39 protein-coding genes and 1 tRNA gene (2 of these 40 running past the window's edge) are annotated in these 57,671 nt (G+C 61.9%); 29 read left to right on the top strand and 11 right to left on the bottom strand.

Annotation, left to right across the window (positions count from 1 at the left end; translation table 11 throughout):
- A protein-coding gene (locus NQ492_RS01020) for a beta-glucosidase (protein ID WP_015546573.1) crosses the window boundary here: on the bottom strand, window positions 1-1,964 show its 5' portion. Its footprint begins 142 nt before the window's first position; 1,964 of the gene's 2,106 nt are visible here — the first part of the coding sequence; the start codon lies at window positions 1,962-1,964; its stop codon lies off the left edge, out of view.
- Between the two features lie 222 nt (window positions 1,965-2,186).
- Between NQ492_RS01020 and NQ492_RS01015 the strand changes: the two genes are divergently transcribed.
- Window positions 2,187-3,872: a DUF6377 domain-containing protein gene (locus tag NQ492_RS01015; protein ID WP_015546574.1), complete on the top strand. Its 1,686-nt coding sequence runs from the start codon at window positions 2,187-2,189 to the stop codon at window positions 3,870-3,872.
- Between the two features lie 102 nt (window positions 3,873-3,974).
- Entirely contained in the window at window positions 3,975-4,469 is a 495-nt protein-coding gene (locus NQ492_RS01010; RefSeq protein ID WP_022062360.1) for a 3'-5' exonuclease, read from the top strand.
- Window positions 4,470-4,594: 125 nt separating this feature from the next.
- Here NQ492_RS01010 and NQ492_RS01005 read toward each other — a convergent pair whose 3' ends face one another.
- Window positions 4,595-5,866 carry a porin gene (locus tag NQ492_RS01005; protein WP_015546575.1) on the bottom strand — a complete coding sequence of 424 codons (1,272 nt, stop codon included), beginning with the start codon at window positions 5,864-5,866 and terminating at the stop codon, window positions 4,595-4,597.
- A gap of 376 nt (window positions 5,867-6,242) precedes the next feature.
- Between NQ492_RS01005 and NQ492_RS01000 the strand changes: the two genes are divergently transcribed.
- From NQ492_RS01000 to NQ492_RS00985, 4 genes are all read left to right on the top strand, one after another.
- On the top strand, window positions 6,243-6,689 hold the full coding sequence (locus NQ492_RS01000) for a cold-shock protein (RefSeq protein ID WP_015546576.1): 447 nt from the start codon (window positions 6,243-6,245) through the stop codon (window positions 6,687-6,689).
- Between the two features lie 27 nt (window positions 6,690-6,716).
- Window positions 6,717-7,067, top strand: a complete 351-nt coding sequence (locus NQ492_RS00995) for an RNA recognition motif domain-containing protein (RefSeq protein ID WP_015546577.1) — start codon at window positions 6,717-6,719, stop codon at window positions 7,065-7,067.
- A 189-nt stretch (window positions 7,068-7,256) separates the two neighbouring features.
- Complete coding sequence (locus tag NQ492_RS00990) at window positions 7,257-8,516, top strand: putative DNA modification/repair radical SAM protein (protein WP_015546578.1); 1,260 nt, start codon at window positions 7,257-7,259, stop codon at window positions 8,514-8,516.
- 4 nt (window positions 8,517-8,520) lie between these two features.
- Window positions 8,521-9,282: a TIGR03915 family putative DNA repair protein gene (locus NQ492_RS00985; protein WP_015546579.1), complete on the top strand. Its 762-nt coding sequence runs from the start codon at window positions 8,521-8,523 to the stop codon at window positions 9,280-9,282.
- 29 nt (window positions 9,283-9,311) lie between these two features.
- On the opposite strand, the gene NQ492_RS00980 is transcribed toward NQ492_RS00985, so the two are convergent.
- A complete protein-coding gene (locus tag NQ492_RS00980) occupies window positions 9,312-9,983 on the bottom strand; it encodes a MarC family protein (RefSeq protein ID WP_015546580.1) in 672 nt (223 codons plus the stop codon).
- A gap of 233 nt (window positions 9,984-10,216) precedes the next feature.
- A tRNA-Ser gene (locus NQ492_RS00975) sits at window positions 10,217-10,305 on the bottom strand.
- Between the two features lie 326 nt (window positions 10,306-10,631).
- On the opposite strand from NQ492_RS00975, the gene NQ492_RS00970 reads away from it, so the two are divergent.
- The 18 genes from NQ492_RS00970 to NQ492_RS00885 all read left to right on the top strand — a co-directional run bounded on the left by NQ492_RS00970 (window position 10,632) and on the right by NQ492_RS00885 (window position 43,414).
- Window positions 10,632-11,813, top strand: coding sequence for a DUF4861 family protein (locus NQ492_RS00970; protein WP_015546581.1), 1,182 nt, complete (start codon window positions 10,632-10,634; stop codon window positions 11,811-11,813).
- A 113-nt stretch (window positions 11,814-11,926) separates the two neighbouring features.
- Window positions 11,927-13,594 carry a glycoside hydrolase family 28 protein gene (locus NQ492_RS00965; protein WP_015546582.1) on the top strand — a complete coding sequence of 556 codons (1,668 nt, stop codon included), beginning with the start codon at window positions 11,927-11,929 and terminating at the stop codon, window positions 13,592-13,594.
- A 10-nt stretch (window positions 13,595-13,604) separates the two neighbouring features.
- Window positions 13,605-15,458 (top strand): pectate lyase family protein, encoded by a 1,854-nt coding sequence (locus tag NQ492_RS00960; RefSeq protein WP_157359459.1) that lies wholly within the window; start codon window positions 13,605-13,607, stop codon window positions 15,456-15,458.
- Between the two features lie 59 nt (window positions 15,459-15,517).
- A complete protein-coding gene (locus NQ492_RS00955; protein ID WP_259873534.1) occupies window positions 15,518-17,203 on the top strand; it encodes a pectinesterase family protein in 1,686 nt (561 codons plus the stop codon).
- A 130-nt stretch (window positions 17,204-17,333) separates the two neighbouring features.
- Window positions 17,334-21,716 carry a hybrid sensor histidine kinase/response regulator transcription factor gene (locus NQ492_RS00950; RefSeq protein WP_259873526.1) on the top strand — a complete coding sequence of 1,461 codons (4,383 nt, stop codon included), beginning with the start codon at window positions 17,334-17,336 and terminating at the stop codon, window positions 21,714-21,716.
- A complete protein-coding gene (locus tag NQ492_RS00945) occupies window positions 21,713-22,915 on the top strand; it encodes a glycoside hydrolase family 88/105 protein (RefSeq protein ID WP_015546584.1) in 1,203 nt (400 codons plus the stop codon). The genes NQ492_RS00950 and NQ492_RS00945 overlap by 4 nt, the downstream gene beginning before the upstream one ends.
- Before the next feature lie 630 nt (window positions 22,916-23,545).
- A complete protein-coding gene (locus tag NQ492_RS00940; protein WP_044054129.1) occupies window positions 23,546-26,782 on the top strand; it encodes a SusC/RagA family TonB-linked outer membrane protein in 3,237 nt (1,078 codons plus the stop codon).
- 28 nt (window positions 26,783-26,810) lie between these two features.
- Window positions 26,811-28,700, top strand: a complete 1,890-nt coding sequence (locus NQ492_RS00935; RefSeq protein ID WP_015546585.1) for a RagB/SusD family nutrient uptake outer membrane protein — start codon at window positions 26,811-26,813, stop codon at window positions 28,698-28,700.
- A 31-nt stretch (window positions 28,701-28,731) separates the two neighbouring features.
- Entirely contained in the window at window positions 28,732-31,704 is a 2,973-nt protein-coding gene (locus NQ492_RS00930) for a fibronectin type III domain-containing protein (RefSeq protein WP_015546586.1), read from the top strand.
- Window positions 31,705-31,843: 139 nt separating this feature from the next.
- Window positions 31,844-33,289, top strand: coding sequence for a Fe-S cluster assembly protein SufB (gene sufB / locus NQ492_RS00925; protein ID WP_015546587.1), 1,446 nt, complete (start codon window positions 31,844-31,846; stop codon window positions 33,287-33,289).
- A 153-nt stretch (window positions 33,290-33,442) separates the two neighbouring features.
- Window positions 33,443-34,195, top strand: coding sequence for a Fe-S cluster assembly ATPase SufC (gene sufC, locus NQ492_RS00920; RefSeq protein WP_015546588.1), 753 nt, complete (start codon window positions 33,443-33,445; stop codon window positions 34,193-34,195).
- On the top strand, window positions 34,195-35,016 hold the full coding sequence (locus NQ492_RS00915; RefSeq protein WP_015546589.1) for a SufD family Fe-S cluster assembly protein: 822 nt from the start codon (window positions 34,195-34,197) through the stop codon (window positions 35,014-35,016). The genes sufC and NQ492_RS00915 overlap by 1 nt, the downstream gene beginning before the upstream one ends.
- Before the next feature lie 3 nt (window positions 35,017-35,019).
- On the top strand, window positions 35,020-36,240 hold the full coding sequence (locus tag NQ492_RS00910; protein WP_015546590.1) for an aminotransferase class V-fold PLP-dependent enzyme: 1,221 nt from the start codon (window positions 35,020-35,022) through the stop codon (window positions 36,238-36,240).
- Between the two features lie 19 nt (window positions 36,241-36,259).
- Complete coding sequence (locus tag NQ492_RS00905) at window positions 36,260-36,946, top strand: dTMP kinase (protein WP_015546591.1); 687 nt, start codon at window positions 36,260-36,262, stop codon at window positions 36,944-36,946.
- On the top strand, window positions 36,943-38,049 hold the full coding sequence (locus NQ492_RS00900) for a BT_3928 family protein (RefSeq protein WP_015546592.1): 1,107 nt from the start codon (window positions 36,943-36,945) through the stop codon (window positions 38,047-38,049). Before NQ492_RS00905 ends, NQ492_RS00900 begins: the two co-directional genes overlap by 4 nt.
- Before the next feature lie 61 nt (window positions 38,050-38,110).
- Window positions 38,111-39,139: an efflux RND transporter periplasmic adaptor subunit gene (locus NQ492_RS00895; RefSeq protein WP_015546593.1), complete on the top strand. Its 1,029-nt coding sequence runs from the start codon at window positions 38,111-38,113 to the stop codon at window positions 39,137-39,139.
- 7 nt (window positions 39,140-39,146) lie between these two features.
- Window positions 39,147-42,179 (top strand): efflux RND transporter permease subunit, encoded by a 3,033-nt coding sequence (locus NQ492_RS00890; protein WP_015546594.1) that lies wholly within the window; start codon window positions 39,147-39,149, stop codon window positions 42,177-42,179.
- Window positions 42,176-43,414, top strand: a complete 1,239-nt coding sequence (locus NQ492_RS00885; protein ID WP_015546595.1) for a TolC family protein — start codon at window positions 42,176-42,178, stop codon at window positions 43,412-43,414. Before NQ492_RS00890 ends, NQ492_RS00885 begins: the two co-directional genes overlap by 4 nt.
- A 48-nt stretch (window positions 43,415-43,462) precedes the next feature.
- On the opposite strand, the gene NQ492_RS00880 is transcribed toward NQ492_RS00885, so the two are convergent.
- Complete coding sequence (locus tag NQ492_RS00880; RefSeq protein ID WP_044054131.1) at window positions 43,463-43,870, bottom strand: OsmC family protein; 408 nt, start codon at window positions 43,868-43,870, stop codon at window positions 43,463-43,465.
- Between the two features lie 111 nt (window positions 43,871-43,981).
- On the opposite strand from NQ492_RS00880, the gene NQ492_RS00875 reads away from it, so the two are divergent.
- From NQ492_RS00875 to NQ492_RS00850, 5 genes are all read left to right on the top strand, one after another.
- Window positions 43,982-46,960, top strand: a complete 2,979-nt coding sequence (locus NQ492_RS00875) for a tetratricopeptide repeat protein (RefSeq protein WP_044054133.1) — start codon at window positions 43,982-43,984, stop codon at window positions 46,958-46,960.
- 2 nt (window positions 46,961-46,962) lie between these two features.
- Entirely contained in the window at window positions 46,963-48,702 is a 1,740-nt protein-coding gene (locus NQ492_RS00870; RefSeq protein ID WP_015546597.1) for a TonB-dependent receptor, read from the top strand.
- Window positions 48,703-48,872: 170 nt separating this feature from the next.
- Entirely contained in the window at window positions 48,873-49,610 is a 738-nt protein-coding gene (rd, locus tag NQ492_RS00865; protein ID WP_044054135.1) for a rubredoxin, read from the top strand.
- A gap of 346 nt (window positions 49,611-49,956) precedes the next feature.
- Complete coding sequence (locus tag NQ492_RS00855) at window positions 49,957-50,256, top strand: helix-turn-helix domain-containing protein (RefSeq protein ID WP_138265195.1); 300 nt, start codon at window positions 49,957-49,959, stop codon at window positions 50,254-50,256.
- Window positions 50,253-50,600, top strand: a complete 348-nt coding sequence (locus NQ492_RS00850; protein ID WP_015546599.1) for a hypothetical protein — start codon at window positions 50,253-50,255, stop codon at window positions 50,598-50,600. The genes NQ492_RS00855 and NQ492_RS00850 overlap by 4 nt, the downstream gene beginning before the upstream one ends.
- A gap of 51 nt (window positions 50,601-50,651) precedes the next feature.
- Here NQ492_RS00850 and NQ492_RS00845 read toward each other — a convergent pair whose 3' ends face one another.
- The 6 genes from NQ492_RS00845 to NQ492_RS00820 form a co-directional block, all read right to left on the bottom strand.
- Entirely contained in the window at window positions 50,652-53,789 is a 3,138-nt protein-coding gene (locus NQ492_RS00845; protein WP_015546600.1) for a helicase-related protein, read from the bottom strand.
- A gap of 201 nt (window positions 53,790-53,990) precedes the next feature.
- On the bottom strand, window positions 53,991-55,904 hold the full coding sequence (locus NQ492_RS00840) for an N-6 DNA methylase (protein WP_259873445.1): 1,914 nt from the start codon (window positions 55,902-55,904) through the stop codon (window positions 53,991-53,993).
- Window positions 55,905-55,931: 27 nt separating this feature from the next.
- Window positions 55,932-56,108 carry a hypothetical protein gene (locus NQ492_RS00835; protein WP_015546601.1) on the bottom strand — a complete coding sequence of 59 codons (177 nt, stop codon included), beginning with the start codon at window positions 56,106-56,108 and terminating at the stop codon, window positions 55,932-55,934.
- Window positions 56,095-56,535, bottom strand: coding sequence for a DUF1896 domain-containing protein (locus NQ492_RS00830; protein WP_044054136.1), 441 nt, complete (start codon window positions 56,533-56,535; stop codon window positions 56,095-56,097). The genes NQ492_RS00835 and NQ492_RS00830 overlap by 14 nt, the downstream gene beginning before the upstream one ends.
- A gap of 5 nt (window positions 56,536-56,540) precedes the next feature.
- Entirely contained in the window at window positions 56,541-57,443 is a 903-nt protein-coding gene (locus NQ492_RS00825; protein WP_259874112.1) for a DUF3945 domain-containing protein, read from the bottom strand.
- A 132-nt stretch (window positions 57,444-57,575) separates the two neighbouring features.
- Window positions 57,576-57,671, bottom strand: the end of a protein-coding gene (locus NQ492_RS00820; RefSeq protein WP_138265192.1) for a hypothetical protein. It continues 135 nt past the right edge of the window; 96 of the gene's 231 nt are visible here — the last part of the coding sequence; its start codon lies beyond the right edge, outside the window; the stop codon is at window positions 57,576-57,578.

The raw sequence follows: 57,671 nt of genomic DNA, 5'->3' as shown, positions 1-57,671 counted from the left end.
ACGACGGCGCTTTTGCCGGGGGCCAGGGTCACTTTCCGGAAGCCTTTCAGCTCCTTTTTCGGCCGGAGGACCGTCGGGGCGTTCTCCGTGACGTAGAGCTGCACGACCTCCGCGCCCTCGCGGTCGCCCGTGTTGGTCAGCGTGACGCTCACCTTCAGCGGCTTGTCGGCGGGGAACACCTTCGGGGCGCGGGGTTTCGAAAGCTCGAACGTGGTGTACGAAAGTCCGAATCCGAAGGGGTAGAGCGGTGCGATGCCCTTGGTCTCGTACCAGCGGTAGCCGACCAGCACCGACTCCTTGTAGTCGATGTCGTAGAGCTGGATCAGGCGTTCGTTGTAGGCGCGGGGCGCCTTGTTGTAGAACTCCGCGCCGGCGGGCATCGTGCCTTTGGCGGGGGAGTCGTTGAACTCCTTCTCGATGGTCATGGGCAGTTTGCCCGAGGGCGACAGTTTGCCCGAAAGAATGTCGGCCAGCGCCGTGAAGCCGCTCTGGCCCGGATACCAGCCGTAGATCACCGCCGCGGCTTTGTCGTTCCAGCCGCCCATGCGGATTCCCGAACCCGAGTTGACCAGCACGATGGTGTTGGGATTGGACTCGACGGCCGTGCGGATGAAGGCCTCCTCCTCCTTGGGCAGCGCGAAGGGGCGTTCGAACGACTCCACGTCGATCGTGCCCGTCGAGAGCAGCACCACGTCGGCGGCGGCCAGCTCCTCGCGGGAGGGTTTTTCGACGACGCGGACCGCATCGCCGTAGACCTCGCGGAGCGCCGCGGTCAGCGTCACGTTGTCGTAGCCCAGCACCTCGGCCGAGGACGACGTGCTGCCTCCCGTGCGGGGAATCTGCTCGGTGAAGCGTCCCGTCAGCAGGATTTTGCGGCCTTCGGCGAGGGGCAGGATGCTGTTGTTGCGCAGCAGTACGATGCCCTCGGCGGCCACGTCGTAGCCGGTCTGCTTGTGCGCCGGGAATTTCTCCAGCAGGGCGGGAACGTACTTCTCCCGGTCATAAAGTCCGAAGGCGATGCTCGTGGCGATGTTGGGGCGGATCATTTTCTCAATATCCTTTTCGGTGATGCGGCCCTCCTTGAGCAGCGCGCGCACCTCGCCGAAGAACTCCTTGCGGCCCGGCATCTCGACGTTCTGGCCGCTCTTGACCACCTTCTCCGTGTCGTTCACCGACGACCAGTCGCTCATCACGCAGCCCCGGAATCCCAGCTCGCCGCGCAGGATGCGCCGGATCAGGTCGGCGTTCTGCCCGGCCCACTCGCCGTTGAGGCGGTTGTAGGAGGTCATCACGTAACCCACGCCAGCGTCGATGCCGGCCTTGAACGGCGGCAGGTAGAGTTCGTGCAGCGCCCGTTCGTCGACGATCGAGTTCGAGCGGCGGCGGTAAAATTCCGTCTCGTTGCAGATGAAGTGTTTCAGACACGCCACGGTTCCCGTCGACTGCATGCCCTTCACATACTCGGCGACCATCGCCGAGGCGAGCAGCGGATCTTCGCCCATGTATTCGAAGTTGCGTCCGTTCTGCGAGTTGCGGTAGATGTTCATGCCCGGACCCAGCAGGACTTCGATGCCTCCGGCGCGGCACTCTTCGCCCACGGCTTCGGCATAACGATAGGCCAGCGACGGGTTGAAGGTCGCTGCGAGGGAGATCGGGCACGGAAAGGCCGTCGAACGCTCCAGTTGGCGGACCATCGTCGGGTCGGACAGGTTGTCGCGCATGTGCACGCCCTGCGTGGCGTCGGAGAGATAGATGTAGGGCATGCCTTTCTCGGGCACGCCGTAGAAGAAGAACGAGGAGTAGCCGCGCATGAACGAGATCTTCTCGTCGAGGGTCAGCTGTGCGATCCGGGCGTCGGCCTGCCGGTAGGCCTCGTCCCACGCTACGACCTGCTGGGCGGCGGCCGGTGCGATCGTCGCGGCTGCCGTTGCGAAGGCGAGCAAAAGTTTTACGGAGGTTTTCATCGTTTTTTGAATTGGTTTGCGTTTCTGTCTTCTGCAAAGTTAGCGCATGAACGGCCCGCCGGAACGGCTCTTCGGAAAAATATAAACGATATGAACTGTCAGTTTTCTGAAAACCAGTTGATTGATGCTTCGGATGGCGTTGAATTATACAAATAAAACAGGCCTGATAATTTGCTTTTGCATGCTTTTTATCGTTATATTTGTGCAAATCCGTTGCCTGAAATGAAAAAACTGCCTCTCCTTTTCGCGGCCTTTCTCGTCGTCTCCGCATCCGGTCTGCGTGCCGGGGAACCTTCGGACATACATACGCTGCTTCGCCGCCTGGACGGTCTGCTCGACCGCCGCGAGGAGTTCCTGCTCCGTCACGAAGCGCGCCTCGACTCGCTCAAATCCCTGCTATGCGGCGACACCCTCGGGTTCGGGGCGCGTTATGCCGTCACGGCGGAGATTGCGGAGCGTTATTTCGCCTACCAGAGCGACTCGACGATCGCCTACCTGCGCCGGAATGTCGCGCTGGCCGAAAGGGCGGGGAATGCCGACCTGACGATCCGCGCCAAATCGGTCATGGCGATGTGTTACAGCATGAACGGCCGCTTCCTCGAAGCCGACCGGGTGCTGGCCGGGGCGACCGACACGCTGCATATGAGCCGTGCGACGCAGGCGGCCTATTATGCCGCGCAGCATCGCCAGAACCGCGAGTGCCGCAGCCAGAGCGAGCCGGGGGCGGAGCGCGACCGGTTTCGGGCCTGCGAGGAGTACTATGCCCGCCGTGCGCTGGAAACCACCGGCGACATTTCGAAACGTTTCTATTTCGCCTACCTCGTCGCCGTGGACGAAGGGGATTGCGACCGTGCCGCCGCGGCCTGCGACAGTGCGTTGGCATGCGCTCCGCCCGTGTCGCACGACTATGCCCGGGCGGCGTTCTACCGTTCGGAGACCGAAAGGTTCCGGGGCGACGAAGCGGCTCGTTTCGAATGGCTCGTGCACGCCGCCATGGCCGATGTGCAGGGGGCGGTCCGCGACTACGGCGCCTTGGGCGGCGTGGCCGAAGAGCTGCTGCGCCGGGGCGACGCCGCACGGGCGATGCGGTGTATCCGCGTTGCGATCAACGACACGCAGGCCTACAATTCGCCTATCCGTTCGTGGCGCGACATGGCGATTCTGCCCCAGATCGAGCAGGCGTACAGCGAGCGCAATGCCCGTCTGCGCGCGATGTACGTCGCGCTGATCCTTCTGGCCTTTCTTTTCGCCCTCTCGGCAATCGGAGGCGTGCTGTTCGTCCTGCGCCAGAACCGGCGGCTCAACGCCGTGCAGCAGACCCTGCGCGAGTCGAACGGGAAACTGGCCGAGCTGGCTGCCAGCCTGCGCGAAACCAATGCCGACTTGAGCCGGCAGAACATCCGCATCGCCGACGCCAACCGCATCAAGGAGGTTTATATCGGCGGGTTCCTGAAGACGATCTCCGAATATATCTACAAACTGGCCGACACCTACCGTCATGTCGGCCGGATGCTGCGCGACGGCCGTTCCGACGAGCTGCGCCGCGAGTACGCCGGAACCGATGTCCGGAGCGACGAACTGAAAGAGTTTTACCACAATTTCGACACCACCTTCCTGGGGCTTTTCCCCTCGTTCATCGGGGAGTTCAACCGCCTGCTCGCCGACGATGCGCGCATCGGGGTCCGCCGTCCGGGAAGCCTCACGACCGAACTGCGCATCTTCGCGCTGGTCCGGCTGGGCATCACCGACACGGCGACCATCGCCGCACTGCTGCACTGTTCGGTCAATACGGTGTACAGCTACCGTTCGCGCATGCGGCTGCGTTCGCTCGTTCCGGAGCGGGATTTCGAACAGCGGGTGCAGTCCATCGGCCTCGGGGACGATGCCGCGGAGCTTTCCGGGACCTGATCGGGACGGGGCCTCTTGTTGGCGAAACACGGAGTTTTTTCGCTCGGGGTGTACGCTCCGACGCGGAAATGCGTATATTTGCAGCTCGCATATACCGATACGATGAAAGATTTTGCAGCCATAGATTTCGAAACGGCCAACGGCAAGCGCACGAGCGTCTGCTCGGTGGGCGTCGTCGTCGTGCGCGGCGGCGAGGTGGTCGATACGTTTTACCGCCTGATCCGTCCCCGTCCCAATTTTTACAGCCATTTCACGACGGCCATCCACGGTCTGCGCTATGAAGATACGGCTGATGCCCCCGATTTCGCGTCGGTGTGGCGCGAAATCGAACCCCGTATCGAGGGGCTGCCGCTCGTGGCCCACAACTCGCCCTTCGACGAAGGCTGCCTGCGGGCCGTCTTCGAACTGTACGGCATGCCCTGGCCCGGTTATACCTTCTACTGCACCTGTCGGGCCTCGCGCCGCACCTTCGGCAGCCGCCTGCCCAACCATCAGCTGCACACCGTCTCCGCCGCCTGCGGCTTCGAACTCGAAAACCACCACCACGCGCTGGCCGATGCCGAGGCGTGCGCGCAGATTGCCCTGAAAATCCTGTAATATATATAGGTGTCGCCCGAGAAGTCTGATTTTTACGATTTCACCCCTGCCGGAGAGCTTCCGGCAGGGGTGACTTTTTTCGGGGGACTTTTCGGACGGATTTTTCGGACGGCCTGTTCTCTCCGTCAAAGCCCCAGCTCCAGCTGGAAGCGGATCTCCCAGCGGTTGTAATTGGGGTCTATGGACCTGCTCCGGGTGTTGTACGACATGTCGGCCTGCACTTTGAGGCTGTGGCCGATGATGTAGCGCGTGATGCCCAGCGTGGTCTGGTTCCAGTTGCGGTATCCGGCCAGCGGCTGCACTTCGCTGTCCGGGAACAGCGTCGAGTTGCGCAGGGCGATTTCCCATTTTTTGTTGAACAGGTAGCTGGTCTGCACGTTGAGACCCTGCCCGTTGTAGACGAAGGCTCCGGTTTCGGGGCTGAACAGCGGGTCGCTGCACGAACGGCCCATGAAATCGGTGTAGAAGGCGAAGCCCCGGTATTCGAGGATGAAATCGACGAAATAGGACCCCAGGTTGCGTGTGGCGTCGCCGGGCATCACGGCTCCCCGCTGACCCTTCAGCCGCGAGGCCTTGTGGTTGTAGGAGTAGGCTCCGGCGAGCAGAATCTTCACCCGCTCCTCGAATTCGTAGTTGCCCTCGATGACGTCGCCCTTCGACTTGAAGCGTCCCAGCGGATAGAGTTCCAGACGCCCCGTATAGGCCAGCCCTCCGGTCGGCGAACTGCCCCAGTTGCGGCCTTCGCCCAGCGTGACGGAGCCTTTTGCCGAGAGGTTGAAGCCCTCGCCGTGGCGCATGTTGTATTCGCCGAAGAACCCGAAGTCGCGGTCGAGGTTGAATTCGCTGTTGACGATGCTCCGGTCGACGAATTGCAGGGCGCTCGACGAGTTGATCCGCGCGCGGTTGGCCTTGATCTTGGTCTGCCCGAAGCCGATGTTCCAGGTGGCGTTGGGCACGTAGTAGACGATGGCGTCGCGCACGATGTTCATGTCGCCGCCGGGCAGCAGCTCTGTGTCGTAGGAGGTGAATCCCAGCTGGACCGAGTAGACCAGTTTGGGCGAATAGATGTAACCGTCGAAGCGCAGCCGCAGCCGTTTGACGCGGGCTTCGGTCTTGGTGAGCGTGAAGTCGTCGTCGAACGACAGCGCCAGAAGGTTCTGCATGCGGAAGCGCATCGTCAGTTCGAACCAGTCGTTTTTGGGCCGGAAGGTGATGCCCTTGCCGATCTCGATGTTGGGCATGTTGCGCAGCTGTGCCAGCAGTTCGCCGGTCGAATCGGCCGCGATGATTTCGGTGCGGAGGTTGCGTTTCTGCGCCGCAGGGACCTGCGGCCTCTCCTGTGCCGCGGCCAGCGACCAGCAGGCGGTCAGCAGGAGCAGGATCGGGAATTTTTTCATCGTATCTTTCTGTTAATTCTCTTTCGGTTGCATGTCGGACAAAAGTACAAAAAATATGCAGAGTCCGGGGAACCGCGATGCAAAGTTGGGGCGTAAATCTGAAACGAATTTGAAATACAGGGGCGGCAGAGGGCTTTCGGCGGGTAAAAAGATGCGGCGGAAGAGATAAAATCCGAAAAAATAGGATTTCTGGAATAAAATGTGTATCTTTGTTGCCAAACAATCGAGTTTTGTTTTGAATCTTTCTTTGTAAGTGTTTGATCCCGCAGTCCATCGCGGTTTCCCCCATTCTCAAAATCGACCTCATTAGCTTGCTCTTTTGTTGGGAGCGGTGCGCCTTGTGCGCTTCGGTATTTGCAAAAAAAATAATTGATAAATGGCCAAACGAATTACATCGGGAAAGAGAGAAAGAGAGAAATTAAAGCAGACCAAACGTCAGGACAAGCAGAAGAAAAAGGAGGAGCGTCTGAGCGGCGGGAGCCGCAGTTTCGAGGACATGCTGGCGTATGTCGACGAAAACGGCGTCCTTCACACGACCCCGCAGGATGTGAAGCCCAAGGAGGAGATCGACGCCTCGCAGATCGAAATTTCGGTCCCGAGACAGTCGGAAATCGAGGAGGAGGAGCCGATGAGCGGCCGGGTGGAATATTTCACCGCATCCAAAGGCTACGGCTTCATCAAGGATGCCGCCGGTTCCGAGAAATACTTTTTTCACATCACCAACGCCCCAGCGGGCATTGCCGAAGGGGACCGGGTGACGTTCGAACTCGAACGCGGCACGCGGGGAATGAATGCAGTACGAATAGTTATCAGTAACAAATAACACTTTTTTAATTAACTTATCAAGAGAATGAACATTTATGTTTCGCATCTGAGCTGGGGCACGAGCAGTGAGGGCTTAGGAAATTTATTCATGCAGTTCGGCGAAGTAGCGTCGGCTAACGTTATTACCGACCGGGAGACGGGCCGTTCGCGCGGTTTCGGCTTCGTCGAGATGCCCAATGAGGAAGAGGGTCAGAAGGCCATCGACCAGCTCAACGGAACCAGCTTCGAGGGTCAGACGATCACGGTCAACGTGGCTCGTCCCCGCGAGGAGCGCTCTTCGGGCGGCTACGGCGGCAATCGCGGAGGCGGTTACGGCGGCAACCGTGGCGGAGGCTACGGCGGCAACGGCGGCGGTTACGGTCGCAACCGGTACTAATTCCGGATTTTATTTCAGAACGGATCTCCGGGAGAGCGTTTCTCCCCATACCATACGGAGCGGGGCGGTTTTTACCGCCCCGTTTTTTGTTTTTCCCTATTTTCCACACGCCCAGCGACATCGGGAAAAAGAGCGAAAAATTACCCGCGGGACCTCTGTTTTTCCCGAAAAAAGCGATAACTTGCCGCCATGAAGGAGACGGTGCTCGAAAAACTCAAGGTGCTGGCCGAGTCGGCCAAATACGACGTTTCGTGCGCTTCGAGCGGCGTGACGCGCAAGCATCGTGCGGGCGGGGTGGGCAGCGCCGCGGGGTGGGGCATCTGCCACTCCTTCACGGCCGACGGACGCTGCGTCTCGCTGCTGAAGATCATGCTCACCAACGTCTGCATCTACGACTGCGCCTACTGCATCAACCGCCGCAGCAACGACATTCCGCGCGCCGCCTTCACGCCGGGCGAACTGGCCGAACTGACCATCGAGTTCTATCGCCGCAACTACATCGAGGGGCTTTTCCTCTCGTCGGGCGTCGTCCGCGATCCCGACTATACGATGGAGCGCATGGTCCGCGTGGCCCGCGACCTGCGCACGGTGCACCGTTTCAACGGGTACATCCATCTGAAGAGCATTCCCGGTGCCAGCCGCGAACTGGTGGCCGAGGCCGGACGCTACGCCGACCGCATGAGCGTCAACATCGAAATCCCGACCGAACGCAACCTGCAATTGCTGGCTCCCGACAAGAATTACGAAAGCATCTACCGCCCGATGAGCTACATCCAGCAGGGGGTGCTCCAGAGCGCCGAGGAGCGTACGCGCTTCCGCCATGCGCCCCGCTTCGCTCCTGCCGGGCAGAGCACGCAGATGATCGTCGGGGCCACGGACGAGAGCGACCGCGACATCCTGCTGCTCTCGTCGGCCCTCTACGGACGGCCCACGATGAAGCGGGTCTACTACTCGGGCTTCATTCCCGTCAATCCCTACGACAAGCGGCTTCCGGCGCTCGACAAGGCGCCGCTCGTGCGCGAGAACCGGCTCTACCAGGCCGACTGGCTGATGCGTTTCTACGGGTTCCGCGCCGAGGAGATCGCCGACGAGCAGACGCCCCGGCTGGATCTCGACATCGACCCCAAGCTGGCCTGGGCTTTGCGGAATCCCGCGTTTTTTCCTGTCGATGTCAACCGTGCGGACTACGAGGCTCTGCTGCGCGTGCCGGGCATCGGGGTCAAGTCGGCCCGGCTGATCGTCTCCTCGCGCCGCTACCGGACGCTGACGCAGCAGTCGCTGCGGCAGATCGGCGTGGTGATGAAGAAGGCGCAGTATTTCATCAGCTGCCGGGAACTTACTGCGGGGCAGGGCGTCAACGAACTGCGCCCCGAGCAGGTGCGCCGCCTGCTGACCGCTCCGCAGCGGCGGAAAACGGGTAATAACGAAGGCCAACTGACCCTTTTCTGACGCGATGCTGGTTTTCCGATATGACAAATCCTTCGACGGGCTGCTGTCGGCCCTGTTCGATGCCTACTCGATGCGGGCGTTTCCCGAGGCGCTGATCGGCCCCGGGGAACCCGAACCGCTTTTTACGGAGCGCGTCCACGACGTTGCGACCGACGAGGCGCATGCCGGCCGTGTGTGGCGGGGACTGGAACGGCGGCTGACCGCCCGCACCCGTTCGATGTTCGTCTATGCCTGGCACGGGGAGCAGCCGCAGGGCGACCTGCTGATGCTGCGCTGTCTGCGCCGCGTTTTCGACGAGGGCGGAGGCGTCGTGGCCGACCAGGCCGATCCCGACATGAAGTCCCTTTTCCAGTTGGCGCTCAAGGTCTCCCACGAGCGGGAACGTCTCAAACAGTTCGTCCGCCTCCAGAAAGCCGCCGACGGGACCTATTTCGCCGCCGTCACGCCCGAGCACGACGCCCTGCCGTTGGCGGTGGACTATTTCACCGACCGTTTCGCCGACCAGCGGTGGCTGATCTACGACAGGCGGCGCGATTGCGGCTACTATTACGACGGGCATACGGCGCGGTGCGTCACGCTGGAGGACGACCGGGGAATGATCGCCGACAAACTTGCCGACGAATGGCTCGCCGAGGACGAGCGGCAGTTTCAGCTGCTGTGGAAAAACTATTTCCGGGCGCTGGCGATCCCCCAGCGCATCAACGAACGCCAGCAGCGCCGTATGATGCCCCGTCGTTACTGGAAGCATCTGACTGAAATGGAGTGACCGGCCGGGACGGGGAGGCCGGTTTTCGGTCAGACATGCAGGTTGAACAGCTTGGCGATGCCCGTCACGACGATCTGGACGCCGACGCAGAAGGTGAAGAAGGCGACCATCTTGTTGATGACGATGCTGCCGCTGTTGCCGATTTTGCGGATGATCCGTTCGCCCTGCGACAGGAACAGATAAAGTATCAGGCACATCAGTACGATGACCAGCGCGATGATCGCGTAGGAGAGCAGGCCCCGCGCCCAGCCGTTCTTCATGCTGACCGACGCCATCAGCGTCAGGATGACCGAGACGCTGCCCGGGCCGATGCTGATGGGAAAGGTGATCGGGTAGAAGATCTGCGACTCGATGGCCGATTTGTGAATGGGGTTGACGTCCTTGCCCTGCGTCCGTCCCACCGAGGAGTCCGAATCGCCGAGCCATTGCAGGGCGGTGCGGCAGATCAGCAGTCCTCCGCCCAGCTGGATGACCGGGAGCGAAAGCCCGAAAAGCGACAGCACGAAATGCCCCACGGCCAGGCTGCCCAGCCCGACGAGCAGATAGTCGGTGACGATTCTGCGGATGATCGACCTGCGGTCCTCGTCGTTCAGCCCCGACAGCAGTCCGTTGACCAGGAATCCGGCTCCCACCGGGTTGGCCACCGGGAACAGCGCCATGAAGGCGGATATGAACGTGAACAGAAACCCTTCCTTTAACATCTTGAGGTTCGGAACTTTGTATTGCAGGCTTGACTCCGGCAAGAACCGTTCCAAACCTTCCGTCCTCCGGGCGGAGCCATATCGTCCGGAGGCGGAAGCCGTTCGGTTCCCGGATCACGCGTAATCCCGGTCTCCAACGACAACAACAATCGCAGACCGGAAAAGTAAAACCCTGCAAGTCGTTGATCTTGCAGGGTTTTCTGTTTTATAGCCGCTTTGCGTGTCGGCTTTTGCGGAGAGGACGAGATTCGAACTCGTGGTACAGGTTGCCCCGTACGTCGGTTTAGCAAACCGGTGGTTTCAGCCACTCACCCACCTCTCCGGACACGCCTTCCGGCTGTTAACTCCGAAAGGGTGTGCAAATATAGAATCTTTTTAGGGAAATACAAAGAAATGCGGTCAAAATTTGTATTTTTGCGTAAATCCTCGCACCCCGGTTTGAAACGCATCCGTTGCATATTACATATGGTGTGCTGCTTTTGTCGCGGTGTCCGCCGCAGCGCAGCCTGCGCCGGAAAACCGTTTCGGGCGGCCGCTCGCCGAGGTGCTGCCCGAAGCTGCGCCGTGCGCTTTCCCGGGCGGACTGCCCCCGGCGGCTCTCCCAAGCTGTGCACGACCGGAACGAATCATCGAAAAACTGGAATAGCCATGAAACGGATTCTCTTGCTTTTGCTGGTCCTCGGGGCCGTTTGCAGCCTGAATGCCAAAACCCGGAAATGCCTCTACCGTGTGACGGTCACGGGCAAGCGCGCCGAATGTCCGGTCGTGATCCGCGATGTGCCCGAGTGGGCGCAGAGCGCCGTCGTGTCGCTCGGCGGCGTTCACCGGATTCCCTCCCAGCTGGACCGGGAACTGGACGAACTGGTCTTCGTCTCTGACATTTCCGGCAGCCAGAATTTCCAGGTTCTCTACTCCTCGGACCCCGACAAGCGCGTTTTCAAAAAACGCGTACATGCCCAGATGTGGCTCAAGAACCCCGACAAGACCCTGCGAGCCGTCGGCTGCGCCTCCTTGGAGAAGAACGACATGTACCATAAACTGCACCACCACGGCCCGGCCTTCGAGTCGGAGTACGCCGCCTACCGCATCTATTTCGACAACAAGCAGACCGTCGACACCTACGGCAAGAAGCGTCCGCAGCTCGAGCTGGCCGAGACGATGTGGTATCCTTCGGACGAGCAGCTCTCCCGCGGCTACGGCCACGACAACCTGCGCGTCTTCGGGTCGGTGGGCGTGGGGACGCTCAAGGGCTGGGACGCCGAAAAGAGAAAGATGGTCCACATCACCGATTTCAAACGCCGCGAAGCGCGCATTCTGGCCGACGGACCCATCCGCACGGTGGTCGAAATGCGGGTCGAAGGGTGGCGCTACGGAGGGCGCGAGATCACGATGACCTCGCGCTACATTCTTTACGCCGGGCACGGCGACGTGCAGGTCGAAAACCGCATCGAGGGCGACTTCAGGGGACTGGTCTTCACGACCGGCGTGATGAAGATGGCCGAAAGCGAGGTTTGTAAGAACGATAACGTGATCGCCGCCTTCGGGCGCGACTTCCCCGAAAACGACACCGTGAAGTGGGAGCGCGAGAGCGTCGGGCTGGCCGTCGCCGTGCCGCAGAGGCAGATCGTTTCGCAGACCGACGACAAGACCAGTTACCTCTTCCAGCTCACACCCGATGCCCGCGGACGGATCGACTACGCGTTCGAGATGATCTGGCGCAAGAGCGAATGGCTCAAGGACCGCAGCGATACCGAATGCGTCCTGGGACTGATGGAGTCGGTGGGGGCGGCCCGGACCCCGGTCGTCGTTTCGCGGATCAGACAGTTTTGAGAAAAAGTGCATCGTTTGCGTCAAAAAATCCCTGTCCGATAAGCGGGGGCAGTGTACTTTTGTATACCTGAAATTGCGAAAATTTTACGTATACGAATAAAACCATCTCTCTTATGAACTTCAGACAAGTGACGATTTGCGCAGCCGCGGCGCTCCTGGCAGCCGCCGCAGGATGCCGCGCACACGCCCCGGCCTGCAACCTTCCGTTCGAGATGCCGCAGGTCGCCCGGCCCGCGATTCCTTCGAATACGGTCAGCGTCGCCGATTTCGGCGGCTCGGGCGACGGCCATACGCTCAACACCGCGGCTTTCGCCGACGCCATCGCCGCCCTGGCCGCCCGGGGAGGCGGTCGTGTGGTCGTTCCCGAAGGCGTCTGGTACACCGGGCCTATCGAGCTGAAAGACAATACCGAACTGCACCTCGAACAGAACGCCGTCATCGTTTTCAGCGACGACAAGACGCTCTATCCGCTTGTCGAGACCACGTTCGAGGGTCTCAACACGCTGCGCTGCCAGTCGCCGATCTCGGCGCGGGGCGTGAAAAACGTGGCCATCACGGGCCGCGGCGTGATCGACGGCAACGGCGATGCGTGGCGCGCCGTGAAGCAGGACAAACTCAACCCCCGCCAGTGGAAGACGCTGGTCAGAAGCGGGGGCGTGCTCTCCGACGACGGCAAGACGTGGTATCCTTCGGAAAGCTATAAGTTCGGGGCCACGTCGGGCGCCGACCAGAACGTTTCGACGTGGGCGAAAACCCGCGCCGATTTCGAGCGCATGCACGACTTCCTGCGCCCGGTGATGATTGCCGTCCACCATTGCGAGAACGTCCTGCTGGAGGGCGTCATCTTCCAGAATTCGCCCTGCTGGAACATCCACCCGGCCATGTGCACCAATCTGATCGTCAATGACATTACGGTCCGATGCCCCGACTATGCGCAGAACGGCGACGGCATCGACATCGAGTCGTGCCGGAACGTCGTGCTGACCAACTCGCGCTTCGACGTGGGCGACGACGGCATCTGCATCAAGAGCGGCAAGGACAAGGCGGGCCGCGACCGCGGCATTCCGTGCGAGAATATTCTGGTCGATAACTGCATCGTCTTCCACGGCCACGGCGGGTTCGTCGTTGGCAGCGAGATGTCGGGCGGCGTCAGGAACGTCAGGGTCTCGAACTGCACCTTCTCGGGAACCGACGTGGGCCTGCGCTTCAAGTCGGCGCGCGGCCGCGGCGGGGTGGTCGAGAATATCTGGATCGAGGACATCGCCATGAACAACATCCTGCAGGAACCCTTGCTGTTCGACCTTTTCTACGGCGGCAAGTCGGCCTCCGAGGCGCATGCCGAAGGCGGGGACGCCGAAGTCACGGACATCGCCCCCAAGCCGGTCGATGAGACCACGCCGGCTTTCCGGGACATCCATATCCGAAACGTGTGGTGCCGCGGCGCCCGGCGCGCGATGTATTTCAACGGACTTCCGGAGATGAACGTCGAGCGCGTCACGGTCGAGAACACGCAGATTTACGCCGTGACGGGGGCGCAGATCAACGAGTCGTCGGATGTCGTGCTGCGCGGCGTGAAGATCATCCCCGAGCAGGGTCCCGCGCTGATGCTCAACAACGTGAAGAATCTTTCGGCCGAAGGCTTCGTCTGCCCCGAAGGGCTGGAGCGCGCGCTTGTCGTGACGGGTAGCCGCAACCGCTCGATCGAGGTCTCCTCGCCGCAGATCACCGGGGCCAACGCTTCGCTGTCGAAGGGTGCGGCCCGGTATGTAGCAATCAAATAAACCGATCCGCATGATTCGTACCGATATTTTACTGTTATCCGGGATGCTGGCTCTCGCCGTCGGTTGCGGCGACGATTCCACGGCGGCGGTTCCCGACATGAAAACCCTTCCCGTGCCTGATGTCGCCGTGGCGGTTTCGGACCGCACGGCCACGGTGCGCTGGAGCATCTCCGAGCCGGTCGAGGCCGTGCGCTTCACCTTCGAACTCTATGCCGGCGACGCTGCGGCGCCCCTGCAATCGGCCACGACGCGTCTGCAATCGCAGCGTTTCGAAATGGAACCGGGCGTTTCCTACCGTTTCCGCGTGCTTGCCGCGGCTCCGCTCGGTTCCGCCGGGTGGCAGGACTCGGCGTTCTCCGATTTTGCGACCTTCTCGACGGAAGGGCCGGCCGATCCGGACGTGGACCTGGGGCTTCCCTTGGCCAACGAGAACGACGGCGTGCTGCGCGCTTTCCCCGGCGCCGAGGGCGGCGGCATGTACACGACGGGCGGCCGCGGCGGCAGGATCTACCGCGTCACCAACCTCAACGACTCGGGCGCCGGATCGTTCCGCGCCGCTGTCGAGGCCTCGGGCAAACGCATCGTCGTCTTCGACGTGGCCGGCACGATCCACCTGACGAGCGACCTGCGCATCCGGAACGACAACCTCACCGTTGCGGGGCAGACCGCCCCGGGCGGCGGCGTCTGCATCGCCGGCGGGACGGTCGTGGTCGACGCCGACAACGTGATCATCCGCTATATGCGTTTCCGCCTGGGCGACCTCAATACGGGCGGCAACCTTTCCGACGGCTCGGATACCATCTGGGGCCGTTACCACAAGGACATCATTCTCGACCATTGTTCGATGTCGTGGTCCATCGACGAATGCGCCTCGTTCTACGCCAATCAGAATTTCACGATGCAGTGGTGTCTCCTGACCGAGAGCCTGCGCAAATCGGCCCACGGCAAGGGCGACCACGGCTACGGCGGCATCTGGGGCGGCAAAAATGCCTCGTTCCACCACAACCTGCTGGCCAACCACGACAGCCGTAACGCGCGCATCGACCATCCGGGCGTCTACGGCAGCTATCTTTCGACGCATCGCGGCAATGTCGATTACCGCAACAACGTGATCTACAACTGGGGCAGCAATACGACCTACGGCGGCGAGGACGGCTCGTTCAACGTCGTGAACAACTACTACAAGCCCGGCCCGGCGTCGAAGGAGAAGAGGTATTTCGTCGACGCCTACTGGCACAACTCCTCGTCGAACGTCGGTTCTGCCTATCCCCGGCTCTATATGTCGGGTAACTACCATGCCGGCAGCTATGCCTCCTCGATCAACGGCGATCAGTGGAGCGGCGTTTACTACCACCCGCAGGGCAATGACCCCTCGACCACGGAGGGACGTCTCGCAGCGCCGCTTCCGATCAAGGCCGGCGGCGTGACGGTGTGCCACACCACGACGCACACGGCCGCCGGGGCGTTCGACGCTGTGTTGTCCTACGCCGGGGCCTCGCTCTGCCGCGACGCCGTCGACCGGCGGGCCGAGACCGACGCCCGCAGCGGCAGGGCGACCTTCCCCGACGGAGGCAACGGCTCGACGGGCGGCATCATCGACTCGCAGGCGGCCGTGGGCGGCTGGCCCGAACTCACGGCGACCGCCGGCGAGATCGCGCGCGCCGCGGTGGATACCGACGGCGACGGCATTCCCGATCACTACGAGGAACTGCTCGGACTCGACCCGAAGGACGCCTCCGACGCTGCGGCCACGACGCTCGACCCGCAGAAACTCTATTCCAACATCGAGGTTTACCTCCACTACCTGGTCCGCGACATCACGCTGTCGCAGGTGAAGGGAGGCTCCTATACTGCTTTGCAATAGTCGATCCGGCGGCGGGCGGTCGCAGCGCCTCCCGTTCACTGTTTAAACCGATGCTTGAGATGAGACGGTTTTTCTTGTTGATATTATGTGTGTTGTCGTTCGAAAGTATTTGCGGGCGGACGCTGCGCGTCTACCTCGTAGGCGACTCGACGTGCGCCGCGAAGGAGCTTGCCGGGCAGAATCCCGAGCGGGGCTGGGGGCAGCTGTTCCAGCCGCTGTTCGACGGTTCGGTGCGGGTCGAGAACCACGCCACGAACGGGCGTTCGACCAAATCGTTCCGCGACGAAGGGCGCTGGGCCGCCGTTTATGACAAATTGCAGCCCGGCGACTACGTCTTCATCCAGTTCGGGCACAACGACCAGAAACAGAACGATTCGACCCGCTACGCCGCTCCGGAGCGGTATGCCGGCAACCTGCGCCGCTATGTGCGTGAAACGCGCGAAAAGGGGGCGATCCCGGTGCTGCTGACGCCCATTGTGCGCCGTCGTTTCGCCGATGGGCTGCTCGACGACACCCACGGACCCTATGCCGACGCCGTGCGCCGTGTGGCCGCGGCGGAGGGAACGCAGTTGATCGACGCCGAACGGCTGACCCGCGCATGGGTGTCGTCGCTGGGCGAGGAGGCTTCCCGGGCATATTACATGTGGGTCGAACCCGGGACCAGTCCCCGCTGGCCCGACGGACGGCGGGACGACACCCACCTCAACGTCCGCGGCGCACGCGCCGTGGCGCGGATGATCGCCGCGCAGCTTCCGGCGGAGGTTCCCGAACTGGGCAGCCGTCTCGTCGCCTCCGACTTCGTGGTCGCGCAGGACGGCTCGGGCGACTTTTTCACGTTGACCGAAGCTGTGGCCGCCGTTCCCGACTTCTGCCGCGATACGACCCGCATTCTCGTCTGCGAAGGCGTCTACCGCGAGAAAGTCGTCGTTCCCGCCACCAAGCGCAATGTTATCCTTGAGGGGGTGCACGGAATCGGGGCGGATACGGACCGGCCGGCGGTTTCGAAAGCCGGCTTCGAAAACCGGCGCGGCGCGGTGACGGTCACGTGGGACGACTATGCCGCAAAGATCGGTGCGACGGGGCGTCCGCTGGGCACTTCCGGCTCCTCGACCGTCTATTTCGGCGGCGACGGCTGGACGGTGCGCGGCCTGACGTTCGAGAATGCCGCCGGATGCGTGGGGCAGGCCGTCGCCGTGCAATGCCTCGGTACGGACCTGCATTTCATCGGCTGCCGCTTCCTGGGCAATCAGGACACGCTCTACCTTTACGGCGCAGGCAACCGCGACGGGCGGACCTGTGCGGAGAATGCCCGCATCCGCTTCGACGACTGCTATGTCGAAGGTACGACCGACTTCATTTTCGGCTCGGCGGCGGCGTTGTTCTGCAACTGCGAGATTCGTTCGAAGGCCGATTCCTACATCACGGCGGCCTCGACCTGCAAGGGACAGCCCGTGGGTTTCGTTTTCCGCAACTGCCGCCTGACCGCTGCCGAAGGGGTCACGCGGTGCTGGCTGGGCCGCCCGTGGCGCGATTATGCGCAGACTGTTTTCGTCGGCTGCCACCTGGGACCGCACATCGTGCCCGAAGGGTGGCACGACTGGTCCAAACCCCGCGCGCACCGGACCGCGTTCTACGCTGAATATCATTCCGAAGGTCCCGGAGCCGCGCCCCGGAGCCGGGTCGGATGGTCGCGGCAGCTGACCGGAAAAGAGGTCCGGCAGGTGCTTGCGGCCTTTGAAAAATAGATCGGGCATCCGATTTTCGTATATTTGGTGTCGTTGCGACGCGTTTTATTTGCCGGACCGCGTGCGATTCGATTTTGGAAACGTCCGTTCTTTTTGCTATCTTGGGAAAGACCGGATTTGTTAAATGACTATGAAACGACTGCTGCTGACCTTTTTGCTGCTCGCCGCCGTTCCGGGGTTCGCCCGGACGTCGCCCCCGCAATGCCTCTTTCAGACCTACTCCACCCTGGACGGGATGACGCACGACCGCATCGCCGACATCTACACCGATTCGCGCGGGTTCGTGTGGGTCTGCACGTGGTACGGGGTCAGCCGTTTCGACGGGTATGCCTTCAAGAATTTCAGCACCACGCCGGGCGACTTCTCGCCGCTTTCGCACCACCGCTTCGTCTCGGTGAGCGAGGATTCGAACGGCCATCTCTGGTTCACGACCTATAACCTCCACGTCTACCGTCTGAACCGCTATACCGAGCAGTTCGAGGACGTGGTGTCGCTCGTCGACGGCGTCGATTCGAAGCATTACCGCATGACGCACTGCCTGCACGACGGCGACGGCGGCACGTGGGTGGCCATCGCGGGGCTGGGCGTGGCGCGCTTCGCCGACGGGGCCGATGCCGCTCCCGTGCGTGTGGACGCCTTTTTCGACGCCCCGGTGCTGGGCGGCGACGTCACGGCGATGTACGTCGACGACCGGGACGGCGCCTGGATCGCCGCGGCGGACGGACAGCTGAACCACATCGCCGCCGGGGAGCGCACCGCACGCACGCTCTGCGAGACGGCGGCTCCGGCCTTCGCCTTTACGGCCGACGCCGCATCCGTCTACTGCGCCACGCCCGGCGAGGTGGTCCGCGTCGGGAAGCAGACCGGGAAGGTCGACCGTCTGCCGGGCGGCGAGGCTCCGCTGACGGCCATCGTCGCCGACTCGGTGCGCAGCGCGGTCTACGCCGGCAGCCGCTCGGGCGAACTCTACCGGGTCGCTGGCGACCGCCTCGCGCGGCTCGATCCCAAAGGGGCGCGTCCGCGCCGCATCCGCGGCCTTGCGGCCGACTCGCACGGCATCGTGTGGGTGACCTCGGCCGAGACGGGCATCACGCGTTACAACCCCTCGACCGACGACTACAAGCACTTCGGGCAGGAACCTTACACCGTCTCCTACAACCTCGACACGATCACCAAGATCGCCGAGGGCGGCGGTCTGCTGTGGATCAAGATGAACAACTGGGGCTTCGGCTACTACGACCGCGAACGCGACACGGTCGAACCGTTCTACAACGACCCCAAGCAGCCCAACTGCCAGATGACCAACGCCGTCGTGCGTTTCGACGTGCGCGACGACGTGCTGTGGCTCTCGACCTACAACGAACGCGGACTGCGCAAGGCGGTGCTGCTGCACCAGCCTGCCGAGGTCTTCACCCTCGACTCGAAATCTCCGGACCCGCTTTCGGGCGAAATCCGCGCCCTGATGACCGACAGCCGGGGTCGGATGTGGGTCGGCACGCGCGACGGCGACCTGATCGCTTTCGACGCCTCGAACAAACCTGTCTACACGCTTCCGGCGCAGGGCCGCCGCGGCACGGGGATGATCTACGCCCTGAAGGAGGACTCTTCGGGCAATATCTGGGTCGGGACCAAGGGCGAGGGGCTTTACCGCATGACGCCCGAGGGCGGCGGTTACCGGGTCACGCATTTCGTCCATTCCGACGCGGATGTCTGGTCGTTGAGCGACGACCAGATCTACTGCGTCGAGGAGGACGGCGCGGGCCGTATCTGGGTGGCGACCTACGGCGGGGGCATCAACCTGCTGGAGGACCCCGTGGGACACCGTTTCATCCATGCCGGCAATCTGATGACGCACTATCCGCTCGACGAGGCGGGGCGCGTGCGGTGGCTGCTCTACGACCGTCCGGACCGGATGTTCGCCGCGACGGTCGACGGACTGCTGGCCTTCGACCCGGGCGCCAGCGCCAAGCTGATGCGCTTCAGGCTGATGCAGAAGATACCGGGCGATGCCGAGTCGCTGGGCAACAACGACATCATCCACATGCTCAAGGACTCCGGAGGGCGCATCTGGCTGGCGACCTTCGGCGGCGGGTTGAACCTCATCGAGGGGTACGACGCCGACGGTGCGCCGCGTTTTCGCTGCTACGACAAATCGTCGGGGCTGGCCAGCAATATCTGCATGGCCCTGACCGAGGACCGGCAGGGCGACCTGTGGGTTTCGACGCACAACGCCGTGTCGCGGTTCGATCCCCGGCGCGGGATTTTCTCGAACTACTACCTCTACGACAACATGCGCAATGCGGTTTTCAGCGAGGCCACGGCGCTCACCTCGCCCCGCGGCGAGGTGCTCTTCGGCAGCGGACGCCAGCTCTACCGCTTCGATCCGGACGAGGTCCGCGCCGCGAAGATCGACTACGACCTGCGTTTCACGGGGCTTGACGTGCGCAACGTCCCCGTCGTCGCGGGGCGCCGCTCGCCGCTCTCGGAGTCGGTGACCGAGGCCGACCGCATCGTGCTGCCCTACAATTTCTCGAATTTCCGCATGGAGTTCGCGTCGCTGAATTTCGCCATCCAGCACGTGGTTGGGTACATGTACAAGCTCGAAGGCTACGACCAGGACTGGAACATCTCGGGAACGACCAACCGCGCGGCCTACTCCAACGTGCCGATCGGCGACTACAAGTTCCACGTCAAGGCGTTCGTCGGCAATGCCGATGCCGCCGACGAGGGGATCACGATCGGGGTCGAAGTGCTTCCCCCCCCCTGGCTCACCTGGTGGGCTAAAACCCTCTATGCGCTGCTGGCACTGGCGGCGGCGGCCGTCGCCTGGCGCATTGCCAGCTCGGTCATCCGCATCCGCCGCGAAGCGAGCGTCGAGCAGAACATGACCGATCTCAAACTGCGTTTCTTCACCAACATCTCGCACGAACTGCGCACGCCGCTCACGCTCATATTGGGCGGCATCGAGGACGTGAAGAAACACGACAGCCTCACGCCGCGGGGCGAAAACAGCCTCACGCTGGCCCACCGCAACGCCAAGCGCATGCTGACGCTGATCAACCAGCTGCTCGACTTCCGCAAGATCGTCAAGAACAAGATGGAGCTGAAAATCTCGCGCGTGGACCTCGTGCCGCTGGTCGAGGACGCCCTCGACGATTTCCGCGAAATGGCCTCCGAGCGTCGGATCGAATTGCTGTTCACCCTCTCGCGCCGTTCGGTGCTGGTGTGGGTCGACATCGAACGTATGGAGAGCGTTGTCTATAACCTTTTGTCCAACGCACTGAAATTCACGCCCAACGGCGGGCGAATTGAAGTGATACTTTCACTGCGCGAGGAGGAGGAGAGCGTGACGCTCACGGTCCGCGACACGGGCATCGGCATCCCGAAGGACAAGCAGGGGATGATCTTCGAGCGTTTCGCACAGGCTTCGCGCGCCGTGGACAGCAACATGAAGGGGTCGGGTATCGGACTTTCGCTCTGCCGCGACATCGTGACCCTGCACCACGGCGAAATCTCGGTCGACAGCCGTCCGGGCGAAGGCGCCTCCTTCACCGTGAAACTCAAACTCGGCAACGCCCATTTCGGCATGGAGCAGATCGACTTCTCGGGCGCCGGAGCGGGAGAGGGCAAACGCCGCGACGACTATATGGTCAGCGACTTCACGGCTGCCGACAGCCAGCGCCGCGTGGACGTTGCACCGCCGAAGGATGCACAGAAAATCCTCCTGGTCGAGGATAACCGCGAATTGCGCATCTTCATGTACAACAGTCTGATAGACACCTATTACGTCGTCGAGGCCGACGACGGCGCCGAAGCCCTCGAAAAGATCCGCAGCGAGATGCCCGACATCATCGTCACCGACCTGATGATGCCCTGCATGGACGGCATCGAGCTGATCGACAAGGTGCGCCACGACTTCACGATGAGCCACATCCCGATCGTGATGCTCACGGCCCGCCATTCGCCCGACGACCGGGTGAAGGCCATGGAGTTCGGCGCCGACGGCTACATCACCAAGCCGTTCAGCATCGAACTGCTGCTGGCCCGCATCGACAACCTGCTGACCCAGCGGCGCAAGCTCTTCGAGAAGTTCTCCTCGCAGTCGGCCCGCAACAAGGTGGTCGAACTGGCGGTCGAGGACGTCGTCGTCACGGACCGCGACGAGGAGTTTATGAAGAACGTGATGGCCTGGCTGGGCGAGAACGTCGAGAACTCGGAGCTTACGATCGACCAGCTGGCCTCGCACCTCGGACTGGGCCGTACGACGATGTACAACAAGCTCAAGAGTCTCACGGGCAAGTCGCCCGTCGAACTGATCAAGGAGTACCGCATCACCAAGTCGAAACTCCTGCTGCGCACGGGCCAGTTTTCCGTGTCGGAGGTGGCCTATAAGGTGGGATTCTCCGATCCGGGCTATTTCAGCCGCTGTTTCCGCGAGCAGTTCCACATGTCGCCCGCCGAATACCTCAAGACGCACAACCTGAAACAAGACCAAGATACCAAGACCGCATGAAAAAACGTCTGATCCCTGCCGCACTGTGCGCGCTGGCCGCCGCCTGCACCTCGTCCGGCGCATTGTACGAATCCGGAAACCCGCCCGCCGTCCGCATGGTCGCGAGCGAAATCCTCCGCAACCCTTCGCCGACGAACCTCGACGGCATTCCCGCCGGGAAGGTGAAGTGGAACTACACCACGGGTCTCGAACTGCTCGCCATCGCCGATGCCGGCCGGATGTACGGCATTGAGGAGTTCACGGCCTATGCCGAGCGTTATTTCGACACGATCGTGCGTCCCGGCGGAGAGGTGCTGACTTATAGGAAGACGAAATACAACCTCGACCACCTCTGTCCCGGACGCGCCCTTTTCGAACTGTACGACCGCACGGGAGACGTGCGCTATAAGATGGCGCTCGACACGCTCTACGCCCAGTTGCAGGCGCAGCCCCGCAACGCCGACGGGGGATTCTGGCACAAGGAGGTCTACCCGCACCAGATGTGGCTCGACGGGCTGTACATGGCCCAGCCGTTCTACGCCGAGTATGCCGTGCGGAACCTCTCCGGGGGCGAGTACGAGAAGGCTGTCGACGACATCGTGAATCAGTTCGTCGTCGTGGCCGCGCATACCTATGACCCCGCGACGGGGCTTTACCGCCACGCCTACGACGATTCGCGCGAAATGTTCTGGTGCGACAAGACCACCGGGCAGTCGGCCCATGCCTGGGGCCGTGCGATGGGGTGGTACGCCATGGCCATCGTCGAGACGCTGCAATACCTCGGCGTCGACGATGCGACGCAGCCGATGGTCGGGATTCTGAACCATATCTACGAGGTGCTGCCGAAATACGCCGATCCCGCGACCGGCATGTGGTATCAGGTGCTCGACCAGCCGGGCCGCGAGGGCAACTACCTCGAATCGACCGCCTCGGCGATGTTCGTCTACGCCATGCTCAAGGGCGTGCGGCTGGGTTACCTGCCCGCGGAGCTGGGCGGGGAGGCGCGGCGGCTGTATGAAAAGTTCGTCGACTGTTTCGTGAAGGAAAATCCCGACGGCACGATCTCGCTGACCGGTTGCTGTTCGGTGGCGGGCCTGGGCGGCAGGCAGATGCGCAGCGGCACGTTCGAATATTACATTTCCGAGCCGGTGATCGAGAACGACTGCAAGGGCGTGGGTCCCTTTATCTGGGCGTCGCTGGAGATCGCCCGCCCGGCTTAAGAAGCCGGTTTTAGGGGCGATGGCGGGTCCGTCCGCTCTCCGTCCGGTTCCGCGCCCGGCTTAAGAAGCCGGTTTTAGGGGCGATGGCGGGTCCGTCCGCTCTCCGTCCGGTTCCGCGCCCGGCTTAAGAAGCCGGCTTTAGGGGCGATGGCAGGTTCGGTCGTTCCCCGTCCGGTTCCGCGCCCGGCTTAAGAAGCCGGCTTTAGGGGTGATGGCAGGTCCGTCCGCTCTCCGTCCGGTTCCGCGCCCGGCTTAAGAAGCCGGCTTTAGGGGCGATGGCAGGTCCGGTCGTTCCCCGTCCGGTTCCGCGCCCGGCTTAAGAAGTCGGCTTTAGGGGCGATGGCAGGTCCGTCCGCTCTCCGTCCGGCTTCGCGCCCGGTTTAAGAAGCCGGATGCTTTTGTGGAACAGGTAAATCTTTTTCCGGGAAAATCCTCCTGCCGAAGGAGGATTTTTTGCCCTGTTTTCCTTTTCCCGGGGTCTTGCGAGGCCGTTCGGGGCGGTTTGACAAATTATCCATGAGAAGTGATAAAAATTACCAATCGAATCCTCCGGGGCAATTTATTTTTGTATAGGGAAATACCCCTTTTACGGAAAAAGCGAAAACCTAATTATTAACCAAAACCTTTTATATGAAAAGCTTTACTCTAAAGTTCGCCCTGTTGTTCCTGCTGGGTGTGGGTCTGGCCTCCACGGCCGCGGCTCAAAAGATCGGAGGAGTCGTCAAGGATTCGGCGGGCAAACCGGTTATCGGAGCTTCGGTGGTCGTTGACGGGACGACCTTGGGGGCGAGTTCGGGTGTCGACGGACGATGGACGCTCACCGTCCCCGACGCTTCGAAGAAGACGCTGGTGATCTCCTATATCGGTATGAAGACGCAGCGTATCGCCATCGGCAGCAAAACGCAGATCGACGTCAGGCTCGAAGACGAGTCGACGGCGATGGACGACGTGGTGGTCGTGGGTTACGCCACCGTGAAACGCCGCGATGTCGTGGGTTCGGTCGCTTCGGTCAATGCCGAGACGTTGCAGCAGATGCCCGTGGCCTCGGTGGCCGAGGCGATGACGGGCCGCATGGCCGGCGTGCAGGTCACGGCCACGGAGGGAGACCCCGACGCCGAAATCCGTATCCGCGTGCGCGGTGCGGGGTCGTTTTCGTCGGACGGCGCACCGCTCTATATCGTCGACGGATTTCCCGTGGAGAGCATCAGCGACATCTCCTCGTCGGAGATCCAGTCGATCGACATTCTGAAGGACGCCTTCTCGACGGCCATCTACGGTTCGCGAGGCGCCAACGGCGTCGTGCTGATCACCACCAAGAGCGGCGAGAAAGGCAAGGTGAACGTAAACTACAATGTATACTGGGGTTTCAAGGACATCGCCCGCAAGAACCAGGTGCAGGCGCTCAACCCTTCGGAGTTCGCCAGGTGGCAGTACGAACTGGCCGCCATCCAGAACAAGGTTTCGGACAACTACGAGCCTTATTTCGGGGCGTTCTCCGACATCGACCTCTACGACGGCGTGAAGGGCAACGACTGGATGGACCAGCTTTTCGGCCGTTCGGGCGAGCAGTTCAACCACAACCTCACGGTTTCGGGCGGCGGCGACAAGTTCAAGTGGAACGCCACCTATGCGCGTCTCTACGACAAGGCGATTATGATCGGCTCGAATTACAGCCGTGACAACCTGGGCCTGAAAACGCAGTTCAAGGCCAGCAAGCGCATCACGCTCGATTTCAACATCCGCTATTCGCGCATCAAGGTCCGCGGCGCGGGCGCCAACTCGCTCAACGACTCGGGCTCGCAGACCACGGGCCGTCTGAAGAACGCCATGCTCTACACGCCCATTCCGCTCAAGGCCCAGATCGAGGGCGACGACGACCTGGAGGAGAACTCCTCGGACGCCGTGATGCCGACCGTCGCCGTTTCGGATTCGGACCGCAAGCGCGAGCGCACCAACTGGAACGCCAACGCGGGCTTCACGTGGGAGATCGTCGACGACCTTCGCCTGAAGGTCGAGGCCGGCATGGAGGAGTACCGCCAGGAGACCAATTCGTTCTACGGCGTGACGACCTACTATTCGAAGGTCGGAGGCTCGGGGTCGTCGGTCCCGGGAACCCCGTCGACCAACTACAACGACGTGACGCGCCGCCGCGTGCGCAACACCAATACGCTGAACTATGACTTCAGGAAGCTCATTTCGAACGACAACCACCACCTGAACGTGCTGCTGGGACAGGAGTACATCATCACCGAGCAGCGTACGTTCAACACCTGGGTCGACGGACTGCCCGACTTCTACACCGCCGAGCAGGCGTGGACCTTCATGGGTTCGGCCTCGAACGCCAGTTCGTCGAACATGAACTATGCGGCCGACGACATCCTGCTCTCCTATTTCGGACGCATCAACTACGACTTCAAGGGCAAGTACATGCTTTCGGCCACGATGCGCGGTGACGGTTCGTCGAAGTTCTCGAAGGGCCGGAAGTGGGGTTACTTCCCCTCGGTGGCCGCTTCGTGGCGTCTGTCGGACGAGTGGGGGATGAAGGACCTCAAGTGGCTCGACAACCTCAAGCTGCGTTACAGCTTCGGTACGGCGGGCAACAACAACATACCGACCGGCATGGGCGGCCTGACGCAGCTCTACGAGGTCGGCACGGGCAGCAGCTTCATCTACGGCGATCCGGTCTACTGGACGCCCAACGGCAACGGGGCCAGCGAGAGCTACATGGCCAATGCCAACCTGACGTGGGAGACGACCTATTCGCACAACCTGGGTCTCGACTTCGGATTCTGGCGCAACCGCCTTTCGGGATCGGTCGAGGTGTACCAGAACACCACCGAGGACATTCTGATGCGCTATCCGGTTTCGGGTTCGGGTTACAGCTTCCAGTACCGCAACGCCGGTACGATCCGCAACCGCGGTCTGGAGGTGTCGGTGGCCGCCGTTCTGGCCGAAAAGGCGAAGTGGGGCGTGAACTTCAACGCCAACATCGCCTTCAACCGCAGCCGCATCATGGATCTGGCCGGACTGGAGACTTACTCGCAGTCGTCGGGCTGGAATAACAACGTCACGGACTACTACGCCGTGCTGGGCGGGGCCATCGGCGACATCCGCGGCTATACGACGCTGGGCCGCTACGAGGTCGGGGATTTCGACCTGGACTACTACAACGAGACGGGCAAGTGGCGGACGCTCGACGGATCGAATTGCGCCGGCGTGGTGGGCGACATGCGTCCCGGCTCGCTCAAACTGCTCTGCGATGAGAACGGTACGCCCGTTCAGGGAAAGATCGGCAACGTGCAGCCCAAGTTCACGGGCGGTTTCTCGCTCTCGGCCTATGCCTATGGTTTCGACGTGGCCGCCAACTTCACTTATTCTTACGGCAATAAGGTTTTCAATGCCAACAACGTCGAGTTCACCTCGTCGCAGAAGTACACGGGCAAGGGCGTCATCCGCAACCTTTCGGACGCGATGGCTTTGGGCAAACGCTGGACCAACGTCAACTGGGAGACCGGCGCCCTGATCACCGATCCTGCCGAGCTGGCCGCCGCCAACGCCGCGACGAACATGTGGTCGCCCTACATGCCGCAGACGGTCGTTCACAGCTGGCTGCTGGAGGACGCTTCGTTCCTGCGTCTTTCGTCGCTGACGGTCGGATACACGCTGCCCGCGAGCTGGACGCGCAAGGTGCGCATCAACAAGGTGCGTCTCTATGCGACGGGCACGAACCTCTTCTGCTGGACGCCGTACAGCGGTTTCGATCCCGAGGTCGACACGCGCCGCGCGACGCCCATGACCCCAAACGTCGACTACTCGGCCTATCCGAAGAGCCGTTCGTGGGTTTTCGGTGCGAACATCAGCTTCTAACCTTCAACCGACAGAAAACAATCCAACGATGAAAAAGTTAATCTATATCCTTGCCTGCACCGGCCTGCTGGCCACCTCGTGCGGCGAAGACCTGCTGGACACCCGTTCGTCCTCGTCGTCCGATTCGGAGACCATGTTTTCGAACGAGACCTATGCCGAGGCGGCCGTTATGAACATTTACCGCCAGTTCGGCGTCGACAAATCCTACCGCAACCGCTGGCTGATCTACTACGGGGCCAACAGCGACACGGAGTGGTACGTAGGCGCGTCGCCCGACAAACCCACCGACACCAAGACGCTGATCTACTCCTATAACGCGTCGTACGACGATGCGAACAGCCAGCTCAACGAGAGCAGCGGCCAGTTCGCCCTGGCCTACACCGCCATCGAGAACGCGAATCTGGCCATCGCCGGCCTGCGCAAGTACGGCAACGTGGAGAACAATGCCGGGATGCGTTACCTGCTGGGCGAGGCGCTGGTGCTGCGCGCGCTCTATTACCACGACCTCGTCAAGGCCTGGGGCGACGTTCCTGCGCGTTTCCAGCCCATCGGCGAGACGGGCGACGTCATCAAGCCCAAGAGCGACCGCGATGTCATCTACCGGCAGATCATCTCCGATCTGGAGGAGGCCGTGAATTACGTTTACTGGCCCAACGAGTCCGGCAAAACGGGACTCACCACCCGTGTCAACAAGGCGTTCGCCTACGGACTGCTGGCCCGCGTGTGCCTCTCGGCCGCCGGGTATTCGCAGCGTCCCGACGAGGGGCAGATCGGTACGGGCAATGTCGGGCAGAACCGTCGCAGCAGGCTCACCGAAAGCGGGCAGGCGTGGGGCGACGGCGCCCTCTACACGAAGGCGCTCGACGCCTGCAAGGAGGTCATCGCCAAGGAGAATGCCTGCGTGGGTCTGGAAGGCTCGTTCGAGGAGATCTGGCGCGGCATGATGAAGCGCGAGGTCGCGGCCGGAGGCGAGACGCTCTTCGTGATCCCCTTTGCCGACAACCGCGGCCAGTGGATGAACAATTACGCCGTCAAGCACTACACGGCGGATAAGTACTGCGGCAAGGCGAATGCCGGCGGCACGATCGGCCCGCTTCCCACGCTCTACTACGAGTACGACAGGAACGACCGCCGCCGCGACATCTCCTGCGTGCCCTTCCGCTGGAACGGCGGCAGGCAGGAGTTGGAGAACATCCAGAAATGGTACAGCGGCAAATACCGCTACGAATGGATGGACGAGGTCATCTCGGGCAACGACTGCGGCATCAAGCCGATCGTGATGCGCTATGCCGACGTGCTGCTGATGGCCGCCGAGGCAGCCAACGAACTGAACGACCTGCCCTACGCCAAGACGCAGCTGCGCAAGGTCCGCTACCGCGCCTTCAAGTCCGACGAGGCGGTGGATAAATACCTTGAGGGCATCGGCTCGAAGGACGCCATGTTCAAGGCCATATACAGGGAGCGCATGCTCGAATTCAGCTGCGAGCAGATCCGCAAGCAGGATCTGATCCGCTGGGGCCTGCTCAAGGCGTCGCTCGACGATGCGAAGAACAAGATGAAGGCCATGCTCGACCACACGCCCTACACGTCGGAACTGACGGGCAAAACCTATGAATTCGACCTTATCGGCTCGAAGGTCTACTACAAGTACGACGCCGACGGCGAGACGGTGCAGCTCCACGGACTCGATTTCGGCGAGGCCGGCGAGCCTGAAGGCACGGGCTGGACGCTCTTCACGTCGAAGAAGACCGACGGCACGACCGAGGAGGAGTATATCAAGAGCGGCACGACCGCCGCGGCGCGCATCGACATGATCTACCAGTACGATCCCGACGTGCATATGTTCTGGCCGCTTTTCAAGCAGTCGATCACCACCAACAGCCTGCTGGTTAACGATTACGGTTACCCGATGCAATAGCGTTCTGAAAAAGGAAAAAACAAGAAAACGCATGAAAACGATCATCAATAAATTCCTGCTGCTCGTGACGCTCTTCGCCGGTGCGGCGTCGCTTCACGGCTGTTCGGACCCCGACGGGATCATCGAGGACATCGCCTACGGCCGCGAGTTCTCCCCGCTGAACTTCACCCATACGTTGTCCAACAACGTCAACGTGACCTTCTCGTGGACGGTCATGGCCGGAATAGCGGATTACACGCTGACGCTCTCCTACGCCGACGGCGAGGGCGGCGTTTACGACCAGGTGGACCTGATCGCCCCGCTCGACGGCGACGGAAACACCGTCAAGACGATGGAATACTCGTTTCGGGAGCTGCCCGGCAACCGTGAATGGATCGCCGAACTGGTCGCCGTCTCGCAGCGTGCGGGCGTCGCCGATTCGAAGCCCGCGGCCTGCGCGTTCGCCACGGGTGTCGAGAACCTGTTCCTGAACGACGGCAAGATGGGCGACGGCGACGTGACGGCCACGACGGCCATGCTGCGCTGGGTCGCCGGCTCGAACGTCACGCACCTCGACGTCACGCCCGACGTGGGGCTGGTCAAGCTCACCTCTGCCCAAATCGCCGCCGGCGAATACGAGCTGACCGGGCTTGTGACCGGCACGTCGTACACCGTCGGGCTGCTGCGCGACGAGGCCGTGCGCGGTACGATCTCGTTCGTCGCTTCGGACAAGATCGACGTGGACGTCGTCGACAAGGGCGCGACGAGGATCACCCTCGCGTGGGGCGCCGACCGGCAGGTTACGAGCCTCGTGCTGACAGGCGGCGACGACGAGCGCAACGTTACGCTGACCGATGCCGAGGTCGCCGCGCACACCTATACCTTCGAGGGGCTGAAGGCGCGGACCGAGTATTCGATTTCGGTCTACATCGCCGGTGTCGAGTCGGGCAGTCTGGTCGTCACGACGCTGGGGCAGTCCAGTCTCTGGGACTTCACGACGGGTTGGCAGCCCGTCAGCTGGGAGACCGACCAGACCATCGACGGCCTTACGATTCTGGCCGCTTCGGGCAAGAACGTCGAGATACGCGAAGATGCCGACTACGGCTGCAACTACCTCGACCTGCGCGGCAAATCGACCGTCAAGGAGGGTGAGGCGCCTTCGCAGCGCGCCGTGCAGTTCTCCGTCGTGGGCGAGGGCGTGATCGCCATCGACTGCTATGCCAACGGCGCAGGGCGCAACTTCTACGCCCACGTCGATGCGCTGGGCAAGAGCTTCGGGCCGGTCGAGGCCCCCACGGCCGACAACCGCGGCAAAGTGTACATTCCCTGCCCGGGCATTCCGGCTTCGGCGAAGGTTTCGATCTGGACCGACGCGACGATCAATCACATTTACAGCATCGGCTGGTACGAGGGCGCCGAGGCTCCGGGGCAGAACGCCACGCCGCTCGACGCTCCCGTGGTGACGGCCGATCCCGCCTCCGTGACCAAGGGTGACAACACCGGGGTGACCTTCTCGTGGGCAGCCGTTCCCAACGCCGCGACCTACACCTACCGCCTTGCGCTGACGACGCTCAACGGCGAGGCCGAGGAGGTCGTGCGCCTTTCGGAGACCGTTTCGGCGACCCGGATGACCGTTCCGGCCGAGACCGTCGCCAGACTCAAACCCGGCACGTACACGATTTCCGTCACCGCGGCAGCCGTTTCCGACTACCTCTACAAACCATCGCCGGCCGGAACCGCCGCGCTGACGGTCGCCGACACCAAACTGGCGGCTCCCGCGGTGAAGGTCACCCCGGCGAAGGTCACCAGAGGCGATCAGACCGAAGTGACGGCTTCCTGGGATGCCGTAGACGGGGCTGCGTCGTATGACGTCAGCTTCAACGGCGGAGCTTCCGAGAACGTAACCGGGACCTCCTATACGATCGCGGCCGCGACGGTCGCAGGGCTTGCCGCGGGCGAGTACGCGATCTCGGTGGTCGCCAACCCCGCCGACGCTTCGGCGCAGGCCTCCGATGCCGGTACGGCCAGGCTGACCGTCGTTGAGGCTTCGGGTCCGGGCGGCGACAACTTCGCATGGGACTTCTCCTCGTCGGCTTTCAGCGACCTGATTGCACGTCTCACGGCTGCCGGCAGCGCCGGTCTGACCGATCTCGACGAGACGATCGACGGCCTGCGCATCCTTTCGGGCGGATCGAGCTTCCGCGGCGGAACGAGCAGCGGCGTCAGCTATATCCAGACCGGCGGCAAAGGCACGGCTTCGGTCCGCAGTTTCTCGTTCACGGCTTCCGCCTCGGGCAAACTGAAGGTCGTGGCGTCGAATACGGGCAGCGGCGCAGCTACGGACGGACGTTCCGTAACGGTTCAGATCGGCGACGATGCGGCCGGAGCGCAGAGCAAGGAGGCCGGATCGGGCAGCGGGGAGCCTACGACCTGTGAATTCGACATCGCGGTGACGGGCGAAACCACAGTCTACGTCTATTCTACGATCAACGGACTGCGCTTTTACAGCATCGAGTATGTCTCCGACGGCGGCTCGGGCGGCGGCGACGCGGGAACCGACTATACGATGACCCTGTCGGCCACGGCGGGTGTGCTCTCGTCCAACATCACGGGCCTGCCGACCAGCTGGGCTGCCGGCGACAGCACGTGGACGGCGACCGACGATACCGGGACCAGCGCGATCACCTTCACGGGCAATATCTATTACAGCACCAGCGATACGAAGAACATCGTGTGGTATTTCAACAAGGGCAAGGCCGAGACCCATGTGGCGGCATCGGATATGGGTAAAATCCGGAAGATCACGATCAATCCCAATTCGGCCCGCAAGCCCGAGCTGCTGACATGCACCTACGGAACCTCCGCGACGGTTCTGGCCGCCACGGAACCGACCGGAACGAATTCGAGCACGATCTCCTTCGATTTCGCGGCGGCCGGCGTCGATGCTTCCGATTTCCGCATCGGCTTTTCCGATACTTCTACCAACATCGAGATCGGCAAGGTCGTTATCGAATACACCAGGTAGCCGGAAGGCTTCGCATGAAAGAGGCGCGGAACATTCCGCGCCTCTTTTTTGCCGTTTGACCGTTGCGGAACCGGATTTGCAGGGGAGATGGTAAAAATGTAAATGGAATTTTGTATCTTTGCATGATATTTCGCTTGTAATGGCAGAAAACGAGAAAAACATACTGGAGAATATCGGAGAGCAGGAATACAAGTACGGCTTCACGACGGACATCGAAACCGAAACCATCGGCAAGGGTCTTTCGGAGGAGGTCGTGCGGCTGATCTCCGCCAAAAAGGGCGAGCCGGAGTGGATGACCGAGCGGCGCGTGGCGGCCTACCGCCATTGGCTGACGCTGGAGCCTCCGACCTGGGCCCACCTGACGATCCCCCCGATCGACTTTCAGGACATTATCTACTACGCGGCTCCCAAGCCCAAAAAGCAGCTCGGTTCGATGGACGAGGTCGACCCCGAGCTGAAGCGCACGTTCGACAAACTGGGCATCCCGCTCGAAGAGCAGATGGCTCTTGCGGGCGTCGCGGTCGACGCCGTGATGGACTCCGTGTCGGTCAAGACCACTTTCAGGGAGGTGCTGGCCGAGAAGGGCATCCTCTTCTGTTCGATCTCCGAGGCGCTGCGCGACTTTCCCGAGCTGGTGAAAAAATACCTCGGGAGCGTCGTGCCCTATACCGACAACTTCTACGCTGCGCTGAACGCCGCGGTCTTCTCCGACGGCTCGTTCTGCTACATCCCCAAGGGAGTGCGCTGCCCGATGGAGCTGTCGACCTATTTCCGCATCAACGCCGCCGGCACGGGGCAGTTCGAACGCACGCTGATCGTGGCCGACGAGGGCGCCTACGTGAGCTACCTCGAAGGGTGCACCGCGCCGCAGCGCGACGAGAACCAGCTGCACGCCGCCGTGGTCGAGATCGTGGTCGAGCGGGACGCCGAGGTGAAGTATTCCACCGTTCAGAACTGGTATCCCGGCGACAAGCAGGGCCGGGGCGGCATTTATAACTTCGTCACCAAGCGCGGCATCTGCCGAGAGAACGCCCGGCTGTCGTGGACGCAGGTCGAGACGGGTTCGGCGATCACGTGGAAATACCCGAGCTGCATCCTCGCCGGCGACAACGCCGTCGGGGAGTTCTACTCGGTGGCCATGACCAACAATTTCCAGCAGGCCGACACGGGTACGAAGATGATCCACATCGGCCGCAACACCCGCAGCCGCATCGTCTCGAAGGGCATTTCGGCGGGCCGGAGCGAGAACTCCTACCGCGGCATGGTCCGTGTGGCGAAGGGGGCGGAGAACGCCCGCAACTACTCGCAGTGCGATTCGCTGCTGATCGGCGACAAGTGCGGGGCGCACACCTTCCCGGTGATCGACGTGCGCAACCCGACGGGTGTGGTGGAGCACGAGGCCACGACCTCGAAAATCTCCGACGACCAGCTGTTCTACTGCAACCAGCGCGGACTCTCGACGGAAGACGCCGTGGGGCTGATCGTCAACGGCTATGCCCGCGAGGTGCTGGCCAAACTGCCGATGGAATTCGCCGTCGAGGCGCAAAAACTGCTGGCTCTCCAGTTGGAAGGCAGCGTAGGGTAGTTTGCTGTTTGCGTCTGCAATCCGGTCGCATGCGATAAGCCCCTCCCGAGGGAGGGGTTTAGGGTAGGGTCAGGCTTGCAAACACGGCGGAACGCCGTGGAAACGACCTGCGAGAGCGAAAAAAGGAAACGAGAATAATAGTAAGTTGATGATATGTTAAAGGTAAAAAATCTGCACGCCTCGGTCGACGGCAAGGAGATTCTCCGGGGCATCGACCTCGAAGTGAAGGCCGGTGAGGTGCATGCCATCATGGGACCTAACGGTTCGGGCAAGTCGACGCTGGCGTCGGTGCTGGCGGGCAATGAAAAGTTCACCGTCACCGAAGGGTCGGCCGAGTTTCTGGGCCGCGACCTGCTGTCGATGCCCATCGAGGACCGGGCACGGCTGGGGCTGTTCCTGGGCTTCCAGTATCCGGTGGAGATCCCGGGCGTCACGATGGCCAATTTTATGAAGCTGGCCGTCAACGAGCAGCGCAAGTTCCGCGGCGAGGAGCCGCTTTCGGCCGCCGAATTCCTGAAACTCATGCGCGAGAAGAGCGCCGTGGTGGAACTCTCGTCGAAACTCACCTCGCGGGCCGTGAACGAAGGCTTCTCGGGCGGCGAGAAGAAGAAGAACGAGATTTTCCAGATGGCGATGCTCGATCCGAAGCTGGCGATCCTGGACGAGACCGACTCGGGGCTCGACATCGACGCCCTGCGCATCGTCGCCACGGGCGTCACCAAACTCCACCGGGCGGACAACGCCACGGTGGTCATCACCCACTACCAGCGTCTGCTGGATTACATCGTGCCCGATGTGGTGCATGTGCTCTACAAGGGCCGCATCATCCATTCGGGCGACAAGTCGCTGGCCCTCAAGCTCGAAAAAGAGGGGTACGACTGGCTGATCAACGAATACGACAAGTGATGGAGACGATTCCCGACATCATCCGCGGGTTCCGCGCGGCGGACGGCGAGGTGCTCCGCATCGCCGGGGCCGAGGCCGAACCCTTTGCGGCGGTCGATCCCCGGCATCTGCGCGTGGAGGCCGCGGCGGGCGCTTCGGCGCGGATCGTCGTGCTGCATACCGCACCCGACGTGTCGTCGCTGACGCTGACGCTGGCCGAAGGGGCGCAGCTGGAGCTGACCGAACTGTTCACGGCCGAGGCGTTCGCCGAGGTCTCGGTGAAGCAGGCCGCCCGCAGCCGCTGCCGCCTGACGACGGCGCTGCTGTCGAGCGCCAACGCTTCGTACCGCATCGACCTCGACGGTGCGGATGCCGAAAACGAGCTGGGCGGGGTGTTCCTCGCCGCGGGTGAAGAGCATTGCGTGCTGAAACTGCACACGGCGCACAACGTCGCCGACTGCCGCAGCGACTCCTACGTCAAGGGGGTCGCCGGAGGGCAGGCCGTGGGCGAGTTCTGCGGAATGGTCTACGTGGCCCCCGACGCCCAGCGCACCGACGCCCGGCAGCAGAGCCGCAACATCCTGTTGAGCCGGACGGCCCGCATCACGACCCAGCCGCAGCTGGAAATCTACGCCGACGACGTGAAATGCTCGCACGGCGCGACGGTGGGGCAGATGGATGCCGAGGCGATACTTTACATGCGCCAGCGCGGTTTGAGCGAAGCCCAGGCCCGGCGGTTGCAGATCGAGGGATTCGTCGGCGACGTGGTGACCCGCTGCGGCATCGAGCCGCTGTGCGGGGCGATCCTGGAACGGGCCGCGGCGAAAATCGAAACCCTGTGAGAAATGTTCGACGTTGAAAAAATACGGGAGGAGTTCCCGATCCTGCACCGCGAAGTCTACGGCAAGCCGCTGGTTTACCTCGACAGCGGGGCTACGGCCCAGAAACCCCGGACGGTGATCGAGACGGTCGATCGCCTTCACCGGGAGCTGAACGCCAACATTCACCGCGGGGTGCATTTCCTCTCGGAGGAGGCGACGGTGTTGTATGAAGCCGCCCGGGAGCGGATCGCTGCGTTCGTCGGGGCGGCCGCGAAGGAGGAGATCGTCTTCACGGCGGGCGCCACGGCGTCGCTCAACACGGTGGCTTACGCCTGGGGCGACGCCTTCGTCGGAGCGGGGGACAACATCCTCGTCAGCGAGATGGAGCACCACTCGAACATCGTGCCGTGGCAGATGCTGGCCGAACGCAAGGGGGCCGAAATCCGCGTGCTTCCGTTCGACGAGGCGGGAGCGCTGCGCACGGACCTCCTGCCGTCGCTCGTGGACGAACGTACGCGCGTGGTGGCCGTCACGCAGGCGTCCAACACGCTCGGCACGCGGCCCGACCTGCGGACGGTGGTCGAAGCGGCGCATACCGCGGGGGCCGTTGTCGTTGTCGACGGCTGTCAGGGCGTGGTTCACGGCGGGGTCGATGTCCGGGCGATGGACTGCGACTTCTACGCCTTCTCGGGCCACAAACTCTACGGGCCGACGGGAATCGGCGTGCTGTACGGCAAGCGCGAACTGCTGGAACGGATGCCGCCGTTCATGGGCGGCGGTGACATGGTCGACACGGTGACGTTCGCGAAGACCACCTATGCCCCCGTGCCGCTGAAATTCGAGGCCGGAACGGCCAATTTCGTGGGCGCCATCGGACTGGGCGAGGCGGTGAAGTTCATGCAGCGGTTCGACCCTGCGGAGATCGAAGCCCACGAGGAGACGCTGCTGCGCCGCGCCACGGAGCGGCTGGAGGGGATCGGCGGACTGCGGATTTACGGCACGGCGCCCGGCAAATGCGCCATCCTCTCGTTCAATGTCGAGGGGGTGCATCCCTACGATATGGGGATGATTCTCGACAAGCTGGGCATTGCGGTCCGCACGGGCCAGCACTGCGCCGAGCCGGTGATGGACCACTACGGGACGACGGGCATGTGCCGGGCCTCGTTCGCGCTGTACAATACGCTTGCGGAGGCCGATGCGCTGGCCGCCGGGGTCGAACGGGCCGTGAAGATGCTGCGCAACTGAAAATTAAAAACTACTACCTATGTTCATCGTACTCGAAGGCTTGGACGGAGCGGGCAAGTCGACCCAGATCCGGATGTTGCGCCAGTTGCTCGCAGAACGTGGCGTGGAGAGCGAATACGTTCATTTTCCGCGTTTCGATGCGCCGGTCTACGGCGAACTGATCGCCCGCTTTCTGCGCGGCGAATTCGGCGGCGTGAACGAAGTCGACCCCTATCTGGTGGCCCTGCTCTTCGCGGGCGACCGGGCGGCGGCCGGCCCGCAGATCCGGGCGTGGATCGCCGAAGGCAAAGCCGTGGTCCTCGACCGTTACGTCTATTCGAACGTGGGTTTCCAGTGTGCGAAACTACCTGCCGGCGAGCGGCGCGACCGCCTCGCGCAGTGGATTCTGGACCTGGAATTCGGTTACAACGACCTGCCGCGCCCCGATCTGTCGCTGTTCCTCGACGTGCCGTTCGCCTTCACCGAACGAAAGCTCACGGAGGTCCGCGAGGGAGACGACCGCGACTACCTGCAAGGCAGCCGGGACATTCACGAAGACGCTCTCGACCTGCAACGGCGCGTGCGCGAGGTGTACCTCGCCGCCGCGGCGAAGGACGATTCGCTGCGTGTGGTCGATTGCAGCGATCCGTCGGGGGCGATGGGTTCGCCCGAACATAATTTCGAAAAAATACGGGCCGTGCTGGCCCCGATACTCGACGCGCGATGAGAAAGACCCGGACTTTCAAAATCGCGGCCAACGTCTGCCGGCTGATCCTCGCCTGCACGTTCATCGTTTCGGGTTTCACGAAGGTGATAGATCCGTGGGGCACGGCGCTGAAGGTCAACGAGTATCTTTCGATCTACGGACTCGACTACCTGCAGCCCGGGGCGATGGTCTTTTCGATCTGGCTGTGCGGCGCGGAGCTGATGATGGGCTGCATGCTGCTGTTCAAGGTCCGTATCCGGCTGATTTCGATCTTCGCCGTGCTGTCGATGGTTTTCTTCACGCTGCTGACGCTGTTGAGCGCCACGCTCATCCCCGTCGAGGACTGCGGGTGCTTCGGCGAGGCGCTGAAACTTACCCCGTGGGAGACTTTCGTCAAGAACGTCGTGCTGCTGCCGATGGCCTTCGTGGTGTGGTGGCGTTACCGGCCCGACAAGATTTTCGCCTTCAAACCGCTGGAGATCGTGCTTACCTGCACGTTCTTCTTTCTGGCGATGTACCTCGGCTATTACTGTTACATCCACCTGCCGCTCGTGGATTTCCTGCCCTATAAGGTCGGGGTCAATATCCGCGAGGCGATGCAGGCTCCCATCGTCGAGCCGGGCGAGTCGGAAACCGTGCTGGTATACCGCAACAGGCGGACGGGCCGCGAGCGCGAGTTCTCGCTGGAAGACACCGAGTGGCAGGATGCCGAAAAGTGGGAGTGGGTCGACACCCGCACCACGAGCGAAGTCCCGGCCGTGAGACCTCTTGTGAGCGAATTCGCCCTGCGCGACGCCGAGGGCGACGCCACGGAGGAGGTGCTGACGATGCCGGGGCGGGTTTACATGCTCTGTGTCACGGCTTTCGACCGCCTGCCGCGTTCGTGCGCACGGCGCATGGCCCGGCTTGCGGAGCGCGCCCGTGAGGAGGGTGCGCACGTGGTCTGCCTGACGCCCGATCCGCTTTACGGCGTCACGTGGCACGAGTTCGGCACGGTGGAGGTGCGGTGCTACAACATCGACACCTCGACGATGAAAACCATGCTCCGCGCCGATAACGGGCTTGTCGTGCTGGACGACGGAACCATCACCTCTAAAAAGAACTGTCGCGATATTCGTCCGTAGGGGCATCCTGCGGGACGCTGGTATGAAAGTTGACGCCGGAAACGGTGTCAACTTTTTTCGTATGCGAATCATCCCCATTTTAGCGATCGCCCTGCTTGCCGGGGCGTGTTCCCGCAAGACGCCCGCACCTGCGGTGGTACGCCCCGTGAAGGTGGCGACGGCTGCCGGCGCGGGACTTATCGACAAGGATTTCGCCGGCATGGCTACTCCCGACGACGCTGTGAACCTCGCCTTCAAGGTGGCGGGGCAGGTCCTCGACGTGCCCGTTTCGCAGGGCGCGGGCGTGAAGAAGGGGGAGCTGCTCGCCGAACTCGACCCCCGGGACATCGAGTTGCAGGTCGCGGCGACCCGCTCGGCCTTCGAGGAGACCCGCTCGCAGCAGCAGCGCATGCAGCGGCTGCTGGAGCACGAGGCGGTGTCGCGGCAGGAGGCCGAAGCGGCCGCGACGCGCTATGCGCAGGCCCGCTCGACCTACGAGAACACCCTCGACCTGCTGAAGGACACCCGCCTGAAGGCTCCGTTCGCCGGGGTCGTCGAGCGCAAGTACGTCGATAATTTCGAACGCGTGCAGGCCGGACAGCCGATTCTCCGGCTGGTCAATCCCGTCACCTCGACCGTCCAGTTCACGCTGCCCGAAAACGCGCTGCCGCTGTTGCGGGACAGCTCCACGCGCTTTACCGTCGCGTTCGACAACTACCGGGGCGCGGCCATTCCGGCCCGCCTGAAAGAGTATGTCGAAACCTCGTCCGACGCCTCGGGATTCCCCGTGTCGCTGACCCTCGAAAACCCCGATCCGGCCCGTTACCGCATCTCGCCCGGCATGTCGTGCACGATCACCATGTTGAGCGCCGATCCCGTTCCCGATGCCGTGTCGCTGCCCGTTTCGGCCGTCTACGCCCCGGCCGGGGGCGGGACCTACGTCTGGATCGTCGGCGCGGGCGACCGCGTCATGCGCCGCGAGGTGACGCTCGGGGAGCTGTTCGGCCGCGACCGGGTGGTTATCGACAGCGGCGTTGCGCCCGGCGAACGGGTCGTCACGGCGGGCGTTTACCAGCTGCGCGAGGGCGAACGGGTCCGCATCTTAAACTGACGCCGCCATGAACCTGCCCGAATATTCATTGCGCAGCGCCAAGGTGATCTGGTTCTTCCTCTTCGTCCTGCTGGCCGGGGGAGCGCTGGGCTTCGCCACGCTGGGAAAGAAAGAGGATTCGGCCTTTGTGATCAAAATCGCGTCGATGGTCTGCTCCTATCCCGGGGCTACGCCGCAGCAGGTCGAAGAACTCGTCACCGAGCCTATCGAACGCGAGGTGCAGTCGATGCGCCGCGTGCATAAAATCACTTCGGAATCCTATTACGGGCTTTCGAAGATACAGGTCGAACTGGACCCGGCCACACCCGCCTCCGAAATTCCGCAATTGTGGGACGAACTGCGCCGCAAGGTGCTCAACGTCCAGCCGCGCCTGCCCGCGGGGGCTTCGGCGGTGACCGTCGCCGACGATTTCGGCGACGTGTACGGCATCTACTACGGGCTTTCGGTCGACGGAGGCTTCACCTGGTCCGAACTGCGCGACTGGGCGCAGCGGCTCAAAACGGCGCTCGTGACGGTCGACGGCGTGCAGAAGGTGGCCCTTTACGGCGAACAGACGCCCGTGGTGAACGTCTATGTCAGCATGGCGACGCTGGCCAATTTCGCCATCCGTCCCGAAACTATCGTCGCGACCATCGGCCAGCAGAATTCCATCGTCGACAGCGGCGAGAAGCAGGCCGGAAAACTCCAGATACAGATTCTCGAGGACGGAACCTACAAGACGCTCGACGACCTTTCGGACCAGCTGCTGATCTCCTCTTCGGGCAAACAGTACCGCCTGGGCGACATCGCCCGCGTCGAGCGGGGCTACGCCGAGCCGCCGCAGACGATGATGCGCGTCGACGGCCGCCGCGCCGTGGGCATCGGCGTCTCGACCGAGGAGGGCGTCGACGTGGTGAAGACCGGTGCGGAGATCGAATCTCTGCTGGCTTCGCTCACGCGGCAGATGCCGCTGGGCATGGAGCTGACGGTGCTCTATCCCGAGAACCGCATCGCCCGGGAGGCCAATTCCACATTCATTCTCAACCTCGCCGAGTCGGTTGCGATCGTCATTCTGATCATCATGCTCGTCATGGGCTTCCGCGCCGGGGTGCTGATCGGCAGTTCGCTGCTCTTCTCGATCGGCGGCACGCTGCTCCTGATGCAATTTCTGGGCGAGGGGCTGAACCGCACCTCGCTGGCCGGTTTCATCATCGCGATGGGCATGCTCGTCGACAACGCCATCGTCGTCACCGACAATGCACAACAGGCCATGCTGCGGGGCGTGGCACGCCGTAGCGCCGTCGTTGACGGAGCCAACGCCCCGCGGTGGAGCCTGCTGGGGGCCACGCTGATCGCCATATTCTCGTTTCTGCCGCTGTACCTCGCCCCCTCGTCGGTGGCCGAGATCGTCAAGCCGCTGTTCGTCGTGCTGGCCCTCTCGCTGCTGTTGAGCTGGGTGCTGGCCCTGACGCAGACGCCGCTGTTCGGCAATTTCATGCTCAAGGTGAAACCTGTCGCCGGCGATCCCTACGACACGCGCTTCTACCGCGCCTTCGACCGCCTGCTGGCCGCCCTGCTGCGGTGGCGGTGGGCCGTCACGGCGACGGTCGCGGGGCTGTTCGTCCTGTCGCTGGTCGTCATGGGGCTGATGCCCCAGAACTTCTTTCCGTCGCTCGACAAACCTTATTTCCGGGCCGACGTGCTGCTGCCCGACGGGTATAATATCCGCGATACGGAGCGTAATCTGCTCGCCATGGAGGAGTGGCTGCGCGCGCAGCCCGAGGTGAAGACCGTCTCGATGACGCTCGGGTCGACGCCGCCGCGCTATTACTTGGCCAGCAGCAGCGTCTCGATGCGTCCCAATTTCGGCAACATCCTCGTCGAACTGCACGACAAGCGGCAGACCGAGGCTGTCGAGGAGCGTTTCAACGCCTATGTCACCGCGAATTTTCCCGACGTGTGGCTGCGCTCGTCGCTCTTCAAGCTCTCGCCCGTGCCCGACGCGGCCATCGAATTCGGCTTCATCGGCGACGACGTCGACACGCTGCGCCGTCTCGCGGCCCGGGCCGAAGAGGTGATGTGGCACACCCCCGGAGCCGTAAACATCCGCAACGGCTGGGGCAACCGCGTGCCGATGTGGCAGCCGGTCTACTCGCAGATGAAGGGCCAGCGCATCGGCGTCACCCGCAGCCAGATGGCCCGCGGCATCACCATCGCCACGCAGGGCTACACGCTGGGCGAATACCGCGAGGGCGACCAGTTCATGCCGATCCTTCTGAAAGACGAGAACATCGGTTCGTATAACCTGACCAATTTGCAGGCCCTGCCGATCTTCAATCCTTCGGGCAAGGTCTTTTCGATTGAGCAGGCGACCGACGGATTCCGTTTCGATTTCCGGCCGGGCGTCATCAAGCGTTTCAACCGCCAGCGGGTGATGAAGGCCCAATGCGACCCGGGCCGCGGGGTCAACACCATGCAGTTGTTCGCCGCGCTGCGCGATTCGGTGGACCGCGCCGTGGTACTTCCCGAAGGCTACTCGATGAAGGTCTTCGGCGAGCAGGAGAGCCAGCAGGAGTCCAACGAGGCGCTGGCCGAATACATGCCGCTGACGCTGGTGCTCATCCTCATCGTCCTGCTGCTGCTGCTGCGCAACTACCGCGAGCCGGTCGTCATTCTGCTGATGATCCCCCTGATCTTCATCGGCGTGGTGCTGGGACTGGCCGTCACGGGCAAGGTGTTCAACTTTTTCTCCCTGCTGGGGTTGCTGGGACTCGTCGGCATGAACATCAAGAACGCCGTGGTGCTCGTCGAGCAGATCGGCGTGCTGCGGGCCGCGGGCAAAGACCCCTACGAGGCCCTGACCTCTGCGACGCGCAGCCGTATCGTCCCGGTGGCGATGGCCTCGGGAACGACCATTCTGGGCATGCTGCCGCTGTTGTTCGACTCGATGTTCGGCGCGATGGCCGCCACGATCATGGGCGGACTGCTGGTCGCCACGCTGCTGACGGTCTGCGTCCTGCCGGTGGTCTACGCGCTGTTCTACAATATCCGCAAGCCATGAAGATAACAGTTTCGATAATCGCCCTTTGGCTCTGCGTCCCGGTGCTGGGGCAGACTTCGCTCGCCGACTACCGCGCTGCCGTCGCCGATTACAGCTGGCAGCTGAAGATCGCCGCCTCGAAGAGCGATGCGGCGGCCGAGACGGCGGGGCAGGCCCGCACGGGCTACTTGCCGCGGCTCGCGATGGACGGCAGTTTCACGGCGACCGTGCGCCATTTCGACGGCGTGGAACGCTGGACGTTCAGCCTCCTGCCGCAGCTGGTGCAGACCGTCTACGGCGGCGGTGCGGTGCGGGCCGCGGCCCGGCAGGCCGAACTGGACTACGGCATCGCGCTGTGCGACGAGGAGTTTTCGCGCCTCGACGTGCGCTATGCCGCCGACTACGCCTACTGGAACCTCTCGGCCGTGGAACTCTATGCCGCCTCGATGCGGCAGTATGTCGCGATCATCCGTTCGCTCAAGGAGGTCGTCGACCGCCGCTTTTCGGAGGGTTATATCGCCAAGGGCGACGTGCTGATGATCGACGCACGGTTGAGCGAGGCCGAATATTCGCTCGTGAGCGCCGAGCAGAGTTACGAGGTCGCGCTCCACAACTTCAACATCCTCCGCGGAACCGACGCCGCGCTCGGCGTACAGCTCGCGCAGGACATCCGCGACTCGCTGCCGATGCCCGGACGGGTCGTGGCGGCCGAGGCGCTGGAGCGGCGTCCCGACTATGCCGCCGCACGGCTGCGCTCGGAGCAGGCCGAGGCGGGAATCCGGGCCGTCCGCGCGCCGTTCAATCCGCAGCTGAGCGTGGGTGTCGGCGGCATGTGGCAGCCCTATTACCCCAACAGCACGGGTGCGACCTACGTCGACGGATCGGCTTTCGTGAAACTCTCCGTGCCGATCTTCCACTGGGGCGAACGCCGCCGGGCCGTGGGGGCCGCGCGCGCCGTGCAGTTGCAGCAGGAGTGGAACGCCGCGCTCGTGCACGACGACATCGTGCGCGAGGAGATGAACGGCTGGACGGCCCTCGTGCAGAGCCGCGCGCAGGTCGACGCCTCGGAAGAGAGCCTCCGCATCGCGGGCGAGAACCTCTCCATCAGCACCTATTCCTACGGCGAAGGCCTGGCGACGATCCTCGACGTCCTGCAAGCCCAGCTGAGCTGGATTCAGCTCTATTCGAACGCCATCCGGGCGCACTACAACTATGCCGTGGCGGTGTCGGACTACCAGCGCATCACGGCGCAATAGAAAAACGGCGGAGAATCTCTCCGCCGTTTTTTCCTGCCGCCGGGCGTTCTACGCCTTCGCCGGCTGGGTGCTGACCACGGCGATCTCGCGCGACACGGGTGCGATCCTGCGCAGCATCTGCACCATGCCGCAGTACTTTTCGTGTGTCAGTTCCAGTGCGCGGCCGACTTTCGCCTGGTCGTCTTCGGAGCTGCATTCGACGTTGTAAACCACATGGAACGAGCGGTATACGCTTTCGGATTGAACCGTCTCGGCGGATAAATCGCCCGAAAAGCTGATTTCGAAGCGTTTGGGCGTGATGCGCTCTTTCTGCATGATCATCAGCGCCGTCTGGGCGGAGCATTGCGCCGCGGCGTAGAGCATCAGGGTCTTGGGATTCATCGCGTCGCATCCGGTGCCGTTTTCGGTCCGGAATTTCCCGTTTTCGGACATCTGTAAAGTTACTTTTTCAATCATGGATTTCGGTTTTTGTGTTCAACAATAACCCAGGGGCAAATTCCGTTCCTTTGGTAGTGTGCGGATGGGCAAAAATTCGTATATTTGCCCGTATTTAGTGAAACAATGCATATGCGAAAATTCCGGATTTCATTGCTGACCCTTGCCCTTGCGGCGTGCGCCTTCGGCGCGCAGGCTGCCGGGCCTGAAATAGAGACCCTCGCGGGGCGCGCCCGCGACCTGTTCGATTACGGCCGCTGGAGCGACGCCCGGCAGGAATTCCTGCGCGTCAGGGCGGCGCTGACGCCTTCGGACCGCCTGCTGGCCCAGGAGGCGGATTTTTACCTGGCCGCCTGCGCCGTGGAGCTGGGCAGCCCCGATGCCGAAGGGGCCTTGCGCGAATTCGCGGAGCGTTATCCCGAATCGGTCTACGCCAACGACGTGCATTTCGCACTCGGTTCGTTCTACTGCGCCGCGGGGAACATGGAAAAGGCCCGCGAGGCTTTCGCGCAGACCGATTACAAGGCGTTGAGCGCGCCGCGCCGCGAGCAGTACGACATCCGCATGGGCTACGTCGCGTTCGCCGGGGGCGACTACCGGAAGGCGTACGACTATTTCGACCGCATCGGCAGCCGCAGCGAATACGCCGATCACGCCCGTTACTACAAGGCCTATATCGACTACGCCGAAGGGCGTTACGGCCGTGCGAAGCAGGCCTTCACGGCGCTTCTGCGCAGCGACGCCTACCGCGACGTGGTTCCCTATTACCTCATGCAGATCGAGTTCCGCGAGGGCAACTACCGCTATGTGGTCGAAAACGGCGAGACGCTGGCCCGCCGGGCCGTTCCCGAGCGGCGCGCCGAGCTGGAGCGCGTGGTCGCCGAATCGTGGTTCCGGCTGGAGGATTTCAACAGGACGCTGGAGCACCTCGCGGCTTTCCGGAAGGCCGGCGGGGAGATGGACCGCGACGCCAGCTACCTGGAGGGCTTCTCGCTCTACCGCACGGCCCGCTATGCGGAGGCCGCGGAGTGGCTGCGCAAGGCGTGCGGCGCTGAAGACGCGCTGACGCAGAACGCCTCCTACCACCTGGCCGACTGTTACCTGCGCGCCGGGGACAAGGAGTCGGCGATGCAGGCTTTCGCGATGGCTTCCGACGAGTCGCTCGACGCGACGGTGGCCGAGGACGCGCTGTTCAACTACGCCAAATTGCAGTACGAACTGGGCGGCGGCGCCTTCAACGGCGCGATCAACGTGCTGACGCGCTATGTCGAACGCTATCCTTCGTCGCCGCGTGCGGAGGAGGCCCGTGCGCTGCTGATCGCCGCTTACTACAACTCCCGCGACTACGATGCCGCGTACAGGGCCATCAAACAGATGCCCTCGGGCGACGCCGACATCCGCGCGGCGTTGCAGAAGATCACCTATTTCCGCGCTCTGGAGGCCTACAAGGCGGGCGACATGCGTGCGGCGCAGCGTTACCTCACGGAATCCGCCGCGGTGAACGTCAGCCCCAAGTACACCGCGCTGAATGCCTTCTGGCAGGGTGAAATCGCCTTCGCACAGGGCGACTACCCGGTGGCGGCGGCCAAATACAACGCCTACCTGAAGCGTGCGCCCCGCACCGAGCGGGAGTATGCGCTGGCGTGGTACAATCTCGGTTACTGCGCCTTCGACCGCAACGACCTGGGGCAGGCGCAGGCTTCGTTCCGAAAGTTCCTCGCCGCCTGGTCGCCGCGCGACCGTTACCGCGCCGACGCCTACAACCGGTTGGGCGACGCGGCCTATTCCGACCGCCGTTTCGAGGAGGCCGTGGGGGAGTATGACAAAGCCATCGCCCTGGCGACGCCCGAACAGCAGTACGCCCGCTACAAACGGGCCGTGACGCTCGGCATCCTGGGCCGCACGGACCAGAAGCAGCAGGCCCTGCGGCAGATCGCCGCTTCGGGCGGCGACTATGCCGACGAAGCCTCCTACGAGCTGGGACGCAGCTACATCGCGCAGGAGAAGTATGCCGAGGGCGCCGCGCAGCTCGAAAAGTTCGTGGCCGCCTATCCGTCGTCGCCGCGCTGCACGCAGGCGCTGTCCGACCTCGGGCTGGCCTACCTGAATCTGGGCGACAAGCAAAAGTCGCTCAAGTATTACGATCGGGTGGTCGGGGCGTCGCCCCACTCCTCGGAAGCCAGGGGCGCGATGCAATCGATCCGCGAGATCTACGTTTCGCAGGGCGACGCCGACGCCTATTTCGACTACGCCGCCAAGGCCGGACTGGAGAGCGACCTGACGGCCCTTTCGCGCGACTCGCTGTCGTTCGCCGCGGCACAGAAACTCTACCTCGACGGACAGCAGGAGGCTGCCGCGAAGTCGCTGCGCAGCTATGTGCAGAGCTATCCGAAGGGGTATTACCTAACCGACGCGCTCTACTATTTGAGCGACTGCTACCTCCGCTCGGGCGAGCGCGGGGAGGCCATCGAGACGCTCACGGCGCTCGCCGACCGGGGGACGACCCAGTACACGGTCGCCGTGCTGGAGAAGCTCTCCGAGATGACTTATGCCGACGAACGCTGGGACGAGGCCGCCTCGGCCTACCGCCGGCTTTACGACGCCGCGCCGACCAAAACGGGCCGCGAGGAGGCCATGAAGGGCTATGTGCGTGCGACGGTGGCCGGGGGCGACGGGGCGAAGATCGCCGCGATGGCCGCCGACGTCTGCGGGCACGACGATGCGGGGGCCGCGGCGCTCCGCGAAGCGAAGTACGCCTGGGCCGGGCAGCTGCGCGCCGAAGGCCGCCGCGACGAGGCCGTGAAGCTCTACCGCGAACTGGCGAAGGACGTGCGCACGAAAGAGGGTTCCGAGGCTGCCTATTACGTGATCGAATCCACGTTCGGGAGCGGCGACATGGACAAGACCGAAAAGGAGGTCTTTGCCTTCTCCGAACGGGAGCCGCAGGCCTACTGGCTGGCCAAGGCCTTTATCCTGCTGGGCGACGTGTATGTGAAGAAAGGGGATAATTTCCAGGCCCGGGCAACGTGGCAGAGTGTCGCCGACGGTTATTCGCCTGCCGACGACGGCATCGTGGACGAAGCGAAGGCGCGAATCGCAAAACTCAACTGACGATGAAGAAGATGCTGATAGTGGCCGCCTTCGCGGCGGTGCTGCCGCAGTTGGCTGCGGCGCAGGTCGAAAAGCAGGTCGAAGTGACCAAGGCCTATGTCCCGAAGGTGGAGAGCGCCTCGAAACTGGCCGTCCAGCCCGACATGACCGACACGGCGCGCATGCGCCCCGAAATCGACTACACCATTACGCCGCTGTCGTTGCGCACGACGCTCTCGCCGCGTCCGATCCGCCCCGCGACGGTGACCTACTGGGAGTTCAACCGCCCGCTGCCCTTCTACCTGAAGGCCGGGGCGGGGTATCCGCTCAACTCGGTGCTGGACTTCTACGCCTCGTCGCAGAATCCGTCGACGGGCTACGTCGTGGGGTACGTCAACCACGAGGGGCGGTACGCCGATATTAAAAACGATTTCGGGGTGAAGAACAATTCGACGCGGATGTTCAACCGCATCGGGGCCGCCGCGGGCAAGTATTTCGGCCGGCACATCCTCGAAGGCGACATTTACTACGACAACCGGATGTATCACCGTTACGGGGCCTGGGCCGACGGAGACGGTGCGGGCCTCGGGATCGGGGGGATGAACGACTACGGCGATGCGAACGTCGCGGTGCGTTTCGGCGACAATTTTCAGGACTTGAGCCGCACGAACTTTGAAATAGCCCTGCGCGGGGGGATGTTCTTCGACCACTCCGAGTGGCCGGATTACGGCGACAAGGCCCGGCAGACCGCACTCGGGGCCAGGGCGAAGATCGCCCGGGGATTCGGCCGCAGCAGGTTCTCGCTCGAAGCGGGATACGAATTGCGGTCCGGGCAGAAATCGCTGGAGGGCAGCAGCCAGCAGCTGATCCACGCCGCCCTGCGCTACGGTTTCGCAGGCGGGGTCGTGCGCTTCGACGTGGGGGCCGACTACTACCGCGACCGGACCGAGTTCGAAGGAGAACCCTCGAACCTCGTGAAGAGTGAAAATTATGTCATTCCTTTCGCCCGGCTCGATTTCAACCTCGGAACGCCGGGGCTGAAACCCTTCTTCGAGGCCGACGGCGCGGTGACGCCGAACGACTTCCGGGCGCTGACGCAGGAAAATCCCTATGTCGCCTCCTCGACGTGGCTCGACAAAAGTTCCGTGGACTACAATTTCCGTCTCGGACTGGGCGGCAGTCTCTGGCGCAGCCGCTTCGACTACCGTGTCTACGCCGGGGTGTCGGTCCGCGACAACCATCTTTTCTGGACCACGTACCGGAGTTTGTCGGACGATCCTGCTTTTTCGGAGGTTTTTCAGGGCGTTCTGGTCCCTGTGATGGCGCGGCAGACCGTCACTTCGTTCAACGGCGAGATCGAGTTCCGGCCCGTGAGCGCGCTGAAATTCGACCTGGGCGTGCACGGCTACCTCTATAACGACGAGACGGACCTGAAAAACGGCGCTCCGTCGTTCGCCGGGAACGTGGGCGTCGCCTACGAGGGCCGCAAGGTCTCGTTCGGGGTGAAGGCGCTGATGCAGGGCGTGCGCCGCTGGACGGTGATCGACCTTTCGGCTACGACCGACGCTTCGGAACCGGTCTGTGGTCCGTCTTTCGAAGCGCCCTTCGGCGTGGACCTGCGGGTGAATTTCGACTGGAAGGTTTCGGGCCGCGTGACGTTCTTCGCCGAGGGCCGCAACCTCGTCAACCGCCGCCTGTACGAATACCCCTGGTATCCCGAACTGGGAGCCAATTTCACGGTGGGCGTCAAGGCCAATTTCTGAAACCGTTTCCGCCGGGAGCGGTTTTCCGGAACGGGGGCTTTTTCGAAAAGCCCCCGTTTTTTTGCCCCTCGCGAAAGACGACAATTCGTTTAATTGATGATCATTTTCGGCTGTCGGGAAGAACCGACCGGAAATTTCGCTATATTGGAGCGAATTTAATTCACACGACCATGAAACATACAATGCCCGAGCTTCCCTATGCACCGGAAGCGCTTGCTCCGAAGATGAGCAAAGAGACCTTCGATTACCACTATGGAAAGCATTTGCAGACTTATGTGAACAACCTGAACAACCTGATCGCGGGGACGCCTTACGAGGAGATGCCGCTCGACGAGATCGTTCGCAAGGCCGACGGGGGCATTTTCAACAATGCCGCCCAGGCCTGGAACCATACCTTCTTTTTCCGGATGCTGACTCCCGCGCAGCAGCCGATGCCCGCGAAGCTGGCCGCCAAACTCACCGAGGCGTTCGGTTCGGTGGAGGCTTTCAAGGAGCAGTTCACCAAGGCCGCCGTGGGGCTGTTCGGCTCCGGATGGGCGTGGCTGGCAATGGACAAGGCCGGGAAACTGTCGATCGTCGCCAAGCTGAACGCCGGCAACCCGATGACCGACGGACTGCGTCCGGTGATGACCGTGGACGTTTGGGAGCACGCCTATTACATCGACTACCGCAACCGTCGTCCCGATTTTCTGGCGGCGTTCTGGGAGCTGATCGACTGGCAAAAGGTCGCCGACCGCTGCATCCCGAAGCGATACAAGTGCACGGCCTGCGACTACGTCTACGACCCGGCGAAGGGCGATCCCGAGACGGGCATCGAGCCGGGGACGCCCTTCGAGGAGATTCCCGACGACTGGACCTGCCCGATCTGCGGACTCTACAAGACCGACTTCGAGGCTGTCGAGGAGTAAACGAAAAACCTCCGCGCCACCGGGGCTGACTGTTTTCGAGATACCGTTCTGTAAATCAGAACGGTATTTTTATTGAAAAGAGCAAGGGTTACGAATTGGTGACGGAAGTCTTACATTTTGTTGCACCCTTATACAATATATCCAAGAACTCACGACAAAGATAGTTAAAATATTCTACATAAGCAAATTAACGAATATAAAAGCATTAAGTACTATTTAAGCATATCCAACTCGGATATGCTTTTTTGTGCTACGAGCGGGTTGATTATTTAGTTGCCTGTTTTAACTAAATTATTACTATCGGAATGTTTCCTATCATTGCATCGTCTAACCAACGATCATTGTAATGAAGCCATTGAAAGGTAATCCGACTCTGCGTTTGTTACGTCTGGTATTGCGACGATTCAATCGTCTCGAACTACTCATCCAAAACAATTCTCGACCTTTACCCGATGACCTGATCGACACTCCGGCAGTCCGCATGCTTACCCGGATGTCCGACCGTACCCTCTCCCGTCGTCGAAGCGACGGCACGATCCCTTATGTCAAGCACGGCGGCAAAATCTATTACAGCAGATCGCGCGTTCTCGAAGCCCTCCGGAATGAACCCAACACCACATCAACCAATAAAGTAAAGAAGTCATGAAAAAGATGATTCTTATCGAGCGAAGCAAATTCGCTCTGCTCGTTCGCAGCCACATGAAAGCCTCGAACATGCTCCTCGTATTGCAGCATGTCTGCCGGGAGCGCCGTATTTCTCTTTCGATGACGCAGGAGGAAGTCTGCCAGCTCATCCGACTCGATCCGGATTTCGTCGAGAAATACAAACGTCGCGGAAAACTCTGTCCCGTCGAGGATCAGGATGGCAAGCAATATTATAATGTACTGGATTTCATCAATCTGAAAGACATGCAGGAGAGTAAGCGTATTTTCTATCAGACAATGGAACAAGCAGTGCCGGATACGGCGATTACGATTGATCGGGAATAACCACTCAAATTCAACGAGGCTGCCTAACAAATTTTAGACAGCCTCGCTTTTTTATAACTTCGGCCCTTTGGCCTTCACGTTTGTCGCGGGCCGCACGAGAAGAATATGATTGCGAATAAAGTCCGATTCGGGCGGAGACACGACGTGCTCCCGTTCTTCCGGCGGTTCTTCTTGGTTCCCGGATGCCGCAGAAAGCGGCTCTGCCTTCGACGGTCTGGCGGCCTCGTCCACCACCTCCGCGTTTTCGATCTTCGGCTCACTGCCGTTATCTGCTGTTTTCGCCTGCATCTCCTGCTGCTTCTGTGCGATGTCGAGCTGAATCTTCCGAGTCAGCGACTCTGCCTCGGCCTTGAGCCGCTTCAACTCCTCCTCTTTGGGCCATACGGCTGCGATCTGTTGCTCGAAGGTCGGAATGTCGCGGGTGAATTGCTTTTTCTCTTTCTCGTAGGTCGCCATCAGTGACGGTATCGTGTCGAGCGCCCGGATGAAGTTCGTCGCCGCGGTTTTCGGTTCCGCAGCCAGATGCCCGTTGTTGAACGTGTACTTGATGCCGTCCAACCCTTCGACCATGAACTTATTGACCGTGAGCGCCAGCCCGTCTTTCTGCATTCGCTCGGTGCGGACGAGAATGCGGAAATCGAACAGCGTGCCGATTTTCTGGTAATCGTCGCCGGTATTTACGGTGCGGTAGATCTCCACGAGGCGTTTACCATGGGCGACAATATCCGCGGATTCCACGCCGTCGATCCGCAGGGGATTGGCCCGCTTGCCTTTGGCGTCCGGCGGCGCCACCTCGTTGATATAGTCCCAGTCGCGTTTCAGACGTTCGAGCATCGTATCCCGTCGTCCGATCTCCGCCGTGTAGCGTTGCAGTTGGCTCTGCGCCTCATGCCGGGTGCGCATGAAGATCGTCTGCTCGCTCTCCAGCGCCGCGATCCTGCCTTCGAGCTTGGCTTTTTGCAGCAGGTCGGTATTTCCCGACACCACGGCCATCCACTCCGCGAAGTTCATCCCCGAATCCTCGCTGATGGCCCCCTCGTCCAGCCGCCGCGCACCTAACCGGTTGCGCTTGAGCTGATCGATGAACTGCTGTTTGTTGTGCAGCAGATTCAATTTGTAGGCATCGAGCGTGCGCAGAACGGCATAGACATAGGCTTTGACTTTATTGCCGGCATACTCCTTGGCGACTATGTTGCCTTTCCGTGCGCCGCGGCCGTTGCGCTGTTCCAGATCCATCGGCCGCCACGGAATGTCGAGGTGGTGCATGCAGACGATTCGTTTCTGGGCATTGACTCCCGTTCCGAGTTTCTGCGTCGAGCCGAAGAGCACCCGGATTTTCCCTTCGTTCATGGCGTCGAACATCGCCTGCCGCACCTTGTCGCTCGCGGCTTCCTGTACGAAGCGGATCTCCTGCGCCGGAATACCGTGGTCTTCGACCAGTTTGCGTTTGATCTCCGAATAGACGTTCCAGATGCCGGGCTTATAGGTCGAGAGGTCGCAGAAAACCATCTGCGTGCCTTTCTGATCTTCGTATCGCCGATAGTATTCAGCGATGTTGGCGGCACTGCGGCTGGCCTTGTTGCCCGGTGAATCCGCATACGCGGGACTTATCAGCCGCATGTCGAGCGAGAGCTTGTTGGAGTACATCGTCACCAACAGCATCAGGGCTTTGACCTCCCCGTCGCTCAGGTCGGCGCGTCCGATATGTTCGGGATCGCCCGTCTTGGCGAAGAGCACCAGCTTGTCCAAAAACGCCTGTTGATCGTCGGTCATAGGTATCTGGCATAACTCCTCGTCCAGCTCGGGACGGTCGATTCCCACGTCTGCGGCCGTGCGGTAGTCGGTAATCTCGTTGTAGAACATGGTCAGCTCCGGAACCTTGATGAAATAGCGGAAACGCTCTTTGGAGATCACTTCGTTGGTCACCGAAAACTCGAACTCCGATGTTTTCTGCGCGAATACCGCGGTCCACGCATCGAAGCAGGGAATATCCTGCCGCTCCAGTTCTTTGGGACGCAGATACTTGAACAGCAGATATAGCTCCGTCAGGGAGTTGGCGATGGTCGTTCCCGAAAGGAACGTCGCGCCGAGATCGCGCCCCGTGCGTTGCTGAATAGTGCGGATGGCGTACAGCAGGTTCGTGGCTTTCTTACTGCCGTCGGTATTTCCCAGTCCCGACACGCGGCTGTGGCGGGTGTTGAACATCAGATTTTTGAAGTTGTGCGACTCATCGACGAACAGATGGTCTATTCCCATCTGCTGAAAATCCACCGTATCGTCCTTTTGCGCGTCGATTGTCTCCTGCAACTCGTGGAGCTTGGCATCCAGATTCTCTTTGCGCTTCTCCAGACCGCGCAGAATCCAGCCGTCCACATGTCCGCCCTGCTTTTCGTAGGACGCCAGATTTTCATCTATGTCGTCCATCTCCTGCCGGAGAATCTGCTGCTGCACCTCGGCCGACTGGGGTATCTTGCCGAACTGTTCGTGCGTAAGGATGATGCAGTCCCAGTTGTTGTTCTTGATGTCGCTGAAGATCCGCAGGCGGTTCTCCGGCGTGAAGTCCTCCTTGCCGGGATAGAGCAGACGGGCATTGGGATAGGCCGTGCGGAAGGTTCGGGCGATCTCGTGGATGTTGGCTTTGATACCGATGATCATCGGCTTGCGGGCCAGTCCCAGACGGTGCATCTCATACGCTGCGACGCACATAATGAGCGTCTTGCCCGTACCGACCTCGTGGTCGCAGATGCCGCCGCCGTTCTGCTTGATCATCCAGATCGCATCCTTCTGGCTGGGATACAGGTCGTCGATGCCCAGCCCCCGCAGGTCGAGCCCCGGAAACTGCTGATGGCTGCCGTCGTAGCGTGGACGGACATAGCAGTTGAATTTGCGGTTGTAGAGATCGGTCAGCCGCTCCTTGAAATCGTCGGGCTGCGCATGCAGCCATTCGACGAACACCTGCCGGATTTCGGTGATGAGCGTGTCGGCCTTCTGCCGGGCCTCGAAGTCGGGAATCCGGATGGTCTTGCCGTGTTCGTCCTTGCCGCCGTCCTTGTTGATGTTGGGCAGCGTGTTGAGCATGGCATGATGCAGCAGATCCATACCGTCGTAGACCTCGAAGTCTCCTTTGACGACGTATTTCTGGGAGATCAGAGGGCTGTACCCGTGGTTCTCGATGCCGAAGGCATCCATCTTCGCCGAATAGCTTACCGATACGGGCACCTGAAAGAAATGCTCGCAGAAGCCTTCGTAAATATCGGTCGGTATCCATCGCTCGCCGAGGTTGAAATCCAGCTCCTCGAACTCGATGCGTTTGGGTGCGGCCTCACGAAGCAGCGCGAGCGAACGGCGGCTGGCATCGTCGTCGGGGTTCTCCTTGAGGTAATTTTCGATTCATTCGGCTTTGGCGACGACATTCCCTGCCGCGAGCCGTTCGCGGATTTCATACCCCTTGACCATCGGATTGTAGAAAATGCGATCGCCCAGCTCGTCGGTCAGCTCTTGCCGGGAACGCGATGCGAGCGACTCCATATAGGGAAACTCCACCCGTCCGAACTTGTTGAGCGAGGCAGCCAGCGCTTCGGCCGCCGTATCGACGTGTTTGATCTCGTTAGGGTCGAACGATACGGGGCGTCGGAGGATGTCGGAGAGCTGTTTTCGGCCTTCGACGAAACGTTCGAGCCCCAGCACCTCCCGCCCGCCGGGATCGTTCAGGATGAAGGCGGCATTCTCCTTCTTGTTCAGATCGCCCAACAGAGCCGTGAAGTTCTCGTAACATCCGTTGAGTTTGCGCCGCAGGCCCTTGTATTCGATCTCGTTCTGCATTTCGAGCCGGTAGAGCAGCTGGTAGGTATCCCGCAGCGGGATATAGCGTTCGGCCCGGTATCGGGACAAGGTTCCCAGCTCTTCGGGATGGAACGTACAGCCCTGTCGTGTCAGGCCGCCCAGACGCCCGACCTGTCCTTCGAACAGAACCAACGACCGCTCTTTGTAGTGCGGAAGCATCGTGCCGGTAAAGGGCCGCGGATCTTTATTCTCCGAAGCCGGCGCAGCGATTGCTGCCGGGGCATCCGTAGCCTCCGCTGCCTCCGCCGGTTGTGCGAACAGATTCCCCTGCGTGAAGAGATCGGACATGCCGGTCGTATCCGTTCTGCGCCCGGCCCGCCGCTGTCCCAGCGGACGGCGGGCGATCGGAACGGCGGCAGCGCTGCCGAAAAGCGATGCGGCCGGAGCCGGTACTTCCGGAGTCGGTGCAACGGATGCCGGCTCCGGTGTCGGCACGGATTGCGGAGCCGCGACCCGATTTTGCCTCCGGGCGGTCGGCGGCACGGTTTGCGCCTGCGGGATATGGTGTGGACGGAGATATTGCGTATATCGTTCGGTATCGAGGCGGGTTGCGAAATCATGTGCGAGGATTCCGCGCAGCCGCTCGGCGATCCGTTCCGGGCCTCCGTCGTAGTGCAGTACGAGAGAGGATTGTCCATAGAGACCTTTTTCATGCGAAAACGTCGTATGGATCGCGTGCTTGAAATCCCGGTGGTAGTCGTTCAGGTAAATTCCGTTGCCGATCTCGGACGAACTGACGAAGCGTTGCTCGTCGGGGGTAAGCTCCCGCTTTTCGCTCCATTTCTGAAGGACGATGAGATCGCTGGCCACTTCCGTGCCGGCATACTCCGTAAAGAGGTTGTTCGGCAGCCGCACGGCCGAAACCAGCCGCGCATGCTCCATCAGATAGCGACGGACGGGTTCGTTGCCGGGAGCGTCCATGACGCCCGCCGAGGTGACGAACGCCAGAATGCCGCCTTCGCGGAGCGTATCCAGACCCCTGATGAAGAAATAGTTGTGAACGGCCTTGAGCGCTTGCCGTCGAACCGGGTCGTCGCTCTTCCGAAAGGATGCGTCGAAGATCCGGGTATCACCGAAGGGAATATTGGACGTTACTACGTCGAAATAACTGTCATAGGCCGTTTCGATGGTTTGGAAACCGTCGATAATGACCTGCTCTCGTTCCCGGGCCAGTGTGGAGAGCACTTGTCCGGTCAGCAGGTCTTTCTCGAAAGAGAGGATTTCGACTTCGCCGTCGGCGGTCTCCCGGAACGACGAAGGGAAAATCCCGGCCCCGGCGCTGGGGTCGAGCAACCGCCGGGGAACGACGCCAGCATCCCGGAGCGTCTCGGCGAGCGCACGCACGATGGCCGGCGGAGTGTAGAATGCCGTCAGCGTAGAATTGCGCATGCTCTGCACGAGGTCTTTATACCGCTGTTCGCTGCCGGCATAATGGCGCAGCAGTTCGTGCAGTTCCCTCACCTGCGGGAAGAGTTCCCGGTCTGTCTTTCATTGCGTGAGGTCGTCGTCCGCAGCGGCCGGCTGCAAGACGCATTTCAACGCTCCGAAGCCGCTGTACGCAGCCAGGGCGTCTCGCTGCTGTGGGGACAGTACTGCCGGTGATGCGAAAGCGATACGCAGGGCGGCGATATTCGCCTCCAGATGTTTTCTTTTATTGTATGCCATGCAGTTCGATGTGGGTTTGGATGAGTCCGGTGAGTTCCAATAGAAGATTTTTATAGGACGGGCTGCTCTCGAAGTCGTCGGTCAGGTCGTACATCTCGAACACCTCTTCGCAGACGGGAAGCAGTTTCAGACAGAAAGCGGTGCGCTGCCGGGCTGCGACCTCCGGGAACCATTCCGATACGACCTCGAAGATCGCATCGTATTTCGAAAAACGCAGGTCTTGGTACAGAACGGCGTTCGAGAGTTCCAGAGCCTCGTAGACGCTGTTGCCGTTGCGAACGGCACGTTCATAGGTCTGGGCCGCATGGTCGCTCCGCTCGGCGATGAAGTGTTTGTCGGGGAGCAGTTCAGGATGGCTTTCGCGCAAATAAGCGGTAAGAGTTGCCGCGAAGTACGGCAACTCTTTCTCTTCTACGTGTCGTTTCATAATGGCTAACCGATTTTCATGCCTTTGGGTTGTGCGCCGGGAAGCGACGGAAGACGCCGGCGGACGCGCTGGCGCGGACGCGGGTTCTCCTCGCCCAGACGCGAACGGTAATTGCGGGCGTTGTTGCCGAACAGGGGCCGGCCCGTGTCGCTGTAACGAAGGTCGGTGCTGATCGTCTTGCCGCCGACTTTCATGCCGGGGATGAAGACGACCTCGTGGTTGGCCAGCTTCGCCTGAATGTCTGCACTTACCTTGACTCCGAAAACCGTATCGTGGATGCGCAGATGCGGATTATTGTCGTTGCGGAACACCACGTCTCCGCGGTTGGCGTCCACGCGTGCATGGCCCGAGATGACCCGACCGTCCTTGAGGTGGATGTCTTCGACGAAGATCTCCTTGCCGGAGCGCAGCGCCTCGATGTCGTCGCCGATCTCTTTGCCGTAGATTCGGGTGGGGAGCGTCAGCGCATCGACCGGAAGCGTCGTCAGGCGGTTCGTCGCCTCATGGACGCTGACATAACACTCGCACTCGCGGCCCGAGGTAAAATCTTTCATTTTCTTGGTGGAACCCAGATGCCCGTCGGTTTCAAGACGCTCGATCTCCTTGTCCGTGAAAAGCTCCTTATACGGCGATATTTTGTACTGCGGCTCGTCCAGACGTGTGAAGATACGGAGTTGGACATTGCCCGCATCGTCGCGGATCGGTGAAATCGTACCGAGGCCCAGATCGACCCAGCGGCCGTCCATCTTATGTTTGAGCGGCACCAGTTTGTTGGGAATACGTCCCTTGAGGATGTCGCCCATGCTTTGATTCTCCAGCAGGATTTCTTTGTTCAGACCCAACGCCTGAATCTGATCCCACGGAAGTTCCCGTTCCTCGAACTTATAACGGTCAGCGAACTTGGCGATACGCCCCTCGTTGTTGAGTTCGTAGTTGGAGACCTCTTTGGCCAGGGAGCCATCCTGATCCTTGCCTTCGCGGACTTGGATGATGGAATCGAGGATACGGTCGAGTTTTTCGATTCCGATCCGGAAGAAACTTCAGCCCAGGTCGGACGGGCGTCCGTATTGGTTGCGAAGGTTTTCGAAAAAGGTTCCTAAAACCGTTCGGCTGTCGAACGAAAGGGCTCTGCGCCG

Origin of the sequence: Alistipes shahii WAL 8301, from assembly GCF_025145845.1 — a bacterium.
GTDB classification, from domain to species: Bacteria; Bacteroidota; Bacteroidia; order Bacteroidales; family Rikenellaceae; genus Alistipes; species Alistipes shahii.
The sequence above is the reverse complement of the archived record's forward strand: the minus strand, read 5'-3'. Positions and strand labels throughout refer to the sequence as shown.

What these genes read in the sequence shown, in the direction of transcription:
- NQ492_RS00875 (WP_044054133.1), top strand. Translation starts at nt 43,982, where the DNA reads ATGCGAAAATTCCGGATTTCATTGCTGACCCTTGCCCTTGCGGCGTGC.
- NQ492_RS00935 (WP_015546585.1), top strand. Translation starts at nt 26,811, where the DNA reads ATGAAAAAGTTAATCTATATCCTTGCCTGCACCGGCCTGCTGGCCACC.
- NQ492_RS00990 (WP_015546578.1), top strand. Translation starts at nt 7,257, where the DNA reads ATGAAGGAGACGGTGCTCGAAAAACTCAAGGTGCTGGCCGAGTCGGCC.
- NQ492_RS00845 (WP_015546600.1), bottom strand. Translation starts at nt 53,789, where the DNA reads ATGGATGCCTTCGGCATCGAGAACCACGGGTACAGCCCTCTGATCTCC.
- NQ492_RS00970 (WP_015546581.1), top strand. Translation starts at nt 10,632, where the DNA reads ATGAAACGGATTCTCTTGCTTTTGCTGGTCCTCGGGGCCGTTTGCAGC.
- NQ492_RS00905 (WP_015546591.1), top strand. Translation starts at nt 36,260, where the DNA reads ATGTTCATCGTACTCGAAGGCTTGGACGGAGCGGGCAAGTCGACCCAG.
- NQ492_RS00850 (WP_015546599.1), top strand. Translation starts at nt 50,253, where the DNA reads ATGAAAAAGATGATTCTTATCGAGCGAAGCAAATTCGCTCTGCTCGTT.
- NQ492_RS00830 (WP_044054136.1), bottom strand. Translation starts at nt 56,535, where the DNA reads ATGAAACGACACGTAGAAGAGAAAGAGTTGCCGTACTTCGCGGCAACT.
- sufC (WP_015546588.1), top strand. Translation starts at nt 33,443, where the DNA reads ATGTTAAAGGTAAAAAATCTGCACGCCTCGGTCGACGGCAAGGAGATT.
- NQ492_RS00955 (WP_259873534.1), top strand. Translation starts at nt 15,518, where the DNA reads ATGAGACGGTTTTTCTTGTTGATATTATGTGTGTTGTCGTTCGAAAGT.
- NQ492_RS00885 (WP_015546595.1), top strand. Translation starts at nt 42,176, where the DNA reads ATGAAGATAACAGTTTCGATAATCGCCCTTTGGCTCTGCGTCCCGGTG.
- NQ492_RS00890 (WP_015546594.1), top strand. Translation starts at nt 39,147, where the DNA reads ATGAACCTGCCCGAATATTCATTGCGCAGCGCCAAGGTGATCTGGTTC.
- NQ492_RS00985 (WP_015546579.1), top strand. Translation starts at nt 8,521, where the DNA reads ATGCTGGTTTTCCGATATGACAAATCCTTCGACGGGCTGCTGTCGGCC.
- NQ492_RS00835 (WP_015546601.1), bottom strand. Translation starts at nt 56,108, where the DNA reads ATGGCATACAATAAAAGAAAACATCTGGAGGCGAATATCGCCGCCCTG.
- NQ492_RS00870 (WP_015546597.1), top strand. Translation starts at nt 46,963, where the DNA reads ATGAAGAAGATGCTGATAGTGGCCGCCTTCGCGGCGGTGCTGCCGCAG.
- NQ492_RS00855 (WP_138265195.1), top strand. Translation starts at nt 49,957, where the DNA reads ATGAAGCCATTGAAAGGTAATCCGACTCTGCGTTTGTTACGTCTGGTA.
- NQ492_RS00930 (WP_015546586.1), top strand. Translation starts at nt 28,732, where the DNA reads ATGAAAACGATCATCAATAAATTCCTGCTGCTCGTGACGCTCTTCGCC.
- NQ492_RS00945 (WP_015546584.1), top strand. Translation starts at nt 21,713, where the DNA reads ATGAAAAAACGTCTGATCCCTGCCGCACTGTGCGCGCTGGCCGCCGCC.
- NQ492_RS00895 (WP_015546593.1), top strand. Translation starts at nt 38,111, where the DNA reads ATGCGAATCATCCCCATTTTAGCGATCGCCCTGCTTGCCGGGGCGTGT.
- NQ492_RS01015 (WP_015546574.1), top strand. Translation starts at nt 2,187, where the DNA reads ATGAAAAAACTGCCTCTCCTTTTCGCGGCCTTTCTCGTCGTCTCCGCA.
- NQ492_RS00995 (WP_015546577.1), top strand. Translation starts at nt 6,717, where the DNA reads ATGAACATTTATGTTTCGCATCTGAGCTGGGGCACGAGCAGTGAGGGC.
- NQ492_RS00910 (WP_015546590.1), top strand. Translation starts at nt 35,020, where the DNA reads ATGTTCGACGTTGAAAAAATACGGGAGGAGTTCCCGATCCTGCACCGC.
- NQ492_RS00960 (WP_157359459.1), top strand. Translation starts at nt 13,605, where the DNA reads ATGATTCGTACCGATATTTTACTGTTATCCGGGATGCTGGCTCTCGCC.
- NQ492_RS00940 (WP_044054129.1), top strand. Translation starts at nt 23,546, where the DNA reads ATGAAAAGCTTTACTCTAAAGTTCGCCCTGTTGTTCCTGCTGGGTGTG.
- NQ492_RS01005 (WP_015546575.1), bottom strand. Translation starts at nt 5,866, where the DNA reads ATGAAAAAATTCCCGATCCTGCTCCTGCTGACCGCCTGCTGGTCGCTG.
- NQ492_RS00915 (WP_015546589.1), top strand. Translation starts at nt 34,195, where the DNA reads ATGGAGACGATTCCCGACATCATCCGCGGGTTCCGCGCGGCGGACGGC.
- NQ492_RS00880 (WP_044054131.1), bottom strand. Translation starts at nt 43,870, where the DNA reads ATGATTGAAAAAGTAACTTTACAGATGTCCGAAAACGGGAAATTCCGG.
- NQ492_RS00950 (WP_259873526.1), top strand. Translation starts at nt 17,334, where the DNA reads ATGAAACGACTGCTGCTGACCTTTTTGCTGCTCGCCGCCGTTCCGGGG.
- NQ492_RS01000 (WP_015546576.1), top strand. Translation starts at nt 6,243, where the DNA reads ATGGCCAAACGAATTACATCGGGAAAGAGAGAAAGAGAGAAATTAAAG.
- rd (WP_044054135.1), top strand. Translation starts at nt 48,873, where the DNA reads ATGAAACATACAATGCCCGAGCTTCCCTATGCACCGGAAGCGCTTGCT.
- NQ492_RS00900 (WP_015546592.1), top strand. Translation starts at nt 36,943, where the DNA reads ATGAGAAAGACCCGGACTTTCAAAATCGCGGCCAACGTCTGCCGGCTG.
- NQ492_RS00965 (WP_015546582.1), top strand. Translation starts at nt 11,927, where the DNA reads ATGAACTTCAGACAAGTGACGATTTGCGCAGCCGCGGCGCTCCTGGCA.
- sufB (WP_015546587.1), top strand. Translation starts at nt 31,844, where the DNA reads ATGGCAGAAAACGAGAAAAACATACTGGAGAATATCGGAGAGCAGGAA.
- NQ492_RS01010 (WP_022062360.1), top strand. Translation starts at nt 3,975, where the DNA reads ATGAAAGATTTTGCAGCCATAGATTTCGAAACGGCCAACGGCAAGCGC.
- NQ492_RS00980 (WP_015546580.1), bottom strand. Translation starts at nt 9,983, where the DNA reads ATGTTAAAGGAAGGGTTTCTGTTCACGTTCATATCCGCCTTCATGGCG.